The 57,671-nt window shown below is 44.5% G+C and carries 45 protein-coding genes and 1 CRISPR repeat array (2 of these 46 running past the window's edge); of the genes, 9 read left to right on the top strand and 36 right to left on the bottom strand.

Features of this window, described 5'->3' with window-relative positions; translation table 11 throughout:
• The 5 genes from ACFO4R_RS01070 to ACFO4R_RS01050 form a co-directional block, all read right to left on the bottom strand.
• Positions 1-1,071 carry the 5' portion of an MATE family efflux transporter gene (locus tag ACFO4R_RS01070; RefSeq protein ID WP_379787110.1) on the bottom strand. The gene continues 294 nt to the left of window position 1, outside the view, so 1,071 of the gene's 1,365 nt are visible here — the first part of the coding sequence; it begins with the start codon at positions 1,069-1,071; the stop codon falls past the left edge of the window.
• Between the two features lie 156 nt (positions 1,072-1,227).
• Positions 1,228-1,428 (bottom strand): 50S ribosomal protein L31, encoded by a 201-nt coding sequence (gene rpmE / locus ACFO4R_RS01065; RefSeq protein ID WP_379787109.1) that lies wholly within the window; start codon positions 1,426-1,428, stop codon positions 1,228-1,230.
• Positions 1,429-1,617: 189 nt separating this feature from the next.
• On the bottom strand, positions 1,618-3,135 hold the full coding sequence (gene rho, locus ACFO4R_RS01060) for a transcription termination factor Rho (protein ID WP_379787108.1): 1,518 nt from the start codon (positions 3,133-3,135) through the stop codon (positions 1,618-1,620).
• Positions 3,136-3,179: 44 nt separating this feature from the next.
• Positions 3,180-4,643, bottom strand: coding sequence for a cardiolipin synthase (cls, locus tag ACFO4R_RS01055; RefSeq protein WP_379787107.1), 1,464 nt, complete (start codon positions 4,641-4,643; stop codon positions 3,180-3,182).
• Positions 4,644-4,645: 2 nt separating this feature from the next.
• A complete protein-coding gene (locus ACFO4R_RS01050; protein WP_379787106.1) occupies positions 4,646-5,467 on the bottom strand; it encodes a DNA-3-methyladenine glycosylase family protein in 822 nt (273 codons plus the stop codon).
• A 695-nt stretch (positions 5,468-6,162) separates the two neighbouring features.
• Between ACFO4R_RS01050 and cobT the strand changes: the two genes are divergently transcribed.
• Together cobT and ACFO4R_RS01040 are read left to right on the top strand one after the other, a co-directional pair.
• Complete coding sequence (gene cobT / locus ACFO4R_RS01045) at positions 6,163-7,233, top strand: nicotinate-nucleotide--dimethylbenzimidazole phosphoribosyltransferase (RefSeq protein WP_379787105.1); 1,071 nt, start codon at positions 6,163-6,165, stop codon at positions 7,231-7,233.
• Positions 7,234-7,850: 617 nt separating this feature from the next.
• Complete coding sequence (locus ACFO4R_RS01040; protein WP_379787104.1) at positions 7,851-10,514, top strand: MucBP domain-containing protein; 2,664 nt, start codon at positions 7,851-7,853, stop codon at positions 10,512-10,514.
• 168 nt (positions 10,515-10,682) lie between these two features.
• Here ACFO4R_RS01040 and ACFO4R_RS01035 read toward each other — a convergent pair whose 3' ends face one another.
• The 26 genes from ACFO4R_RS01035 to ACFO4R_RS00910 all read right to left on the bottom strand — a co-directional run bounded on the left by ACFO4R_RS01035 (position 10,683) and on the right by ACFO4R_RS00910 (position 42,554).
• Positions 10,683-11,558 (bottom strand): hypothetical protein, encoded by an 876-nt coding sequence (locus ACFO4R_RS01035; protein ID WP_379787103.1) that lies wholly within the window; start codon positions 11,556-11,558, stop codon positions 10,683-10,685.
• A 706-nt stretch (positions 11,559-12,264) separates the two neighbouring features.
• Entirely contained in the window at positions 12,265-14,094 is a 1,830-nt protein-coding gene (locus ACFO4R_RS01030) for an oligopeptide ABC transporter substrate-binding protein (RefSeq protein ID WP_379787102.1), read from the bottom strand.
• A gap of 168 nt (positions 14,095-14,262) precedes the next feature.
• Positions 14,263-15,213, bottom strand: coding sequence for an ABC transporter permease (locus ACFO4R_RS01025; protein ID WP_379787101.1), 951 nt, complete (start codon positions 15,211-15,213; stop codon positions 14,263-14,265).
• Positions 15,214-15,225: 12 nt separating this feature from the next.
• Positions 15,226-16,188 (bottom strand): oligopeptide ABC transporter permease, encoded by a 963-nt coding sequence (gene opp4B / locus ACFO4R_RS01020; protein ID WP_379787099.1) that lies wholly within the window; start codon positions 16,186-16,188, stop codon positions 15,226-15,228.
• Positions 16,188-17,129 (bottom strand): ATP-binding cassette domain-containing protein, encoded by a 942-nt coding sequence (locus ACFO4R_RS01015; protein WP_379787098.1) that lies wholly within the window; start codon positions 17,127-17,129, stop codon positions 16,188-16,190. The genes opp4B and ACFO4R_RS01015 overlap by 1 nt, the downstream gene beginning before the upstream one ends.
• Complete coding sequence (locus ACFO4R_RS01010) at positions 17,129-18,133, bottom strand: ABC transporter ATP-binding protein (RefSeq protein ID WP_379787096.1); 1,005 nt, start codon at positions 18,131-18,133, stop codon at positions 17,129-17,131. Before ACFO4R_RS01010 ends, ACFO4R_RS01015 begins: the two co-directional genes overlap by 1 nt.
• Before the next feature lie 927 nt (positions 18,134-19,060).
• Positions 19,061-19,492 (bottom strand): hypothetical protein, encoded by a 432-nt coding sequence (locus ACFO4R_RS01005; RefSeq protein ID WP_379787095.1) that lies wholly within the window; start codon positions 19,490-19,492, stop codon positions 19,061-19,063.
• 118 nt (positions 19,493-19,610) lie between these two features.
• Complete coding sequence (locus ACFO4R_RS01000; protein WP_379787094.1) at positions 19,611-22,814, bottom strand: efflux RND transporter permease subunit; 3,204 nt, start codon at positions 22,812-22,814, stop codon at positions 19,611-19,613.
• A gap of 23 nt (positions 22,815-22,837) precedes the next feature.
• The gene (locus ACFO4R_RS00995; protein WP_379787093.1) at positions 22,838-24,073 is read right to left on the bottom strand and encodes an efflux RND transporter periplasmic adaptor subunit; all 1,236 of its coding nucleotides are present in this window, start codon (positions 24,071-24,073) and stop codon (positions 22,838-22,840) included.
• Positions 24,070-24,540, bottom strand: coding sequence for a MarR family winged helix-turn-helix transcriptional regulator (locus tag ACFO4R_RS00990; RefSeq protein ID WP_379787092.1), 471 nt, complete (start codon positions 24,538-24,540; stop codon positions 24,070-24,072). The genes ACFO4R_RS00995 and ACFO4R_RS00990 overlap by 4 nt, the downstream gene beginning before the upstream one ends.
• 406 nt (positions 24,541-24,946) lie before the next feature.
• Positions 24,947-25,405 (bottom strand): SsrA-binding protein SmpB, encoded by a 459-nt coding sequence (gene smpB, locus ACFO4R_RS00985; protein WP_379787091.1) that lies wholly within the window; start codon positions 25,403-25,405, stop codon positions 24,947-24,949.
• Positions 25,406-25,947: 542 nt separating this feature from the next.
• Positions 25,948-27,150 carry an FprA family A-type flavoprotein gene (locus ACFO4R_RS00980; RefSeq protein ID WP_379787090.1) on the bottom strand — a complete coding sequence of 401 codons (1,203 nt, stop codon included), beginning with the start codon at positions 27,148-27,150 and terminating at the stop codon, positions 25,948-25,950.
• A 357-nt stretch (positions 27,151-27,507) separates the two neighbouring features.
• The gene (locus tag ACFO4R_RS00975) at positions 27,508-28,038 is read right to left on the bottom strand and encodes a hypothetical protein (protein ID WP_379787089.1); all 531 of its coding nucleotides are present in this window, start codon (positions 28,036-28,038) and stop codon (positions 27,508-27,510) included.
• An 82-nt stretch (positions 28,039-28,120) separates the two neighbouring features.
• Positions 28,121-30,235, bottom strand: coding sequence for a ribonuclease R (rnr, locus tag ACFO4R_RS00970; protein ID WP_379787088.1), 2,115 nt, complete (start codon positions 30,233-30,235; stop codon positions 28,121-28,123).
• 228 nt (positions 30,236-30,463) lie between these two features.
• A complete protein-coding gene (locus tag ACFO4R_RS00965; protein WP_379787087.1) occupies positions 30,464-31,180 on the bottom strand; it encodes an MBL fold metallo-hydrolase in 717 nt (238 codons plus the stop codon).
• A 17-nt stretch (positions 31,181-31,197) separates the two neighbouring features.
• The gene (locus ACFO4R_RS00960) at positions 31,198-31,680 is read right to left on the bottom strand and encodes a hypothetical protein (RefSeq protein WP_379787086.1); all 483 of its coding nucleotides are present in this window, start codon (positions 31,678-31,680) and stop codon (positions 31,198-31,200) included.
• Positions 31,681-31,825: 145 nt separating this feature from the next.
• A complete protein-coding gene (gene floA, locus ACFO4R_RS00955) occupies positions 31,826-32,797 on the bottom strand; it encodes a flotillin-like protein FloA (RefSeq protein WP_379787085.1) in 972 nt (323 codons plus the stop codon).
• Position 32,798: 1 nt separating this feature from the next.
• Positions 32,799-33,302: an NfeD family protein gene (locus ACFO4R_RS00950; protein WP_379787084.1), complete on the bottom strand. Its 504-nt coding sequence runs from the start codon at positions 33,300-33,302 to the stop codon at positions 32,799-32,801.
• Positions 33,303-33,668: 366 nt separating this feature from the next.
• Positions 33,669-34,241, bottom strand: a complete 573-nt coding sequence (locus ACFO4R_RS00945; RefSeq protein WP_379787083.1) for a nitroreductase family protein — start codon at positions 34,239-34,241, stop codon at positions 33,669-33,671.
• A 25-nt stretch (positions 34,242-34,266) separates the two neighbouring features.
• Positions 34,267-35,094, bottom strand: a complete 828-nt coding sequence (locus ACFO4R_RS00940; RefSeq protein ID WP_379787082.1) for a pirin family protein — start codon at positions 35,092-35,094, stop codon at positions 34,267-34,269.
• Complete coding sequence (locus tag ACFO4R_RS00935) at positions 35,072-35,512, bottom strand: MarR family winged helix-turn-helix transcriptional regulator (protein ID WP_379787081.1); 441 nt, start codon at positions 35,510-35,512, stop codon at positions 35,072-35,074. The genes ACFO4R_RS00940 and ACFO4R_RS00935 overlap by 23 nt, the downstream gene beginning before the upstream one ends.
• A 299-nt stretch (positions 35,513-35,811) precedes the next feature.
• The gene (locus tag ACFO4R_RS00930) at positions 35,812-36,429 is read right to left on the bottom strand and encodes a hypothetical protein (RefSeq protein ID WP_379787080.1); all 618 of its coding nucleotides are present in this window, start codon (positions 36,427-36,429) and stop codon (positions 35,812-35,814) included.
• A 201-nt stretch (positions 36,430-36,630) separates the two neighbouring features.
• A complete protein-coding gene (locus ACFO4R_RS00925) occupies positions 36,631-37,305 on the bottom strand; it encodes an FbpB family small basic protein (protein ID WP_379787079.1) in 675 nt (224 codons plus the stop codon).
• Positions 37,306-37,963: 658 nt separating this feature from the next.
• Positions 37,964-39,691, bottom strand: coding sequence for an ABC transporter ATP-binding protein (locus ACFO4R_RS00920; RefSeq protein WP_379787078.1), 1,728 nt, complete (start codon positions 39,689-39,691; stop codon positions 37,964-37,966).
• Entirely contained in the window at positions 39,684-41,435 is a 1,752-nt protein-coding gene (locus ACFO4R_RS00915; RefSeq protein ID WP_379787077.1) for an ABC transporter ATP-binding protein, read from the bottom strand. The genes ACFO4R_RS00920 and ACFO4R_RS00915 overlap by 8 nt, the downstream gene beginning before the upstream one ends.
• A 147-nt stretch (positions 41,436-41,582) precedes the next feature.
• Positions 41,583-42,554, bottom strand: a complete 972-nt coding sequence (locus tag ACFO4R_RS00910; RefSeq protein ID WP_379787076.1) for a helix-turn-helix domain-containing protein — start codon at positions 42,552-42,554, stop codon at positions 41,583-41,585.
• 555 nt (positions 42,555-43,109) lie between these two features.
• Positions 43,110-43,441: a CRISPR direct-repeat array (repeat unit 37 nt; unit sequence GTTTTCGTGCCCTTTCGGGCTTGTCAGGTTATATAAC).
• Positions 43,442-44,126: 685 nt separating this feature from the next.
• Between ACFO4R_RS00910 and ACFO4R_RS00905 the strand changes: the two genes are divergently transcribed.
• On the top strand, positions 44,127-44,720 hold the full coding sequence (locus ACFO4R_RS00905; protein WP_379787075.1) for a type IV toxin-antitoxin system AbiEi family antitoxin domain-containing protein: 594 nt from the start codon (positions 44,127-44,129) through the stop codon (positions 44,718-44,720).
• Between the two features lie 152 nt (positions 44,721-44,872).
• Here ACFO4R_RS00905 and ACFO4R_RS00900 read toward each other — a convergent pair whose 3' ends face one another.
• From ACFO4R_RS00900 to ACFO4R_RS00880, 5 genes are all read right to left on the bottom strand, one after another.
• A complete protein-coding gene (locus ACFO4R_RS00900) occupies positions 44,873-46,603 on the bottom strand; it encodes a cache domain-containing sensor histidine kinase (RefSeq protein ID WP_379787074.1) in 1,731 nt (576 codons plus the stop codon).
• On the bottom strand, positions 46,600-47,367 hold the full coding sequence (locus tag ACFO4R_RS00895) for a response regulator transcription factor (RefSeq protein ID WP_379787073.1): 768 nt from the start codon (positions 47,365-47,367) through the stop codon (positions 46,600-46,602). Before ACFO4R_RS00895 ends, ACFO4R_RS00900 begins: the two co-directional genes overlap by 4 nt.
• 264 nt (positions 47,368-47,631) lie before the next feature.
• Positions 47,632-48,741, bottom strand: a complete 1,110-nt coding sequence (gene msrAB / locus ACFO4R_RS00890) for a bifunctional peptide-methionine (S)-S-oxide reductase MsrA/peptide-methionine (R)-S-oxide reductase MsrB (RefSeq protein WP_465254253.1) — start codon at positions 48,739-48,741, stop codon at positions 47,632-47,634.
• Between the two features lie 43 nt (positions 48,742-48,784).
• Entirely contained in the window at positions 48,785-49,633 is an 849-nt protein-coding gene (locus tag ACFO4R_RS00885) for a redoxin domain-containing protein (RefSeq protein WP_379787072.1), read from the bottom strand.
• An 81-nt stretch (positions 49,634-49,714) separates the two neighbouring features.
• The gene (locus ACFO4R_RS00880) at positions 49,715-50,431 is read right to left on the bottom strand and encodes a cytochrome c biogenesis CcdA family protein (RefSeq protein WP_379787071.1); all 717 of its coding nucleotides are present in this window, start codon (positions 50,429-50,431) and stop codon (positions 49,715-49,717) included.
• A 1,004-nt stretch (positions 50,432-51,435) separates the two neighbouring features.
• On the opposite strand from ACFO4R_RS00880, the gene ACFO4R_RS00875 reads away from it, so the two are divergent.
• From ACFO4R_RS00875 to ACFO4R_RS00850, 6 genes are all read left to right on the top strand, one after another.
• Positions 51,436-52,212 carry a class I SAM-dependent methyltransferase gene (locus ACFO4R_RS00875; protein WP_379787070.1) on the top strand — a complete coding sequence of 259 codons (777 nt, stop codon included), beginning with the start codon at positions 51,436-51,438 and terminating at the stop codon, positions 52,210-52,212.
• A gap of 712 nt (positions 52,213-52,924) precedes the next feature.
• Positions 52,925-53,116 (top strand): hypothetical protein, encoded by a 192-nt coding sequence (locus ACFO4R_RS00870; protein WP_379787069.1) that lies wholly within the window; start codon positions 52,925-52,927, stop codon positions 53,114-53,116.
• A gap of 512 nt (positions 53,117-53,628) precedes the next feature.
• Positions 53,629-54,309, top strand: a complete 681-nt coding sequence (locus tag ACFO4R_RS00865; protein WP_379787068.1) for a Crp/Fnr family transcriptional regulator — start codon at positions 53,629-53,631, stop codon at positions 54,307-54,309.
• A 260-nt stretch (positions 54,310-54,569) separates the two neighbouring features.
• Positions 54,570-55,760, top strand: a complete 1,191-nt coding sequence (locus tag ACFO4R_RS00860) for an oxygen-binding di-iron domain-containing protein (RefSeq protein WP_379787067.1) — start codon at positions 54,570-54,572, stop codon at positions 55,758-55,760.
• Positions 55,761-56,059: 299 nt separating this feature from the next.
• A complete protein-coding gene (locus ACFO4R_RS00855; protein WP_379787066.1) occupies positions 56,060-57,586 on the top strand; it encodes a PAS domain-containing protein in 1,527 nt (508 codons plus the stop codon).
• Positions 57,587-57,594: 8 nt separating this feature from the next.
• A protein-coding gene (locus ACFO4R_RS00850; RefSeq protein WP_379787065.1) for a DUF542 domain-containing protein crosses the window boundary here: on the top strand, positions 57,595-57,671 show its start. 571 nt of this gene lie beyond the right edge of the window; 77 of the gene's 648 nt are visible here — the first part of the coding sequence; the start codon lies at positions 57,595-57,597; its stop codon lies beyond the right edge, outside the window.

Genomic DNA, 57,671 nt, shown 5'->3' with positions numbered 1-57,671 from the left:
CTTGTCATCGGTTAGAAACAGTCCTACCAGCACTTCGGAGAAGGGAAGAGAGCCTGCAATAATAAGAGCCGAAAACACAATGACTACAATACAGGCGGTAAAGAAACTCTTTTTTGCCCTTTGGGTTTCTCCGATCCCCATATTCATACTGACCATGGTTGTAACCGTCGTGCTCAAGGAGGCGGGCAACAGGAAGTACAGACTGCTGATGTTGTTTGCGATCGTCTGTGCATTCATCACATCCCCTCCGTACTTTTGTACTTCGAGATTGATCAGGACAAAACCCAGATTTACCGTGACCGAATTGAGCATAGCGGGGATGCCCAATCTCATAATCTCGCCTATCATCTCTTTATCGAAGAAAAAGCCTCTCAAGCCCAGTTTTAAATCGCTTTTTTTCACAAAAAGGTCATAGTACATCCAGATTCCGATACAAAGATAACACGAAAACGAACCCAAGACGGAGCCCACCGTTCCCAAATCGAGGATATAGAGATACAAGGTATTGAATATGATTTTTAACACCAGTAGAAGAATCATCCGATACAAGGTCGCTTCAGGCTGACCGACGGAGTTCTTGATCGCATTATAGATGGCAGTCAGAAAAAGAAAGGGCAGAACAAAGGAATATAGCCCCATATAGACAAAGACCTCCTGTGAGATCTCCGGATTGATCAACCTCGAAACAACGTAACCGCTCACAAGGCAGAGGGGTGCAAGAATCATCCCGAGCAGAAAGCCGAAGACGATCAATTGGGTACAGTAATGTTTTACCGCGGCGATATCCCCTCTTCCGTTGGCGTTTCCTATCATTGCCATTCCCGCTACACCCAGACCTCCGGACATTCCGTTGATCATCTGTATGATCGGCACGACAAAACCCACCGCAGCTGCCACCGCGTAACCCGATGTATGATTGAGGAAGAAGCTGTCCACAATGGGGATAAGAGCCTGCACCACTCCCATCAGCAACGTGGGTACCGACAAAAACAACAAGGTTTTCAGGATATCCCCGTGCAATATCATCTCTCTGCGTTCTTCCAACGACTGTTTAACAAATCCTCTTGCCATAAACTCCCCTCTCTGTCTTATCGAAGATCGATGCCTGCAATCCGTGTCGTCATGATGATTGCCGCTTCGATTTTGTATCAAATTAAAAAAGAAGATCGTTCCACTTCCATGAAACCATCCTCTTTTTCTACCTGAGTTTCCGTCGTAAAGTTAAGACTAATCTCTCTTGAATTTCTTATTGAAACGCTCAATACGTCCACCTTTTTCTATTGTCTTGGATTGACCTGTAAAGAAAGGATGGCATTGGGAGCAGATCTCTACGGAGATTTCATCTTTTGTGGAACCTGCTTGGAATGTGTTTCCACACGCACAACGTACCTGTACTTCTTTGTATTTGGGATGCAAATTCTCTTTCATTGTTTTCACCTCGCTTGGTCTTTGATACTCATTACTTCTAACTTGGAAAGTATATCATAGTTTTTTATGAAAATCAAGGTTCTTCCGACTTAAGTTTTTCCTTATTTTCTATAATATCACTTCAATTGCACAAGTTCAAGAATTTTTTTGTTTTTCCCTTCCTTGTCGAAAAAACAAAACTCAACTTCCCTACCTTCGCATGTTGTTGTCCGAATATACCTGCTCCACTGCGGAAAGGAACTGTCCCATATCCGAAGCATTGCAGATCATCGGGATCAGATCCTCCATTAACTCCTGGGTGGAATAGTTGCCCAATATCCTTCTTATTTTGATAAGCATTTCATAACGCTCTTTATCGACAAGGAGTTCTTCCTTACGTGTTCCCGAACGTTGGATATCGATGGCGGGAAAAATTCTCTTTTCCGCAAGTTTTCTGTCCAGATGGAGTTCCATGTTTCCCGTTCCCTTAAATTCTTCGTAGATGACATCGTCCATCTTTGAACCCGTATCGATCAGGGCGGTAGCAAGTATGGTAAGAGAACCTCCCTCACGCACATTCCTCGCCGCTCCGAAGAACTTCTTCGGTCCGTACAAAGCACCCGGATCCAACCCTCCCGACAAGGTTCTTCCGGTGGGATTGATCGTCAGATTGTAGGCCCTTGCCATCCTTGTAATGCTGTCCATAAGGATAACAACATCTCTTCCGTGTTCCACCAGATTCTTAGCACGTGCAAGAACCATCTCCGATACTTTGATATGGTTGCTCGGGAGTTCATCGAAGGTCGAAGAGATCACATCGGCATTGACCGATTCTCTAATATCGGTCACTTCCTCAGGTCTTTCATCCACCAAAAGCACAATGAGCTCGACATCGGGATAATTGCTCAGAATTGCATTTGCCACATTCTTTAAAAGCACCGTTTTGCCCGCCTTGGGAGGTGCCACAATCAAACCTCTCTGTCCCTTTCCTATGGGTACGAAGACATCGATCAACCTTACGGATTTATCCATTTTTTCGTTGTTTAAACAGAGGCGTTCATCGGGATAGATAGGAACCAGCTTGTCAAAATCCTTTCTCTTAGCTGCAACATCAGGCTTGAGCCCGTTGATACTCTTGACATACAAGATCGCATTGAATTTATCGTTAGGTCCCGGAGGACGTACGATACCCAGAATCTTGTCCCCCGTCTTCATGTTAAATCTCCTGATTTGAGAAGGCCCTACATAGACGTCGTTTTCAGTCGAGATATAATTAGGTCCTCTCAAGAACCCGAAACCGTCCGGCAGGATCTCAAGAATCCCCTCCGCCACCAAAGCATCTTTGCTATGTATGATCCTCTCATATTCTTCCTTATCATAGCTTACTTTTTTGGGACTTGCGGAAGCTCCCGAAGCTGTGTTATCTCTATCTCTCAGAGTGCTCTTGATCTCTTCAGACTCCTCAATTACGGACTTTACTCTGTTTTCATGTAATCTTTCCTGCTCTTTGACTATCTCCTTCTCCCCTTGGCTGACCGCCTTCTCCTCTCGTGACACACCACCCCCTTCTTCCCCTTCAAAGGAGGATAAGATATGCTCCAAGCCTTCGGTCTCCAAAAGAACACGGATCAACTCTTCTTTCTTCAAGGCTGTGATCGATTTCAGTCCCCCCTGTTTTGCAAGCAGCCTCAAGTCTTTCAATTTCATCTCGTTTAGCCTGTTTCTCATCTTTTTTCCTTTCTAACAACCACTTTGAACTTTTTTAACAAAAACTATAACAAAGGCGAAAACAGTCTGCAAAAAGCCTCTACAAATCGTTTGAATACCGATTTTTGTCTATACCTTAGATAATCAACTTCCACACAATCTTTGATATCCCTCTTAAACATATTATACAGGCGATCAACACTCTTATCGTCATAGATAAACGCATTGATTTCCGCATTGAGCGAAAAACTTCTGATGTCCATATTGGCAGTACCTACCGTAGCAAAAGTTCTGTCTATGATGACAACCTTGGAATGAAGAAAGCCCTTCTTATACAGGTACACCTTAGCCCCCAGTTCCATAACCTCTTCGAGGTAGGAATGAGAGGCGTGATAGACAACAAAATGATCGGGATAGGAGGGAAACATGATGGACACTTCAACTCCCGAAAGCAGAGCTGCCTTTAATCCGGTAAGCAAGGCCTGATCCGGAATAAAGTAGGGTGTCTGTATGAAGATACTTCTTCTTGCTCCCGTAATCCCCGAAAAATAAGCCTGATATATGGTTTCATGGGGCGTACTTGCATCCGAAGTTGCGATTTGGACCATCGAATAACCCAATTGCCTGACGATCGGCGGAAAGAGAAACCCCTCCTTTATCATTTCTTCCCGAATCAGGTACCACGACAGGAGAAATACGATTTGAAGCGAATACACCGCTTCTCCTTCTATCCTGAGATGGGTATCTCTCCAAAAATCAAAGTAGGGATCTTGGTGTACATACTCGTCCCCGATGTTGATCCCCCCGATATAACCGATTCTTCCGTCAATGATAACGATTTTTCTGTGATCCCGAAAATTGATATTCCGATACAAAAAAGGAAATTTTTCCATTGCATAGGAGTACACCTCGCAACCCGACTCCTTCAAACTCTTGAGATAACTCTGCTCGATATGCAGCCTCCATGAACCCAGATCGTCATAGATAATCCTTATTTTGACTCCCTGTTTCGCCTTTCGGATCAAAGCCTCCCTCAACTTGTTACCTATTACCGAATCCTTAATAATAAAGTATTCAATATGAATATGATGCTGTGCTTCTTCGATATCCCGCAGCAGGGATTCAAACTTGGAGACCCCTTCTTCAAAGACTCTTACCTTATTGTTGGAGGTGACCGGGAACTTTCCCGAATTCAAAATCAGAGATATGATCCTCCGATCGTTCTCCCTAAAAATAGGAAGGCTTCGAACTCCTTCTTTTTGGGTTCGAACCAAATCATCAAAAGCCTCTATTCCAACCAAGTCGCTATGTTCAAAGAACTCAGAGGTCAATTTTGCTCTCCTGCTGTTTTTGTCCGAACGGACATTCTCTCCGAAGATCAGATACAGTACAAAGCCTACCACCGGAAGGAAAACCAGGACCAGTAACCATGAGATCGTCTTATTGTTGTCCTTATTCTCCAAAAAGATAAACATCGCCGTAAACACGAGCATGATCAAATACAATATCGATATTCCGGTGACAAACATTTCTATCTTCCCTTCATTCTTTCGTAATAAAACAGATATTGTTGGGCAATTCCGGCGGTTTCTCCGAATACCTCCATACCCTTTTGACGAATCATTCGTATGCTTTCATCTTCAGGTACATTGTAATGGCGGTTCATGACCCTCTTCATCCAGACATCGACAGGAAAGGTATCCATCCTGCCCATACCGTAAAGAAGGATACAATCGGCAACCTTATCGCCGACCCCCGAAAGCTTCATCAACTCTTTCTTTGCATCGAGGGTGTTCATCTTCTCCAGCTTTTTGAGGTCAACTTCTTTGTTTTTGATTGCTTGCAGGCTCTTTCGAATATAAGCTTCCCGATAACCGAGTTTTACCTGTGCCCATTGCTCATCGCCGATTCGTGTCAATGCTTCCAAGGTGGGAAAGGCCAAGATCTCCTTGCCCTCAACCTCTCCGAGCCGTCTTCCCGCAAACCTGCTTATCTTTTCAATGCTCATCTTTATTCTGGGGATATGATTATTTGCAGAAATGATAAAAGTGATAATAATCTCAAGAAGGTCCTGTTTGAGAATCCTGATACCCTCGCCGTAATCCATGGCCTCATCCAGGTACCCGTCAAGACCGCGGTAAGATTTGCGTATGCTCGAATAATCCCTGTCCAAATCAAAGTACGCTGTCCACACCTTGGACAACTCGCGTTTGGACGCATGCTTAAAGTTCAAGTGATCTTTTTCCTGTTTCACTCTTACCCACTTGTCCTCATGTATCGCAATATACTCATCTTCCGACAGTGCGATCCATCGAAAAGCCTGCCCGCTCTCATGGATTTGTTTTAATGACAAATGATCCGTCTCCAAAACATATTCCGTTTCACTTATTTTCTTCCACTTCAACTTCTGTTTCAATCCTTTGTTCCTTTTCTTCGCTGAATAAATCTCTTCTCTGATTTCGGTAAAGACGAATCCGGCTCTTGACCTGTGCTCTGATTTTCTGATAGGCGGCAACGGTTTTGCAACAAAACGGAATCGTCAAAGCGGTCCGCCATAAACCTGCGTCCTCTTCCATAACCGGGCAAAAAATAACATAACCGGTATAAACAACTCGAATGTTTGTTTTTATTTTACCCGTCGCCCGCCTTGCTAAACCTGCCTACTCCACTATTGTTAGATAAAAAATAGCACAACCTTAACTATGACTTGTTCAAATGCCTTCAAATCAAACGGTCGGCTTATGCTTTTTACAAGTATACCACAACTCAAATGAATTTATAACTATATTTTTGTTTTTTTTATTTTATTCTCTCCTTCGTTTTGACAAAACCGTCCCACAAAAAATGTGGACCTCGGTGTTTCTAAAAAAAACGATACCGAGGAACGGGAAAGTATATCCATATGCAAAGGCCTTGAATTCTTCTTGCAATTCCTCCCGAATAAGAGTATCCTTGAGAAGATAAGCTCCATTGTCCACTACAAAACTTGTGCATATCGCACCCGAGAAAACATTCCAAAATCAGAAGATATAAAATGAGGTGTTAAAAATGAACGTACTGAAAAAAACGATTTCGCGTATCGAAGCCCCCGATACATCTTGGATGCAAAGGGCAAAGAAGAAGCAGGACACTCTGGTGAAACCTCCGGGAAGTCTGGGCTACCTTGAAGAACTGAGCATCCGACTCGCCGGAATTTACAGGGAAGAAAAAGTCGCCTTGAACAAAAAAATGGTCTTGACCTTCGGTGCCGATCATGGAGTATATGAAGAAGGCATCAGCATCCAACCGCAGAGTATCACTGCCGACCACTTCGCTTCCTACTCGACGGGCAAGTGCAGCATAGGCTTAATGGCAAAATATCTCAACCTTGACATCGTCGCCGTGGATATAGGGATCAAGTGCAATCATGAAATCCCGGGCGTTTTGAACCAAAAGATAAGGCAAGGCACCTCAAACATGGCAAAGGGCCCTGCCATGAGCAGGGAAGACGCCGTTCTCTCGATCGAAAAAGGAATCCTTCTTGTCGAGGAATATATCAAAAAGGGCTACGAGATCTTCGGTATCGGAGAGATGGGGATCTGCAACACCACGCCGAGCAGCGCCATGCTCGCCGTCTTGGAAGGTCTCGACGTCGAGAAGGTCACCGGCTTGGGGGCCGGCACCCTTCCCTCCAATTTAAGCCACAAGGTCGACGTCATCCGAAGAAGTATCGAAGTCAACCGTCCCGATCCCAAAGATCCCATCGATGTGCTCGCAAAGGTCGGTGGCTTTGAAATCGGTGCCATGACAGGTGTCATCCTCGGTTGCAGTGCACATCGGATTCCGGTTGTGCTCGACGGTTTTATTTCCAATGTATCCGCCCTGCTGGCATCCAAGTTGGCTCCTCTGTCCAAAGACTATATGATAGGCTCTCACCTTTCCGACGAACCCGGCGCCCGATATGCACTGGAGGCTTTGGGACTCTCCTACCCCCTGAATATGAACATGCGATTGGGTGAAGGTTCCGGAGGTGCAATGATGTTCCCGATCATCGATATGGCATTGTATCTTTATGACAGAATGCCTACATTTTCGGAAAATGAGATCCCCGACTTCGATCAACTTACCCCTCCGTGTTAAGAAGAACGCACTGCTGCATAATTCTCAACCGACATAAAATCCATATCCGTCAAGGATGAACTTGTTCAAAACATGGTTGGCAGCCTTTTCCTCTTGTGAGCTACAAGAAGATCAGGACTTCACCCTTACATGTTGTCTTCTTACCAAACCGAATCGATTTCTCTGTACGAATGTAAGGGAAACCCTGTGCAAAGCCGCACCTCTCAAACATTCTTGCACAGTGTCCCTTCTTTCGTACATCTTTTTTTCCACACTCTTGAATTTTCCTCTGAAATGAGATAACCTCTTTATTTTCTGACTTGCCTGATAGTTTTCAATTGAAAAAAATATCGTTTCAAAAAAATATAAGTATCTAAAATCAATCCGTTGCAAAATTAAACCGGATAAATAAGGAAAAGTATATTGACAAGACAGATATCTACCTATATACCCTTTGACAAAGCAGCATTGTATTTGATACTGCTCTTGAAGCGGAGTGTGGAACTATTTACCTTCCGGACATACAAGAAACTGTTTCGACCCATATAAGCACAGGTCATCGATCTGCACGGCTCAAGCAAATAACGGTATCCCTTACATTGCTGTCCAAAATACCAAATTATATAAGGAGGAACATTATGAACACCCGCAACAAGTGGCTCTTAAGAGCTCAAAGTCTATTCTTAGTGTTAACCATCCTTTCTTCCCTACTTGTCTTTGATGTAGATAAGGCTTTTGCGGAAGAAAGGCCCGTCGCACCGAGTTCCGCACAAACGCTCAAGTCCATTCCCGTAGCTGTGCCGGTTCCGGAGCAGAAAGTCCAAGTTTTGTATGAAGTGAAGTACATCAACGAGGCCGACGGTACAAATGTCAGCTATCCGGTAAAAAAACTTGCTTTTTCCGGAGATGTTGTGACAGAAAAAGCTTCAAACATCAAGGGTTACGAATTGATTTCAGATGCAGAACAAACCCTTACCTTGAAGGCGGAAGGCAACGAGCCGATCGTATTCCGATACAGAGCGGTGGATTCGGAAGCCTTAATTGCGTTGAAAACTCTTACCAAAGAGAAGATCGACAACCTGAAGAAAGCACCTCTCTACGAGAAGAATGCTTATAAGGCGGACGTAGACAAAGCTCTTACAGAGAAGGAAGTAAACGATCTCTTTGAAGAAATCAAAAAGATCGATGAAACTACAAAAGTTCAAGTCAAATACCAAGTGAAGTATGTGGATAAGGACACTCGCAAAGAAATTTCGAGAACCGTAACAAAAATAGCTTTTGCCGATGAAGTTATTACTGAAAAGGCAACTTCCGTCAAAGGCTATGTTGCCCTTGAAAACACAAAGACCGCAACCTTGGTCGTTGGAGAGAACGAAATCGTTTTCGAATACGAAAAAGAGCAGGTTGCTCCTAAAAAAGTCCAAGTCAAATATCAAATCAAATATGTGGATCAAGACGGAAAAGAAATCAGCAGAACCATAACCAAGATTGATTTTTCCGGTAACACCGTTACCGAAAAAGCTTCAAACCTCAAAGGTTATGAGTTGGTCTCCGAAGCTTCAAAGACCCTTGTATTGAAGGCGGAAGGCAATGAGCCGATCGTATTCCGATACAGAGCGGTGGATTCGGAGGCACTGAATACCTTAAAAACTCTTACCAAAGAGAAGATCGACAACCTGAAGAAAGCACCTCTTTACGAGAAAAACGCTTATAAGGCTGCCGTTGATAAGGCTCTTACCGAAAAAGAGGTAAACGATCTCTTTGAGGAAATCAAAAAGATTGATGAAGCTACAAAAGTTCAAGTCAGATATCAAATCAAATACGTGGATCAAGATGGAAAAGAAATCGGCAGAACCATAACAAAGATCGATTTTGTCGGCAACACCGTTACTGAAAAAGCGGATGTGTTTAAAGGTTACGAGTTGACCTCCGAGCCTGTCAAAACAATAGTGTTGCAGCCTAAGAACAACGATCCCGTCGTATTTGAGTACAGAGCGGTCGCTGACGATGCATTGAACAAACTCAAAGAAGACACAAAGCGTAACATTGACAAATTGGAGAAGGTTTCTTTCGATGTGAAAGAAGCTTACAAACAAAAAGTTGACCAAGCAACCGACGAAAAACAAGTAAACGACCTCTTTGAAGAGATCAAAAAACTCAATGAGTCCGCAAAACCTCAAGTCGAGTACCGAGTCAGGTATGTGAACAAAGACGGAGAGGAGATTGCACCTACAGCAACCAAATCCGGACACGAAGGACAAGAAATCACCGAAGAAGCCATTGACATCGACAAGTATATCAAACCTGAAGAAACAACAAAGAGCCTCATCTTGGTTGCAGTAGAAAATGAGATCATATTTGAATACGAAAAAACCGACGAAATCAAGACCCTAAAAGAGTTTATCCGTGAGAAGGCAGATCCGAACAAAGAATTGACTTATTCGGACATCAACTTTGCAGGTAGACCCGAAGAACTCAAAGAGTATATCATCAAGAGTGTGTATAGACGTAAACTCGCTATCGTGTTCTACGCTACAGAAAAAGACGTGGATCAGGCTTATTGGGAGCTTTGGAACAAGACAACGGAAGCAGGTTTGTTGAGACTTGCAAGATATTGGACAGGTAGAGATTCCGTAAGAGGAGAAGAAACCGATACTCCCGGCGTATACAAATATGCGATCGGAATCACCTATCATATCAGCCCCGAGCAAATGATCCAATCGGAAGATAAAGTCGATGAGATTATCGCAAAGTACGACCTTACAAACAAGACCGACTTCCAAAAAGCGAAAATCATCCATGATTATTTAACCAAATATCCTACACCTAACACCGGAAGAAATGAATGGGGCTACAATGTCTATAATCATTCATCCGTACTTTTGGGGAATGTCGGACTCTGTGAAGGCTACGCTATAGCCTATAACCGAATTGCGGAAAGGGCCGGTTTAGAGTCCAAATTCGTCGGGGGAATTTTAATCCCCTATTATAACCCCAAAACCAAAAAGGCTTATATTGAAAAAGTAATCAGCCAAATGCAGACCGAAGTATTTGACAAACGACTCAACCACGCATGGAATCAGGTGAAAATTGACGGGAAATGGTATCACTTAGACTCCTATCATGCAGCTTACTTCTACCGCAGTGATATTCCAGAAGAAAGAACCCAAGTATATTCTGTCTTTCTTAAATCAGAAAAATTCTTGTGGAAAGATCTTGAGAATAGAATCTGGAACAACAAGTTTACGGAAGAATCTCTTGAAAACTACAAAGGATCTTTCAAACTTGAAAAAGACATCTAAGCCGAAATCACATCAAAGCAGACAAGTTTAAAAATATAACGGTATAACAAACACCGCCCCCAAGTCGGATTTTTGTGTAATACGATTCTCCGAAACACCGGACCCGAAGCACGAACACAGGGAACTACACAAGTTCGCCAAGCCGTTCCAAACGAGTGAAACACCTCTCTAGCTCCACACCTCGATGCCCCTTAGGACTTCGTAGATATCGATGTTCTTATATTGCTTCAATCTCCATATCTTGAAAGAGTCTCCGTCATAGGATTTTACAAAGACCTGTAAGGGCAGATAACCCACCTTTCCCTTCGCGTTCTTTACTTTGAGATACTTCCCTTTCTCACTTCCCGCAAGGACGGTAAACTTCTCCTTGGCTTTCAGCGTAAATGCCTTCTTGCTGCACTTTTTATCCGAATAGATCTGCAAGCTCTTCTGTGTTGTCGGAGTGATCGGTTTTTTCAGTCCCAACATTTGAACTTCATCTTCATTGACCATCTTGAGAGTACCGTTTTCGAGCTTATACTTGATATAATAAGTATATTGGATGGGATGATAATCATAGTTTTGAGCCTCGATATAGTTGGTCTTGGGATTAACCCTTATATCCCGATCCATAATCCCCGATATCCTTCCCAAGAGTTTGAGTTTCCCATCCTGAAACGAATAGATATCCGCCTCCGTTGCTATCCCGAAATAGGGATGGCTCTTAAGCAACAAGACTTCCTTCTGTTTGTCCTTAGGATTGATATCAATGATCTTGAGATCCTGATAGATAAGGGAAAGTCCCTCTTCCCCCATCACTTCGAGACGATCGACCTCCTTTGTCTCTCCTTCGGAGAGCTCACTTACCGATAACGCGGAGATCAGGGGATAGAGCTCATCTAAACCGTCCAATCTCTTTTCTTCCACATGTGCAGTGACACTTTCCTTGATATTGTCCATATTCAGATCCGCATCAAGGGAAACCGTCGTTTCGGCAAAAGCACTCCCCACACCCAAAAACACCAAGCACGACACGGTTGCAAGGCCCGTGATCCATCTCTTCATACTACCACTCCTTTTATGTCTTTTTCTACATCATAAGTCCCTTTTCCGACTTCGTCAACCTTTTTTCCGTATATTATGGATTCAATCTTGCATTATCTGTCGATATCATCCGAAATTTCCACTTACACTATGTCCCCTGTTTCCACCGTTTGTACGTCGCTTCGACCGGAGCCGGGTATTTGTTCGCCTTTGCGTTATGCTGTAACGCTTAAAGCCTGAGGCAATACTGCTACCCCTTCATTGCGCTTATACGGAGTGCTTTTTATAAGGAAGGTTTTTTGATTTTATTTTGGAGTTTCAAACAGAACTTGAACTCCGATAAGAAAGTATAGTGTTATACTTTGCTTTATTATACGAGGAAGAATAGTAGTATCTGTTAGAATTGAAAGGTGGAAGGCTTGGAAGCATATCGTCCTCCAAACGTTTTTCGGTAATGATAGATGTTTCATACTATTCTTCCTTTGAATTATAGATATAAACAATTTGTGACCCATAGAAGATAAACTGATTTTTCGTGGGTTGAAAAACAGATATATCCATACTTCTATTGGAGAATAGTATCATCCCCGGCATTTCAAACGGAAAATAGTATGATAGTACGACAAACATTCTGTCACACAACTATATCAAAAAAAACTCCCCTTACCCGAGGGCAGGAGAAGTTTTTTTTTGATATAAATCGCTCTATACCGGTTGATTTCCTGTCTTATTCCGCTGCGATCGGTGCATCCGCAGTAAGCTCGATCAAATGCCATCCGAATTGAGCTTTAGAATCATCCCAGTTCCAGTTGTACATTTTTACCCTCTTGTTAACGGGCAGAATGTCCACCCTGTTCATTTGAGGAACGATCGGAACTTCTTCCGCCATTACTTTCTCAAACTCATGGTAGATCTCAACACGTTTTGCCTCATCCATCGCTTCGTTGGAAGCCATTCTCTTAAGAGAGTTGTCCAACGCTTCGGAGGTGTAACGAGACATGTTGAAAGGTGCACTCTTTCCGAACATACCGTTTTGGTCCGGATCGGATGCAAGTCCGAAAGCTGCCATATAACAGTCGATTCCCGGATCATCCGCCTCAATTCTGTCATAGAAGTTGTGGAAGTCAAGAAGTCTTCCGTCTACCAATTCCACCTTCAGACCGATTTCTTTCCACTGTTGTCTGTAGTATTGGGACAGAGGCTCTTGAACCTCGGAACCCGCCATCATCGCAAAGTTGATGGTAAGGGGTTTTCCTTCCTTGTCTTCTCTGATTCCGTCTCCGTCCACATCCTTGAATCCGGCTTCATCCAGAAGAGCCTTTGCCTTCTCAAGATCGATCTTGTATCCTGTGATTTCCGGATTGTGAAGGGTAGCAAACAATGGAGCGATCGGAGATGCCGCAGTAAATCTCAGTCCGTGGTAGAACTGCTTACCGATGGAGTCGTTGTCGATTGCATAACCCATAGCCTGTCTTAATTTCATATCCGCCATCTTGGCATTGGGATCGACAACAACTTGTTTTCCATCCCATTTTCCGAGTTTAAAGCCCATATAACTCATATAGAGATCCATTCTCGTTGCAATCGAGATATTGGACAGCTCCTGTAATTCCGGGAAAACATCTACACTCATATCATAAACCAAGTCATATTTTCCCGCCTTGATTGCAGCAACCTGCTGAGAAGGAGGAAGGACTTCGATCTCCAAGTTTTTGACCTTGGGCTCTCCATGATAGTAGTGGGGATTTGCTTCAAAGATAACCTTTTCTCCTGACACCATATCCTTCATCACATAGGGACCGTAAGAAAGAGGGTTCTTTCTGAGTGCGGGAGCTTCGATGATCTTCTTCATCTCTATGCCTTCAAACTGCTTCGCATTGACAAACTCTCCTACCAAGCCCCCACCCCAGAGAAGTGCAGGAGTAATCTCTTTTACATGGATCTTCATCGTGGAATCGTCGATGACTTCCAACCCGGAGATCTTGTCGGCTTTTCCTTCGTTGTATTCTACAATACCTACGATGTTGTGCATGGAATCGTCAAAACGTACGGATTTTGCCGCTGTGATATAGTCCTGGTTTGCTACGATCTCATAGGTTTTTACGATGTCCGCCGTCGTTACCTGCTCACCGTTGGACCATTTAAACTTCGGATTGATCTTGTAGTTTACCGTCTTTGCCTCTTCATCGAACGAAAGGTTGATCGGTGTCTCGTCGCTGTTTGTGACCAATTTGAAGTCTCCGTCAACAGGGAAGGCCCCGTTCATCGTGTACTTCATAAAAGCATCGTCAATACCGTCGGTATACAGATAGCCGTTGAATACTCCCTTGAATGGAGAATCCGATACGATACCTACTTTCAGGGTCCCTCCTTCGATAACATCTCCCTCGTGCTCTACCAATGCGGGATACTGCTGCTCGATCTCGGATGAAGACTGGCCGGAAGGAGTATCTCCGCCGGAGCCAGAATCTCCGCCTGCCGCTCCCAAGTCGCCGCAGGATGTGAACATCAGCATACATGCCATGATTGCAGCTACTTTAGCAATGTGTTTTTTCATGTTAACCTTACCTCCTATAAAAAATTTATATTTGTAAAAAGCGTCGTGCCTTATTACCGATTTGTACTCTTGTTTCTTAGGTTATTCATAAGATACTTCAAACATGTACTTGCTTGAACCGAGTCTTCACACCGCTTCTGTTTCCGGTGTTTCCTTCAAAAAACCGTATTAACCCAATCTCTGTTTTGCGTCCGCCGCCCGTCTGAGCGCCTGACCTACATAGTTGATGGCAAGCATCATAAAGAGCAATACCAAGGCAGCAGGCAACCATACAAAGTACTTATACTGGATGACCTCCGGCTTAGACGCATAAGAGATCAAAGTTCCGATCGACGGGGTCGACTCCGGCAGACCGAAACCCAGGAAAGACAGGGCTACCTCCGCACCGATGTTTCCGGCAAGTGCCAGGGTCGAGTCTACGATGATGATGGAAGAGATGTTGGGCAGGATACCTCCGAACATGATCTTAAGATCGCTCGTTCCCATCGTTTTGGAAGCGTTGACATAGTCCCTTCTCGCCTCCGAAAGAGCCTTGGAACGAACGAGCCTCGTCGTTCCCGTCCAATAGAAGGCACTCATAATAAGGATGAAAGACCAAATATTGTACTTGGGTACAAGGTTTACAAAGGCAATGACAATCATCAGCATCGGAAGAATTCCGATAAAGTCTACGACCCTCATTCCCAAGGAGTCCACCTTACCCCCGTAATAACCCATTGCAAGTCCCGTAAATAAGCCTACTCCCGTTGTAAGAAGTGTAATAAGGACCCCGACCGTAATGGAGTTTCGCGCTCCCACAATCACATAGCCCATAACGCTGCGACCTCCGGGATCACGACCGAACCAGTTCCAAAAAGCTCCGGAGGAGGGCGGTTCGTACTTTCTCAAGATATCGACGGTCTGCAACTGTTCGATATCGATCAGTGCCGACATAATAAACACGGTGGCGATAAAGAGACAGAGGGCAATAAACGAAAACATCGCCAACCTATCTTTTTTAAACTCTCTTACAATGACGGAAAACCCCGTCGGATTCTCCGACTTCAGTCTGGCTTCCGCCTGCTCAAACGTTTCGGTTTGATTGTTCTTTACTTCCTGTTCTTTTGTTATCTTTTTCAACTGACTAACCCCCTACTCTATTCTGATTCTTGGATCTACAATGGTCATTGTAATATCGGACAACAAGGATCCGAGTAAGAACAGCAGTCCATATAACAAAATCAATGTCGTTGCCACACTGTAATCCCTTGTTACAATCGATTCCATAAAGAACTTACCCATTCCCTGATAGTTGAAGATGGTCTCGGCGATGATCGCTCCTCCCATCAAACCCGAGATCTGGAAGCCGAAGAAGGCTGCGATCGGGAGGAGGGAGTTACGGAAGATATGGTGGGTATAGACCTTTCTCATAGGTACCCCCTTGCTTCTTGCCGTCTTGACATAGTCGCTGGTCTTGGCATCGATGACCTCGTTTCTGAGATATTGAATTGTCGATGTCGTACCGAGAATGGCAATACAAAGAGCCGGTAATATCATATGGTGGAATTTACTCATATAATAGTCAAAGCTTCCTTTTGCAACATCCGTCGCAACCGAACCGATGGTCGGAAACCACTTGAGCTTATAACCGAAGATCAAAATGGCAAAGAGGTAGAATACAAAACTCGGGATTGCATAGGTTATGAAGTTAAAGAGGATGACCCCTTTATCGAATTTCGAGTTCTGGTTTTTTCCTGCAAAGATACCGATCGGAAGAGCAATCGCGTACATAATAATCAAAGATAAAAAGGAAAGTACAAAACTGTTCCATGCCCTTGGACCGATAACCGTCAATACAGGCAGTTTATACTTGTAACTGATGCCCAAATCGCCTTGGAGGGCGTTTTTGACCCATCGGATATACTGAACATACCACGGGTCGTAATAGCCCGCCTCGATTCGAAGTTCTTCTATTACCTTGAGATCCACGTTAGGTCCTATCAAGCCCGTCAAAGCATCTCCCGGCATCATCTTCGCTATGATAAAGACCAACAAACTCAAAACGAAAAGCTGGGGTATCATCAACAATACCCGTCTAAGTATCGTCTTCCACATTACAGGTTCCCTCCTTTTCTCTGTGCCACAAAGTGAGTTTCCGATACCTTGGAGAGCGGATACACCTTGCCGCTTTCATCATAGTATTCGGAATAAGCATTCTCGTACTCTTTATCGACGATCTCCCGCGTCTTTTTGAGCATTTCCTTCGCCTGCGGGTTGATCTGAGGAATGGAGGCGATCAATCTTCTCGTATAGATATGTTGAGCGTTTTTATAGATGTCTTCTCTGTTTCCCGTTTCCGTAAAACGCCCCCTGTGCATGATGTAGATGTAGTCACACATATGTCTTACAACCCCGAGATCGTGAGAAATAAAGATGTAGGCGAGGTTCAGATCCCTCTGTATCTGCTTGAGGTAGTTCAAGACCTGAGCCTGAACGGACAGGTCCAGAGCGGATACCGGCTCATCGGCGATGATAAGCTTCGGTCGACAGGCTATGGCTCTTGCAACTCCCAGTCGCTGTCTTTGTCCTCCCGAAAACTCATGCGGATATTTGTAGATAACGTCCTTGGGCATACCTACGATTTCAAGCAACTCATAAATCCTTGCTCTCTCCGCCTTTTCATCGAGGTGGTAGAAGTTTCTGATAGGCTCCGCCAAGATGTCACGAACCCTCTTCTTGGGATCCAAGCTCGACATGGAGTCTTGGAAGATCATCTGCACATCCTCGTTATATTTCAATTCTTTTCTTATTCTCTTATCCAACACATTCTTACCGTTGTAGATAATCTCGCCCGCTGTCGCTTTTTCAAGACCGATGATCGTCTTACCGATTGTCGATTTTCCGGAACCGGACTCTCCGATCAAACCGTAGGTCTTTCCTTCTTCGATGATCATATCCACTCCGTCCACCGCATAGACATGATCGACGACCCTGTTGAAGAAGCCTCCCCGAATGGGGTAATGTACTTTTAAACCTTTAATTTCCAGTAGACTCATCAGTTCTTCTCCCCTTCAAAATAAAAATCTTTGTAACAGGTACATCTTACAAAGTGCCCCGGCGATACCTCGTGCAGGGTAGGATTCTCCTCGTGTGCACTGTGTGGAATATGCGGGATCCTCGGAGAAAATCTGCAGCCTGTTCTCGGAAGGTTCTTCAACGTGGGAACCATTCCCTGAATCACGTGGAGGTCCTCGTCCTCATGACTGTCAAGCTGAGGGATCGAGTTGAGCAAACTCTTGGTGTAGGGATGCATGGGATTGGTAAAAAGTTCATCGCTCGTTGCAAGTTCTACAACCTCTCCCGCATACATGACTGCCACCCTGTCAGCCATCTGTGCCACAACTCCGAGGTCGTGAGTAATCAGCATGATCCCCGCCTTGATCTCTTTTTGCAGGTCGATAAGCAGATCGAGAATCTGTGCCTGAATTGTAACGTCAAGTGCCGTCGTAGGCTCATCGGCGATCATGATCTTGGGTTTGCAGACCAGAGCGATGGCGATGATGACCCTTTGACGCATTCCTCCCGACAACTGATGAGGAAACTGTCGATAAATCCTCTCCGGATTTTCGATTCCTACCCTGCCGAGAAGTTGCAATGCTCTTTCCTTACGCTGAGCAGCGTCCAGATTCGTATGGTAGATCAATCCTTCTTCGATCTGTTCTCCGATCCTCTGAAGAGGATTGAGGGCCGAAAGGGGATCTTGGAAAATCATTCCGATTTTCCCTCCGCGGATCTTATTGTACTCCGCTTCCGAAAGGTTCAAAATGTTTTGACCTTCAAAGATGACTTCTCCCGATACTCTTGTGTAATTGAAGTCATGCAGTCCCATTATTGTCGTCGCCAAGGTACTCTTTCCGCAACCGGACTCTCCTACGATGGCAAGAACCTCATCTTCATACAAGGTTAAACTGACATTGTCGACCGCATCAAAGTATTCATCTCTGATCCGGAAACCGGTATGTAGATTCTTCATCTCACACAATGGCTGTTTCACATTCATTTCTTCACCCTATTTCTAATATTATTGTTTTGAAAAAATCGTTTTTCATACCTCGAAATTTTAACATGATTGTATTATAATTTCAATCCAAAAAAGTTTTTGAACATCTGAAACCGTCACGGTTGTGTTTTTTTGTAAGTAAGACTGTTACACATTTTCAAACTGTTTATACATAATATTTTCATATTAGTGAGCGATGAAATGTTGTTAAATTCTAACTTTAAGAAATATTTTCAATCTTAACAATATTGGACACCGTCTCTCTTTTCGACTTCAATTATCCAAGAGTAGGGGGCACTGTCCTCAACGTGTTCATAATAGCAGGTTTGAATTTAGTAAGAGAAACCATATCTACGAAAAAACGTTCACTGTCCTCGAAAGCGTTTTCGAGCGAGAAAGAAAATGTTCTTTCATTATTTACTGAAAATACAATTATTCTTAAGGATCTGTTTGTTTTTGTACGATATAAATCCTGTTTGTCAAGCCTTTGAACTCAAAACTCGATTCTTCCTTCCTTAGAGAAAAAATTGAAAAATCCCTATCATTTGATAGTACAAGCGGGTTTGATGGTACTATCCGTTTTATACTGTCTCCAATAGAAGTATGGATATATCTGTTTTTCAACCACGAAAAATTGTCTTGCCTTCTATGGGTCACAAAACCTTTTATATCCGCAAATTAAAGGAATAACAGTATTAGTATTATCTTCTATGGAATAGAAATCTATGGAGTACAAATCGCTGATATCCATCACTTATACTATTTTTCAATAGAAGTATGGATATATCTATTTTTCGATGACGAAAAACTATATTGTCTTCTATGGCTCACAGATTGTTTATATCCACTATTCAAAAGAATAGTAGTATTACAGAAAGCAATAGTATAAAAAATCCTTCTATCATCTCTGATAGAAGGATCTTCTGCCTATCTATACTGTGGTGGTATGTTGGAACGCTTGGGACGTGCCACCATATTCATCTTCAAAGCATCGTATTTGATGATCTGGTTGCTTTTTTCTTCGTAGTAGATCGCATAATTCTGTCCGACCTTCATCGTTACTCCCTGCCATGAAAACAGCTTTTTGGAGATTTTTCCGGATTTTACCACAATGACGGTTTTTCCGACTCCGAATTTGTTCTTCGGTTTCACAACCGACAATACCTTTGCTTCCATATAATACTTCTTTCGCTTAAAGGAAAGATAGGTCCGAAACAGGATGTATCCCAAAAATCCGGCGATCACAAAGCAGATGATCTTTGCCCAAATCGCCTTATAGAACACAACTCCCGCCAACGACAATAGAAAACCCAGGGCGATTCCCGCTATACGAAGATATACTTTGTTTTGTTCTGTCAATCTTTTCACCACCTTCAATTACATTAGTGACTACAATTATATCAAAAATGTTTCAAAAATCATAGACATTTCCCCTGTTTTTTCCAAGCTTGACACAGACCTTTTTTCAGCGAAGGAGTTACCTCACGCTCAGATCTTCGTTTTTTAACCTTTCGACATCCTGTTGATCCCAGTCACGACACAGTTCTTCAAGTTCAAAGAAGGTTTTTCGCTCAGGTGTCTTCCATCTTCGTTTGAACCTCGTGGACAGCTTGTCAAAGATGAGATACAACAGAGGAATGACGAGCAGGGTCAGGAAGGTCGAGGTCGTCAAACCTCCGGCGATCACAAGTCCCATACTCTTTACGGTTTCATTGTTCTGTCCCGTGGAGAAAATCATCGGCATCTGCCCCAAGATGGTGGTAAGAGCCGTCATCAGGATCGGTCTCAAACGAATCGGGCAGGCTTTGAGTACGGCCTCATGCACCTCGTAACCGTCCCTCTGTCTCAAAGTATCGATGTAACTGATCAATACAATCCCGTTGTTGACTACGATCCCCACAAGGACCAACCCTCCTATCAAACTCATGACCGTCAAGTTCGCACGGAAGAGGAAGAGCAGGATCCAACCTCCCGTAAATGCCAGAGGGATGGTGAACATGATGATAAAAGGGTTGATCAGCGATTCGAACTGGGCCGCCATAACCATGTAGACAAGGAGGATGGCGAGGATGATTACCAACATCAGAGATTCAAAGGCCTCGTTCATCATCTCGGTATCTCCTCCCAGGGAGGCGGAATAGCCGTCCGGCAGCTTCATCTGATCGATGATCGATTCAATGTCCCGACTCACACTTCCCAAATCTCTGTTGTAGACGTCGGCGGAGATGATTACCAATCTGGTTTGATGCGTTCTCATAATGTCGGAGGCGATCTCCTCGGTCTCTACCGAGACCAAAGAACTCAGAGGGATGTAACTGCCTGTCCTCGTACGAACGGATACGTTTTTGAATGTAGTCATCGTAAGTTCATCGCTCCTCGGATAAACGATCCTGACATCAAGTTCTCTGCCCCTGTCCTTCAATGTCGTCGCTTTGATTCCAGATACCGCATCTTTGATCTGCATCGCAACTTCGGTACCGGTCAAACCGTATTGTCTGATCTTATCCCTGTCAAGGCGGATGGCAATCTGTCGATTTTTCAGTTTGAACGATGAGCTGACCTCCCTCGTCCCTTCAATATATCCGATTTGTCTCTCCAGCTCTTTACTGATTTCCGCAAGTTTCTCCAGATCATCTCCATAGACTTCGACACTCAAGCCCGAACCTCCCGAACTCATATTCATTGAAGAACTCATCTTTACGTTGATCTGTGCACCTGCAATCTCCTTCATCTTCTCTCTCACTTCTTCAATTACCTCGGCGGTACTCTTGTCTCTCTCCTCTTTGGGAACAAGGTCGACCTCAATGGTGCTTCGTCCCCCCGCTCCCAAGATCAAAGACTCCATCCCGCTCGATTCTCCTATCATACGCACCGTGAAATTTTGGACTTCGGGAAGCTGCATAAGTTCTTCTTCAACCTTTAGAGAAAGCTCATCTACGCTAGAAAGCTTGCTTCCTTTAGGTGCTTCCACGATCACTCGAAACTCTCCCTCGTCTTCCTGAGGCAAAAACTCCATACCGACAAAGGGAAGGAGGAAGAGAGAGCCTATCGAAATCAGCAGGGAAAGTGCAAGCACACGCTTCTTACGAGTGAGCGACCAGGCGAGAAGTGTTTCATAGCGTTTCGTAAGACGCTTGATACTCTTATCAAAAAGATCCATCAACGGATTGATAAAACGAAAATATTTTTTGCTGCGATTTCTGTGTACGTTGTTGACGTAGTTTCCTGCCAACATAGGAACAACGGTCATTGCGGCCAGAAGTGACATCGTAAGCGAAAATACAACGGCCAGAGCCAAATCTCTCATCATCTGGATGACAATCCCCTCCGCGAACACAAAGGGAAGGAAGACGACGATGGTGGTCAATGTCGAAGCAACGATTGACGAGAGAACCTCCTTGGTCCCCAAATAAGTTCCTCTTATCTTGTCATATTCTAGTTTGGTCCGATAACGATAGATGTTTTCCAAGACGACAATGGAGTTATCCACGAGCATCCCGACCCCTATCGAAAGCCCTCCCAAGGATACGATATTGATCGTCGTCCCCGAGAAATAAAGCATAACAAAGGTGCCTATGATGGAAAGTGGCATGGATATGGCAATAACTCCCGTCAATCCCACATTCTTCAGGAAGATCAGAAGGATGAGAATTGACAATACGGTTGCAATCAGGATGTTTCCCATAACGTTTCTGATGGAATCCTTAATTATGGTCGCAGATTCCACAACAATCCTGATCGACACCTCCGGATAATCTTTTTGAAGTCTCAAGACTTCCTTTTCCATTGCTTCCACTGCCGATACGGTGTTTCCGTCGCTCGCTTTGGTCGCCGAAAGCAGGACACAGGGTGTCGAGTTGTATCGACTGATCGAGTTGACCTTCTTGCTTGATTCCGTAATACGTGCAATATCCTGAAGTTGAAGGATGACTCCGGAAGGAAGGGGAATCGGTGTTCTTTTGACATCTTCAATACTCTTCATACGAAGTTTGGTGCTGATAGCAAAGGATTTCTCGCCGTATTCGACGCTTCCTCCGGACTGATTCACATTTTCCGCCCTCAAAATTTGGGCTATGGTCTGATTGTCAAGCCCATATCCCTGAACCTTATCCTCATCGACCTCTACCCGAATTTCACGCTCAAGTCCGCCCGAAATATCGACCGAGGCTACACCCTTCTGCCTTTCCAAACGATTTTTGATGTTTTCTTCGGCAAAGGTCTTGAGTTCATAGGCATCCATATTTTCCGATGACACGACAAAGAAGGCAATCGGCATGGCATCCATTTCAATCTTCATAATATTGGATTTGCCCGTATCATCGGGCAAAAAGTCCTCTATCATACTTACCCTGTCACGGAGGTCACTGACCGCAATATTCATATCCGTCCCATAGGAAAATTCGATCTGAACCACCGAAAAACCCTCCGAAGACGAAGACATAATCTTTTTTACGTTCTCCACATTGGAGATCGCATTTTCGATCGGGATGGTAACGAGATTCTCGACCTCTTCAGGTCCGGCATCGGTGTACTGTGTCATAATAATCGCATAAGGCAGCTCCATCTCGGGCATAAGTGCAAGTTCCATCTTGCTTGCCGCCACAAAACCAAGCAGAAGTACGATGAGCATTGACATTATAATCGCGATCGGTCTTTTGATCGAAGTTTTTACAAAATCCATCACGTTCTCCTTTCTCTCATCGCCTACTTCGGTGTAACCACATTGACTTCGGTTTCATCCGAGATAAAGTCCTGACCTTTTACAACGATTTTCATTCCTTCGGAAAGTCCCGACAGAATCTCTACCACTTCATCGTTCTGCACTCCCGTCTCCACGCTTACCTTGTGAGCGATATTTTGACCATCTACCGTGTAGACAAAACTCTCGTCTTCTTTATAAATAACGGCATCTATGGGAACAGCAAGGACAGATTGCTTCTTCTCAAGCACGATTTTCGCACTTGCAAACATCCCCGGTTTGATTTGTCCGCCTTGACTCCCCAGTTTTATCTCAACAGGATAGAGCAGAGTCTGAGGGTCGGCAACCTTGGATACCCCGCTGACAACGGCTGTGATGTCCCGATCGAAAATGCTGTCGATGCGAATATAGGCTCGTGTTCCCTCTTCAATGTGTTGGACTGCTTCTTCCGAGACCTGAAGTTTGAGTTTGAGCTCATCCTCATCTGCAATGCTCATAACACTCATCTGAGGTGCTACCGTCATTCCTTCGCTCACGTTTATGCTGTTGATAACCCCGTCGATTTCCGATTTGACCTGTGTATGTTTGAGCTGATTTCGTGCGGTGTCCAATCCCGCCTGTGCCTGACCGATTCCGGCCTTCGCGACCTCCCTCGTTCCGGAAGAAACATTTCCTTGAGTAAGCTCCAGACTCTTTCTTGCGGTATCAAGTTGCAGTTTCAAACTGTCGGCACTTACTTCCAACTTGTCCAAATCCGCCTTGGATACAGCTCCGGCCTCATAGAGCCTTCTCATATCCTCGAGATTTTTCATCAGATCCTCATACTGAATCTCATATGCTGCAACACTCGACTCCAGTTGTTCGACCTGTGAGGTCAAGGTCCCGTTGACGCTGAGGTTGTAGTTTGCCTTGGCGGAGCTCAGAGCAGCCTGTGCCTGGTTGATCTGTACTCTTATATCCTCATCGTCTATTACAAACAGCACATCCCCTTTTCGGACACGGTCCCCCAAGGAAACGTTGACCTTCTTGACCGTCCCCGGTATCTTGGGAATGACATGAATCTGGTTTTCGGAGCCGACCTTGGAAGATACTTCGATGTAACGTTCGAGAGTATCTCTTTGTACTTCCTGCACCTCAACGGCTATAAGTACCTTTGTCCGCTTTTCTTCCTCCTTGGTACAGGCGGACAAGCTCCATACCAAAAACAGAGCCAGGGTTATGCACATCCATCTCTTCTTCATTTCGCTTCCTCCATCCGTGTTCTTTCAATGTCCGAAAAATACTGTGTCACAACTTTGACAAAGACCGAAAGAAGGCGGATAAACTCATTTCTATCCGCTTCTTCCAATCGTTCCAAAACTTTTTCCATATGGTGCAGAAAATCGTCGGCATCTTTTTTGAAATTCTCTCTTCCCTTATCGGTAAAGACGACATCGACAACCCTTCTATCTTCCTCGCAAACCTCTCTTCTTATATAGGATTTGCTCTCCAAACTCTTTAAGGTTTGTGAAATCGCGGACTTGCTGACTCCGATCCGTTCGCTGAGAAAGGCGGTCGTCACATCCTCGCCGGATTTTTCCGCCATATGTAGAACACTCAACAAACAAAGCTCACTCTTGGGAAGATCTGAAAACGCATACCACTTATCCAATGCCATGCCGAGTTCATATGATTTCTGCAAAAATTCTTCTACCAATACCCTGTTCACTTCATTCTTTCCCCCTTTCCTACGATTCCTTCCAATTTAAAAAAACGTTAAGCTTCTTAATTATTTTAAGCCTAAACGTTTTTTTCTTCAATACTCTATTGCTACTTACTACAATTTTAACTCAAATTCAATACAAAGCGTCCAAAAAAGCAACCGTTTCCGATTGCTTTCTTCCTCTATACGATTACTCGTGTATGTTATACTATTACCTGTTTAAATTGCCTACAACCTGTCTATTCCAACAGATAACAGTATCACTCAAGTTTTTTTCGGGAGCAGGATATTCCGTTTCTTTGATTTCTAAACACAGAACCGTACACGGTTCCATGCCTTGAACTTCATAAACAATAGAAGTATGTTTTGCAATGTACAAGACCGAGACTCCACATGTTCAAAAATCAGTGTACTAATAGCTTTTCAAAGCTCGCTCGATCCTTCGTTTCGCATCCCTCTTTGCCATATCCTCACGTTTATCATGCAGGTTCTTTCCTCGGGCCAAACCGACGGAAACCTTTACCTTTCCGTCTTTGAGATACATCGACAGAGGAATTAGGGTATAGCCCTTCTGCGTAGTCTCCCCTATGAGTTTCTTGATCTCCCTCTTGTGCAAAAGAAGTTTGCGGACTCTTACAGGATCGACATTAAAAATGTTGCCCTGTTCATAGGGACTGATATGGACCTGTTTGAGATAAGCCTCTGCATTATCGATCGAAACGAAGCCTTCTGTAAGATTCACTTTGGAAGCACGGATGGACTTGACTTCGGTTCCTCGAAGTTCGATCCCCGCCTCATAGGTCTCCAAGATCTCATAATTAAATCTTGCCTTCCTATTTTTTGCTACTATTTTTATATTCGATTGACTCATGTTTCTTCCCTCCGTCTTCTTCGGGTTTCGGTATGTTTGTGCAGCTCAAAGCACAGCTCTGCAAGTAAAGACCGCCAACTCCACAGTTCGGTAACAAAATGCGAACAGCACACTCTTCCTTGTAATACTATTCTCCAATAGAAGTATCGATATATCTGTTTTTCAACCCTCGAAAAATCAGTTTATCTTCTATGGGGCACAGATTGTTTATATCCACAACTCAAAGGAAGAGTAGTATTATACTATTACCTGTTGCATTGCCCGGTTATCTGTATGAGTATTTTTCAACACAGGACTCAGTATGAAGGTGAAACACAAAGAACGATAACTCCGCTCTCGAGAGCAAGCAAATTTTACTTTCATTTACTATAAATTCCGATTTACCTCTATACCTCCCATACACCTGACATTTTAATCGGGTTTTAGTATTACCAGATCTTCGATAGCGCCATTCCCGTTTATGGAAACAGTTTGGCGACAGATTGTGCGTATAAAATCGAGCAGAATAGAAACTGTCGTCTCCATTCTGCCCGCTAACGTTCTTATTCTTCTCTCAACTTTGCAGCCATCGCTTTTGCCAGTTGACGAAGCTGCTCTTGATTATCTTTGGATGCCGCACACTTTGCTTCCACCACATCGTCGTTGAGCAGTTCATACCCCTTCTCTTCTCCAAGAGTGATGAGGTTCTTGACCCCTCCCCCGCTCCAGGTATAAGTTCCGATGACTCCCAGCACCATTCCGGTCATCTTATTGCCTCGAATGGTATAGAGAAGATTTGCCATCGGAGGATAAAGCGCACTGTCATAGGAACAACTTGCAAGGATCAAACCCTTGTTCAGCCAGATTTCCTTTGTGATATAGGATTTATGGACCTTGGATGCATCAAAGACCTGAACATCTTTGACCCCTTCTTCCACAAGGTAACGTGCCAAGACTTCAACCATATTCCTTGTATTTCCGTACATTGAACCGTAAGCCAGGACTACACCGTTTTTCTTCTTTTGAGATGCCAGATCGATATAGAGCTGAATAATCCTTTGAGGATTGGATCTCCACACGAGACCGTGGACGGGAAGGATACTCTTGATCTCAAGTCCTCCCAACTTCTCAAGTGCCTTCAATGCCTGCTTTGCGTATTTTCCTACGATGTTGACAAAATAACGGACCGTTTCTTCATGGTACTTATCCGGGTTTGTCTCATCATCAAAAATCGCTCCGTCAAGTGCTCCGAAACTTCCGAAGATATCTTGGGAGAAGAGCAGCTTGTCCTTGGACTCATAACTGACCATGGATTCCGGCCAGTGCACCATCGTCGTCAGGAAAAATTGAAGGGTTCTTGAACCGAGCTCAAGTTTATCTCCTTCTTTGACCTCGACGAAGTTCTCATCGCCGATGCCATAGAAGAACTGCAACATCTCCTTTGCCTTCTTATTGCTGACAAGCTTCACATTGGGATATTTCGCAATGGTCGCTCTGATTGAACCGGAATGGTCCGGTTCCATATGATGCACAACAAGGTAGTCCAGATCTCTTCCCTGCAATACGGAATCCAGTTTCTCCAAAAATTCTTCGGTAGACAAGGACTTGACCGTATCCATCAATGCGGTTTTTTCATCCAGAATCACATAGGAGTTGTATGCAACTCCGTTCGGCAAGGGCCACATATTCTCAAACAAATGTGTTTCTCTGTCGTTGACTCCGATATAATATACATCCTCCACTACTTTGGTTACTAAGGTATTCATCAATTATTCTCCCTTCTGCATTTTGTTTCCAAACACCAACCTCACACCCTGAATTATTCATCAAAACCTTGTTTTATGCGATCAAACCTCTATGCTTAAAGGGCTTCACAGTATCGTTTTCTTCACTTGACAAGTGAAACTCCGAAAATGAATGAAAAGCCTTAAGATTTTATGCTGCCTCAAAAATCATACTGCGAATCATTCAGGTCTACTTGTATTTTATTTGTTTTTGCTATAAAATGCAAGCAGTTTTCATTAAAACTCCGAGCAGTTCTCCTTCTCCGTCTCCGTATTCGGTTTTTTACCGTTCAAAACGAAGCGGAAGGTCGAAAAAACAGCTTCCCATCCATCCGACTTCTAAACTTCGGGACTTTTGACCACCTTATCGTAGATGCGATACAAGGCTCGGGCGGATCGATCCTGCGCTTCTTCCAGATAATCTCCGTAGGCGTGCAATTTGACAAGCTCAAGCCCTTCGTCTTTTCGATAACGAAGACCGTAGAGCGTGACCTTTCCGTAATCGACCGCCTCCATCCTCCTGTCAAATCCCTTTTTCTCATCGACCTTGTAGAGAAGTTCATACATTTCTTTTATCTCTTCCGGCTTGAACAAAGGCTTCCCTCCTTCGGACTTCTCCCTGGCCTCGATGAGTTTGAGCAGAAATTCCTCCTCGCTGAAATCCCTCTCCTCGTTCGAAAAATCAAACTCATGGCTATTTCCCGCTCCGTCGATAATCTTTCCGTAATTTTGATATCCCCAAGCATAGTTGAGATGCTGCTCAACCAATACGATGTCCTGTTCGATCTCCTGATGTTGAACCCGGACTCTACCGCAAGCCGATATAAGCCCTATCACAAGTACAATCATTACAAACATTGCTTTTTTCATCCTGCTATCCTCCGTTTGAGTGTTCCAAGGAAGTACCCCTTAAGGAATAATAGTATAAAGCGGGTGGGCAGGAGGCGTCTTCTTACTCCTCCGACAGGGAGAAGCCGATTTCTCTTTCATCGACCTTTACATAGTCCAGGACGACCTCTACCCTCATGCCTATCTTATAGACCTTGCCCGTATGTTCTCCGATTAGTTGCAGATGCTCTTCGTCATAGGTATAGTAGTCATTTGCCAAAGTATTAAGTCGTATCAGACCTTCCACCGTATTGGGTAGGGTGACGAACATCCCGAAGTTGGTAATCGAAGTGATTTTTCCTTCAAAGGTATGACCGATAAACCTCTCCATGTACTGTGCCTTCCGAAGTTCTTCAAAGGAACGTTCCGCATCCTCTGCATTTCTCTCTCTCTCGGAGGACAGGATCGAGGCTGCCTCAACCACACTTCTGAGTTGTTCGATCTTCTTGGTGCTCAGGTAGTTGTGCAGGTCCATCTTGATGATCCGATGGATCTGAAGATCGGGATATCGCCTGATCGGCGAGGTAAAGTGGGTATAAAACCGTGCCGCCAGACCGAAGTGTCCGTCGTTGGACGGTGAATAGCGCGCCTGCTTCATAGAGCGAAGCAGAACCTTGGAGATAACGTCTTCGCTCTCCTTTCCCTTGACCTCCGCCAATACGGTTTGCAGGTCCTTGGGATGCACTTCCCCCTTGACATCGACACTTGCATGGATGCCGAAGTTGGAGGCAAAGGTATTGAAGTCCTTCATCTTGTCCTCATCGGGGCTCTCATGGACCCGATAAACAAAGGGAAGTTTCTTCTCAAAGTACTCCTTTGCAACGGTCTCATTGGCAATAAGCATAAATTCCTCAATCATTTCGTTGGCCACTTTTCTCTCTCGGACCTGCACATCGATGACGGCTTCATTCTCGACGATGATCTTGGACTCGGGAAAGTCGAACTCGATGGCTCCCCGTGCGTTTCTTTTCTTGAACAGGATGTTCTGCAATTCCTCCGCAAGGATGAGGTTTGCCTCCAATTCGCTGAGTTCTCCCTGACGATCTATCGTTTCAAGTAAATGAGACACCTCTTCATAAACAAGTCTGTGTTTGGAGTTAATCACACTTTCCACAATGCGATGCTCAATGACCTCTCCCCTTTTGTCTATCTTCATGAGGCAGGACAGGGAGAGCCTGTCCACATTGGGATTGAGAGAGCAGATTCCGTTGGAGAGTTCCTTGGGAAGCATCGGTACCACCTTATCTACAAGGTAGACGGAGGTTCCCCTCGATCTTGCCTCCTTGTCAAGCGGAGTGTTTTCTCCGACATAGTGGGCGACATCGGCAATATGCACTCCCAAATCGTAGTTTCCTCTGTCATCCTTCGAGATGGAGATCGCATCGTCAAAATCCCTCGAATCGCTTCCGTCTATCGTATAGATCAGCTCGTCTCTAAGATCGAGTCTGTCGACAAGTTCATTTTCTCGAACCTCGCTTGGAATCTTCTCGACCTGCTTGAGTACCTTTTTGGGAAACTCGTCATTGATATGGTGTTGTTTCAAAATGGAGATGTAGTCTACCTGAAAGTCCCCTTTTCTTCCCAAAACAGCAACAACTCTTCCTTCGTGGCTACGTTTTCCGTTGGAAAACTCCGTAATCTCACATTCGACCAAATCTCCCGTTACCGCACCCATACTGTCTTCGCGAGCGACGAAGATATCGCTTGTGATCCTCCTGTCTTCGGCAACCACAAAGCCATATCGCTTGGATGCCTCGTAGACTCCGACAATTCGGCTCTGCCTTCTCTCCAGGATCTTGATGACTTCTCCTTCCGACTTATCGTTTCTGCTTCGTCTCGGCTTGAGTCTGGCTACGACCTTATCCCCGTTGAGGGCACCTTTCATGCTCCCGGAAGAAATATAGAGTCCCTTTTCTTCTCCGGGAGCATCGACAAAGCCATATCCTCTCGAGTTGACCGATAAGTTCCCCACTACCAGACCCATCTTCTCCGGTACCCCCAAGGTGTTTCTGTGCGTCTTGTAGATCAAACCTTCCTTCTCCAAGTCGGAGATAACTTCTCTTAAAATCTTCTTATCTTCTTCGTTGTTTCCGAAACGCTTAAGCAGTTGCTTTTCGGTCATCGGAAGGTACCCGTTTTCTCTCATAAACCCTATGATTTCTTCTCTGATATTCCCCATACTTCTCCCTCTCTTCCTCAAATTGCAATACTTTGATTCCTACCCTCTCTTTTATGCCCCATCCCATTCTCCAATAAAGGCGTGTTGTCTATCTCTATTTTTTTCGGCCGAAAAATTTACTTTATCTTCTATGGGGTGAGCCACTGATATCCATGGCTCATACCGGTACTAAAGCTGTCAAAAAAACCGCCCCTTACAAAACGGAAAAGGCGGTTTTCAAAAACAAAATTAAAATGTGAACTGTTCTCCTCTTTGGCTTATGGTTACAATTTCAGTGCCGCAGTCTCCCATATGTTTTGCAAAGCGTGAAGTTGTGGAATAAAGGCCTTGAAAGTGCATCGCAAAAAACATCTTCGGCTTGATTGCTTTGATGTATTCTTCTCCACCGTAGAAGTAGGCATTTTCCAACCTCGGATCAACAGGAAACATCGCAACATCGACTTCTCTGCCCTTCATTTTTTCGAGTTCGGAGAAGAAGCCGTTTCGTGCGAATTCTTTTTCTTCATCCGTTTCTCCTTCCCAATGCCACCAGTTGAAGTCCCCCGCATGAAAGATCTTGTATCCGTCAACCTCAAGATAGAAACTGACTCCGGCATCCGTCGACGAAAATACCCTGATCTCGACATCGTCCACCTTGAGGGTATCTCCTTCTTTGCAATAGATGATCTCTTCTTCGGACGAAACCCGGACATCATCGGAAATAATATACTTGATCCCCCGGTCCAAGGTCCGGCCGAGCTTAATTATAGAGTTGTCAAAGTGATCCAAATGTCCGTGGCTTACAAAGGCGAGTATCTTCTTTCCGTTGTCCAGAACTTCCTTTGTCAACTTTCCGCACTTTAAACAGGTCTCTTTCTTACAGTTATCTGTCACATAGTCAAATATCAAATGATAGTTTTGCGTCTCAATCCAATATCCGCTGTGAAACAAATAGGTTATCTTCATTCTTTTTTCTTCCTCTCCTATCCTCTTCTTAAGCTGACGGGTTTATCCAACAATTCCTTCATAATAAAGGCTCGTTTCAACAATTCCCTGTCTGCAAACGTTTCTTTTGCAAAGGTCTCGGCTTTTTTCGTATCGACCTTCATACGCGTTTTCGCTTCGGCTTTTTTGGGAGAGCTCGCTGTCTTAGCTCCATCTTTATTGCGAGGCGCAGCCTTCTTCGCTCCGGATTTCTTGGAAGCGGTTTTTGAAGGCTTTGGCCCTTCCTTTCGAAAATCATATCCTTCCTTATATTCCTTAGAGCCGAACACGGGGTTCTCCTCCGATTTTTCGCCTTGCGCCAAAGGCTTGTTTGCCTTGCCGAATTTCTTTTTCAACTCTTCAATCTGTTGATGTTCTACCGCTTCACTGCTCTTTTCCGACTTTTTTTTCTGTTTCTTACTGACGCTGCTGATAATGGAAAAAAGCAAAAGAATGATCGGTATAAAAGAAAAGCCTCTCATCGTGCCACATCCTTCTCCATCGACTGTTTTGTATCGTCCGATAAAAATACCGGATCGATACCGCTATCTGATAAATCCCTGATTCCGTTATAGGATACAGCTTCGCTTGTACAGTGACCGTTTAAACATCATCTTCTATAAAACCTTATTTTTCTTTGCCGTCCACTTCAACTCCTCCGATGAATTCTCTCATCTGTGTGTCGGCAATCACATTTTTCATATTATAGTAGTCCATAACACCGAGTTTGCCATCCTCAAACGCCTTTGCGATCGCAAGAGGTACTCTGGCTTCCGCTTCGACGACCTTAGACTTCATCTGAACGACCTCCGCCTTCATTTCCTGTTCTTTGGCGATTGCCATTGCACGACGTTCTTCCGCCTTTGCCTGTGCAATCTTCTTGTCGGCCTCCGCCTGATCCGCTTGAAGTTCAGCTCCTATATTCCTTCCGATGTCGATATCGGCGATATCGATCGACAGAATCTCAAATGCCGTTCCGGAGTCCAGACCCTTTTCCAATACCGTCTTGGATATCCTGTCGGGGTTCTCCAACACTTCTTTATGGGATTCCGAGCTACCTACCGTTGTAACGACACCCTCACCTACTCTGGCGATGATGGTCTCTTCTCCGGCTCCTCCGACCAAGCGTTCAATATTGGCACGAACGGTTACCCTCGCCTTGACCTTGACTTCGATACCGTCTTTCGCCACTGCTGATATAATAGGTGTTTCGATGACTTTCGGATTTACAGACACCTGTACGGCTTCCAACACGTCCCTACCTGCCAAATCAATTGCGGCAGCCTGCTCGAACTCAAGGTTGATATTCGCCCTTTGAGCGGCAATGAGGGCATTGACTACCGTGGTTACATTTCCTCCCGCAAGAAGATGGGCCTCCAGTTTGTCCGTGGAAAGATCCAAACCCGCCTTGGTTGCCTGAATCATGGGGTTAACGATACGAATAGGCTTTACGCGACGTATCTTCATTCCGAACAGGGTCGCCAAGGAGATCCTCACTCCCGAAAACAGCGCTGTGATCCACAGTCCAACAGGTATGAAGTTCAAAAAGAACAGTACCAAAATGATGATGATAACAAACAAAATTGATTTTACCGGCATCTTATTCCATCTCCCTTACGATTAACTTGTTTCCTTCTACCCCGATGACTCTAACCTTCTTGTCGCTTTCGATAAAGGTGTTTTCGGATCGGGCATCCAAAAGAGTTTGTTCAATACATATCTTGCCTGACGGCCTGAGAATACTTTTGGTCATTCCCTCCTTATCAAGATAAAAACTCAAATCCTCCCCTGACGAAAATCCCTGCTGTTTTGTGAGTCTCATATTCAAAAACAAGCCGTTCTTTTTCGCTTCTTCGGGAATCAATTTTACCACAAGGAAGAGCAATATTACCGTTGTCACGGTTACCAATGCCGAAACAAGAAAAAAATCCGCTACCGTATGCGTTCCGAATAAAATCGTCGCCAATACAATACAGAAACCTATACTGCCCACAACTCCTCCGGGAACAAACAACTCTATACAGATAAGCAAGATCCCCAGGGCCAACCATGCCAAGAACACCGGATCGGAAAAAAATCCGAACATTCCTTCCATAGAACTCATCCAAGCACCCTCCTTCCTCTAAGGTTCTGTCGTTTCATTTTATCATATCTCAAAGATTATATCCCGTTTTTTTAATAAACATTTAATATTCATACTCTTTTTTTACATCTCGATCCGTTTTGTCAAAATCTTTGAACATACCGCCCCGAACCGTTTGTCAATACAAACAAAAAAAGACAGCCGGATCATATTCCGACTGTCTTCTACCTGTCTGTATTAAACTCCCTTTGATTGAAGCGTCATCGCTTTAAACCCCACAAACATCGTATGCTTCGAATAATTGTAGAACTCAAGTCGCACAAACCCCAATCGAAGGGAATACTCGTATCAAAAAACTCGTTCTCCTGTCATCTGTGACAACTGTCTTTATTTTACAACAACAACTCTTTTTTCTATATCTTCCTTGTCTTTCGGATCCGGTTCGCTCGTGATTCCTCCAAAAGGCATCTGTGCCAACAATTTATACTCTTGAGGAACATTGAACAATTCCTTTACTTTTTGATCGATTACAGGATTGTAATGTTGAAGCGATGCTCCTATTTCAAGTTCTCTCAATGCGGACCAAATACTGAGTTGAAGCATTCCGTTCGCTTGATTTGCCCATACGGGGAAATTATCCGCATATGGCGGAAACTGCTCCTGAAGTGCTTTTACGGTATTTTCGTCATAGAAAAACAGTACCGTTCCCGCTCCGGCTTTAAAAGAATCTATTTTTTCTCTGGGAACTTTTCCTTCAAATACATTATAAATTTCGTCCCAAAGCAGATCGTGTTTTTCTCCCAGTGCTACAACCGCTCTTGCGCTTTTCATGTTGAACGCATCAGGAACCAACTCCGTAACCTGTTTGATTTTAGCTACCACCTCATCGGTTGAAACGGGCAGTTTTTTGTTGATGTTATAATAGGTTCTTCTTTTTTCCAACGATTTTACAATACTCATTCTTACATCTCCTCCTAAAATTCAATTATTTTTTTATAAATGTTCCGTTTCGAAGCTCAATAAACGCCTGTTTTAATTCAGCTTCTGTATTCATTACAATCGGTCCGCCCCATGAGATACCCTCATTCAAGGTTTTTGATCCGATAAATAATACCTTTGCCTTTTCCGCTCCCGATTCAATCGTCACGGAACTTCCCTCGGTCAATTTCGCCGCTGTTTTCTCTTCGATTCTTTCTCCTTCGACAGATACGCCCGATAAGAGAGTAAAGAGCATGATGGAATCCTCCGAACCGGTTTTGATCTCAATCTTTGAGTTCGGTTCCAACTCGATGTCGTAGTAGTTAAGCGGTGAATACTTGCCTTGAAAACCTTTGTATTCTTCGTAATCTCCCGCCAACAATCGGAGTTTTCCTCCTTCAAACGGGATTTCCTGAATTTGATTGTTTTTTATACTGTGATACTCGGGTTCCACCATCTTCTTATCGGCAGGCAGGTTCAACCACAGTTGTACCCCGAGCAGACGCTCGCTCGGAGGAAGTTGCTCCTCATGCAAAATTCCCGATCCGGCTGTCATCCACTGAACTTCTCCATCGTCTACGGTATCTTCAAAACCGAGACTGTCCTTGTGTTTCATCTTTCCTTTATAAACGTAGCTTACGGTTTCTATCCCTCGGTGCGGATGCATCGGAAACCCCGCCGTATAATCCTCCGGATTTTGACTGTCAAAAGAATCCAACATCAAAATCGGATCGAACTCTTTTACTGTACCGTGTCCCAATACTCGAACCAGTTTTACACCTGCTCCGTCCGTAGCCGGAAATCCTGTAACCTTATTTTGTACTTTTCTCCTCATTTATTTTCCCTCCCAGTTTCTTCATAAGATAAAGTAAGTGATCTCTTTCTTCATCCGTTAATACACTCATATACTCTTTGATCATGGTTTCATTTTTCGGAGCAAGTCCCTCGATCAGTTGTCTGCCTTCGTGTGTGAGGCTTATTATACAGACCCTCCGATCATTGTCATCCGAAAGACGCTCAACATAATTCATCTTAACAAGATTATTGATAATCAAAGGTATGGTTCCCATACTGCTCAGAATATGTTTTCGTACCATCCCCACCGTCATGTCTCCCTTGCTGTATAAGGCCTCCAAAACAGCAAATTGACTGAACGTTAAGCCATGTTCCAAGGCAAGTTTTGATGTTGCCTTATCTATGCTATTGACATTCCTATGCATTCCAATAAGAATTTTCAGTTCAATATCACCCATACTTACACTCACCCTCATTCAATCTACATAGATAATATCTACATAGATACTGTCACGGCAGTTTTCGTTTGTCAATAGTTTTTATTTTCTTTTTTTGAGCAACTTCTTTATACCGATCCTTCCCTTCGGAATAACATGGAAGATGCTACGAATATTTGTGGTCGAGGAATATAAATATCACAGCAATGCTATCGAAGAACGACATACGATTCTTCTTTTTTTTCATAAAAAATGGAATATGCACCCTTCTCAAAGAGAGGATGCATATTCCATACAGGTGCTGCCTGCTTGTTTAGGACTTATTTCTTGTACGGTACCGCCAGTATAAACCAACGATCTTTTTCAAAACTGTATTCAAATATTTCTCCTTTTTCACTTACCGCAAAATATTTGCTTGGAACAAATTCTCCTTTTACCTCTTTGCCGTAAGCGAAATACCATTCTTCCTGATTGGTTGTCGCAGTAGGGAAGTCCTGGATATCTTCCACTTCTATAAAGTATTTTCCCATCTTAAATTTGGAGATTTTACTTAAAACATTGGACAAGTAATCAAAAGCCTCATCTTCATCAACGATCTGCGGCATCACATCGACCTTGGCTATATAATCCGGATATGTGATCGCCTCTTCATAGATCGGCAGAGGATATGTGGTCACCTTGTCGTAGATCGGCAAAGGATATGTGGTCGCCTTGTCATAGATCGGCAGAGGATACTTTACTCCCTTTGTTTTTTTATTCTCCGTTACCAAAATATTCTTAGTTCCATTTTGTTTCTTTGCCTTTTGGGCATAAGTCACCTCAACATTCTTGCTTTTTTGTGTCTGTGCATGTACCGTTTGAGGCAAAATACCTCCGGAAACAAACAATCCAAGTGCCATAGCTAAACAAACCAAATTTTTCTTATTATTACGTTTCATGATAGACCTCTCTTTCATTTTTAAAACTGTTTTATTTTATTTTCCAAACTCAATCGTTATTCGCTTTTGCACACGATGCAAGTCAAAATCAAACCGTCAAGATAAAAGATGTTTTCCGACCGTCATTTCTTCCGGTACAAACGTTTCTCTCAACATCAGCTCCTGCTTACTCGCTATGCTTCATTCTTTTGTTATACCCGTTTAGTAAAGAATAGGTGTATTGTCCATTTCTTGTATTTTTTCCCACAATGTTTCATCGTTCGCATCCAGGTCGGAAATCTGTTTGTAGATTCCCTCTACTTGTGCATATAGAGGTTCCGTCTCTCTTTGCAAATCTTCATATCTTTCATCCATTCTCATGTAGATCTTGTCCATCTCTTCCTGATCTTCGATCAAAGATTTTTTTTCTTCCTCGGTTAATACCCCGGATGCTCTGATAAACTCCTTATCATCTTCGATCATATTCTGTTCATCGTTTGCATGGTCGAACAATTTGTCCCATAGTTCGGATCGCTTCGAATAGATCTCGTCAATCTCTTTATACAGATCTTCCGAGCTGTCTAAATGCCTGTCACTTATCGAATCGATCTCATCATAGATCTTGTCAATGTCCTCATACAAAGGTTTGGTTTGCTCATATGTTTTGAGCAGCTGCTCTTTTTCGCTTTGGGTCAAAAAACTCAGACTCGAAATATACTTCTCCAAATCAAAGGAGGTTGTATCGCTAAGATCCTCTTCGAATGTTATCGATGAACTCATCGAAGGATAAACAACATCGTGTGCATAAGACGGTATGAACATACTCGCACTTGCTATCGTCGAAATAATCACCCCCCCTGCCAATACTTTTTTTGCATGTTTGAAATTCAACATCATCGTTCACCTTTTCCTTTCGTGTTTCTTTCTTGCTTTGCTTACCTTACAAATTCATTATACAAAACAAAGTTGGGAAACATCTTCTGAAAGTCCAAGCAAACTCCAAGTAAAATTGCGGTAAAACTCCGGCAAAAAAAGAAGGAGGCAAACCCGATTATCCAAAATCGGCTTGCTTCCCTCTTTGTTTCGATCATTCTCTAAACCAAGGTATTGTGATCGGGGTACCTATAAATGCTTGTTTCCTTCTTTATTTCAATCATTGTCCTATAACGGTATTCTCCGACAGAAGTGTGGAGATATCTGTTTTTCGACCGCGAAAAATCGTTTTATTTTCTATTTTGTCTTTCCATGGTCGCAGCTCGTCTGTATCGCAACGTAAAGGAATGATAGGGCAATACCGCACAAAGATGAAATCTTGATTTTCCTGTGAATTTGCAAGAAATGAAGTTTTTTTCAAATCTATGCTTTCAAGAAAGTAAGGAGTTCTATACAGTAATTTTACGCTGTTTTTTTGAATTATGCGGGATCTTTATAGTATACAACTCCAAGACCCGGTGTAATAGCACGCTGATATTCATTGCAATTCCGATTTTTGTATGAACTCTTTTTGTTCATAACCGAGATAAGAAATAAAAACAAATATCAATATGTCAATATACTAGATACTCCACTCCTTCGCCTTGCTCATCGTCGTAAACATGGAGGCATAAGTTCCTCCCGCGTCCATTAAATCACGGTGAGAACCTCCTTCTATGATTCGTCCCTCATCGAAGACGAGGATCTGATGGGCATCCATGATGGTATTGAGGCGATGGGCGATCACAAGCACCGTCTTTCCCTTTGTCAGAGTTCTAATCGACTCCTGCACCATATATTCGTTGTCCACGTCCAGAGATGCCGTAGCCTCATCCAACAAAATGATGGGGGCATTTTTCAAAAAGGCTCTTGCGATCGAGATCCTCTGTCGCTCTCCTCCCGACAGGGTCGTACCTCCCTCGTGGACCGGAGTGTCATAGCCTTTTTCGAGCTTTTCGACAAACTCGTGGCAGTGTGCGAGTTTTGCCGCCTCGAGCACCTCCTCACGCGTGGCATCCTGTTTTCCGATGCGGATATTCTCATAGATGGTATCCTCGATCAGATACACATCCTGGAACACAATGCTCATATTCTTGAGCAGGCTGTCGGCGTAGACGTTTCGGATGTCATAGCCTCCTATAAGAATCTCTCCCCCGTCCACATCGAAGAAACGGGCGATCAAGTTCATCACGGTACTCTTTCCCGAACCGCTCTTTCCGACGAGGGCGGTGATCTCATTCTCCCTCGCCCTAAAGCTCACATCCGAGAGAACCTTCTTGCCCTCCACATACGAAAAATCCACCTTCTTAAATTCGATGTCGAAGTTCTCGAAAGCATGGTCTTCGTCGCGGTAGGGAATCTCCGGCGTGTCGAGGACCGAAAGCAGCTTGTCGATCGAAAGTGTAAAGTACCTCGAAATGACAAAGCAGCCCGAAAACGCCATCTCGACATTTGTAAACGCCAGCGAAATAATAATAAACATCGTCAGACGCTGCAGGGTGATTTCACCCTCAAAATAACGGTTGACCCCCATATAGAGGACGATGGGAAACATCACCAGACTCAAGATGTTCATCGGCACGATATAGGGCACTCCCGCAAGTTCGACATTGATCGACTCCTTCTTGACCTGCTCCAAGGTTTCGCTCAACTTCTCAAACCTCTCTCCGGACATCCGATAGGACTTGAAGACCTCAATCCCTCTCGTATATTCCATAATTCTCGCCAACATCCTTGCACGGACCTGTTTGGAGCGAAGGCCCACCTCCTTGATCTTCTTGGAGCACAGATAGCTCACGGGGAAGATGATCACGAGGGTAAGAGCCTGGATCCCTCCCAGGAACGGGTCGAAGAGGATCAGGCAGAGGGCGAGATACAGGGTAAGAATGAAATACTTAATCAGATCCGCCGTCTGGTGGGTAATCAACATCTCGAAGTCGTTCAGATCGTTGGAGAGGATGTTGGTCAGTTCTCCGACGTTGTTCTTGCTGAAATAACCCATGTTGAGCTTTTTGATATAATCTCCCATCTTGATTCTCAGATGGGCGATTACGGTCGCTCCGCCCGCCTGTGCGAGATAAAAACCCTTGTTGAGGAAACGATAGCGGATGAAGATCATCACGACCATGGAGAGTGTGTACTTCAAGAGCTTGGCACGGGTCACATCCTTGTTGACGAGATCCAGCAGGATCAAAAACAACATACTGTAGATAAAGGCATGGCACACCGCGTCGAAGACCAGGATCCTGTTCGCCTTCATAAACACCTTATAATCCTCTTCTCCGATCAATCGTTTGATATCCTTAAACATGAACTTCACCTCCCATCCCGATACTCCAGAGTTTCTTATACAGTCCCTCTTTTTTGAGCAGTTCTTCGTGTCTGCCCTGCTCCACCATCCTGCCTTCATCCAAGACCACGATGTTGTCGGAGTTCTTGATCGTATACAGCCTGTGGGCGATGATGATCGCCGTCTTGTCCTTGAGCAGATTGCGGATCGACTCTTGAATTAAGGTTTCGTTCTCGATATCCGAATAAGAGGTTACCTCGTCGAGGACGACGATCCTTGCATCCTTGAGGATGGCTCTGGCAATCGATATCCTCTGGCGTTCTCCTCCCGACAGCTTGATACCGGAATCCTCTCCCAGAACCGTCTCGTATCCGTCCTCCAAACTCATGATAAACTCGTGGATTCTCGCCTTTTTGCAAGCCTCCGTCACTTCTTCCCTGCTCTTATCCAAGCCCATAACGACGTTTTTGTAGACGGTGTCGTTGAGCATAAAAGTATCTTGGAAGACGAAGGCGGTGTTGTCCATAATCTCATCGACGGAGATCTCCTTCACATCCCTTCCGTCGATCTTCAAACTTCCCTTCTCGATATCCCAGAACCTTCCGACCAGCATCGCGACCGTAGTCTTTCCGCTGCCCGAAGGCCCCACCAGTGCCGTCGTCGTTCCCGCGGGGATCTTGAGATTGAAGTCTACAAGCACATCCTTGTCCTCGTAGGCGAAGTTCACATCTTCAAAGACAATCTCTCCCCTGTCGACGACGACATCCCCTCCGGAAGACTCCTGCTCCTGCATAGTCAGAATCATCCTGACATTTTCCGCTCCTACCAAAAGCATGGATAGATTGCCTCCGAGCATCATGATTTTGATAAAAGAGGTCAAAAACACGCTCGAAAGCAAGAGAAACATAACAAAGCCTGAAAAATCAAGACTTCCGCCGAGATACATTAGACCTCCGATCGGAATACAAAACAAAATCCCGCCCGAATCGATGATCGAAAGCCCGAACGAATACTTGCCGATCGTCTCGTCGCAGATCTCTATCCACATCTTGAGATAGTCATCGACGGTCTCCTTGTATATCTTGAAGTTTTGCGCCGTCAGGTTGAACGCCTTGAACACACTCATTCCCTGTATGTACTGCACAATGGTAGAGTGCATTCTCTTAAGGTAACTGTTGTAGAGCTCCATCCTCTCATTGTAGCCCTTGAACATATAGGCCTGGGCGAGCATGGCGATAAAAAACGGAATAAACAGGCAGAGTGCCAGCTTCCAATTTATCGTCATCAGATAGATGATCACTGCGATCGGCACGACCAGCGACTCCATGAGATCGGGGATCTGATGGGCGATAAACAGCTCAAGTTTCTCGACGTCTTCGTCCACCGCCTTCTTGATCTGACCTATGGAATGTTTGCGGAAGAAACCCAGATGAATCCTTCCCAAACGCCCGATGGTCCGCTTGCGGATCTCAAAGAGGATGGAAAACGCCGCGATATGCGACATACTGAGAGCTACGATCTGGAGAATGACCGCCGATGCGCTTGCGATCACCGTGTAGATCACAAAACGCAGGATGACCTGCCTGTCCGGCTGAGGCGAAGACAGCTCCACCAAAATATGATACATCAACACATAGGGGAAGAGCTTGCACAGTGCGGTAACAACGCTGAAGACCCCCGAAAACAGGATCTTGAACTTGTGCCTTCCCGAACGCTTTAGAATAAAACCGATGTTTGATTCCCTTGCTTCCTTCTTTTGCTTCATCGGTACGACCTCCTTCTATGACATAATGGACGAACAAACGAGGGCTCGTTTGTCCGTTGATAAATATTATCATATACTAGGTCTTATCTTCTACTTCCCTTGGACAAAAACCATCCGTTTGGACATTGTTTTGCTATGTTGACCCACCTATCCCTTCAACTCCGCGGGTACCTTTTTGGACTCCCTGTATTCCTTGGGATTCATCGCATAGATCTTCTTGAACATCCGCGTAAAATTGCTCGCATTGCTGTAACCGACTTCCTCGCTGATCTGAAGTATCGACTTGGACGTATCCCGAAGTTTCATCGCCGCTACGCTCATTCGCCTTCGTACAAGATATTCGTAGGGAGGATATTGATACATCGTCTTAAAACAGCGTTTGAGAGTCGTACCGCACAGATTGCCCTCCTTGGACAGGGCTTCGATGGTGTGGTGGCGGGTGATGTCCGCGTCGATCAGCTCCTTGAGCCTCTGCGCCTTCTCCATCTGACTTCGACTGAAACGCTTGTACTTCAGTTGCAACTCCCTGTCCAATCCGATATGAAAAAGACAGAAAAACTCCAACAACTTAATCTTGAAATGCTCCATCTTCTCCATCTCCAGCAGGGAGTGCATCTCGTTACAAACACGGTGCAGTTCCTCGTCGCAGGGATAGACGCCCGCCGTAGGGTAGGAATCCAACTTTGCACACAGACCGCGGATGTCGATATCGAAGACCTCTCGGAGATAATCAAGCTCCCCGTCGCAGAAGGAATCCGGACAAAGAAGAAGACAAAAACCCTTGAAACTCTCATCGGGGATCTTGGTCTTGTGCGTGCCGAGATAATTCTTCATGATTGAAAGACTGCCCGGATACATACAGATCTCCTTCGCCCTGTCCAAGTCCGCCCTGTAACAACCACAGCTGCAAAAGGACAACTCGTAGTACCTCGGCATATCCTCGTTGCTCATCAGACCCGAATTCGCATGGGCGATATCGACAAAAAACACATCGATCCCCCTGAACATAGGATAGATAAAGATACTTCCCTCCCCTATGCTCTCATCCATCTTGTAATGGAGCTTCTTCTCGCCCTCCCGCGAAAAAACAAACCCCTTCTTCGTCAGATCCACATCCATCTTCTTCACCTCTTTTTACTATGGCGATACCGCATAATTTAAAAAATCAGCATAAAATTGATTTTGTACGAAGGATTAAACCCTTGAAAATACTGATATAACAAACTTTTGTGTTGTATAAAGTCGAAGAAAAATCGGAAGTTTGCCTTTGTGCTGTATTTCCCTATTATCTATTAAAACTGACAGCTTGAATGCCTTGAAGTATAAAACCATCCCCCATACACAAAGGACAATCAAAATGATAATTCTTTTCAATTATAGTCTACACCATATCGAGGCAAAAGAAAAGACCCGATACACAACGCTATGCATTGTATATCAGGTCTTTGTTTATTTCCCCTTCGGGGTGTCCGGTACTTAATGCTTCGCATTATATACCGGATCTTCGATGTTGTGCCCTTCTCCTTGACGTTTCAATATTTTATCTGTAATGACGAACCCTTACGGGTGTTCAATACCGTGCACTGTGTCCGGCGCTCATTTTTTTGAGTGCCGGAGTGGGCTTAACGGGTTATATAACTTATCTTTCATCCTAAGAAAGGACTTTTAGCACCGGTTTCCGTGCCCTTTCGGGCTTAACGGGTTATATAACTAGTGATTCGTGCGATTGCCAATCGCGTCGAAACTGGGTTTTCGTGCCCTTTCGGGCTTGTCAGGTTATATAACTGTAGTCCTCTACAAAAAACTAATGAAAATTTTCCTGTTTTCGTGCCCTTTCGGGCTTGTCAGGTTATATAACAGACGGAAGCCTTCCGTGAATATTTGAAAGTAACCGGGTTTTCGTGCCCTTTCGGGCTTGTCAGGTTATATAACTTAATAACAAAATATACTTCAAATGGTGATCTCATAAGTTTTCGTGCCCTTTCGGGCTTGTCAGGTTATATAACCCTTAGGTTTTGAACCTATTGAAATCACTTGTATGTAGAGGCCGTTTTTGTAAACCTACCTCAAAAAAGTGATTTTTTTGAATCGGTGAAACCTGTGCCTCCAAAAAAACGATGGTTTTTTTGCCCTCCAGCCATTGCAAACAGAGGTTTAGCGGACTTGGATATTTTTTTGAAAACCTACCCCCTTTTTTGACCCTAAAATAGGTTTTCAAGGAGGTTTTTTGATGATTTTTCACCCGTCCTTAACATATTTATGATACCACAACTTGACCCGCTATTCAAGACCTTCTCGAAATATTCGCACTTTTGCACCGGTGACCGATCGGAGCATTTCCGACAAAATCGATATCACATCCACAAACAGTTCAGCGATCATAGAACCCAATGATGAAAGAAACCAACTTGGATAACGATATGCTTCCAAGCCCCAACCCAAGATTTTATGCTATTATTCATTTGAGTTATGAATATCAGCGTTCTGTACTCCGCAGAAGATAAGACAAATTTTCGTAGTTGCAAAGTATACATAACCACACTTTTATTGGTGAACAGTATGGATCAGATAACAGTATCCACAACCCTGTTTGTTTCTTGCTGTTGTTCATAAGACTCATTCATTTCTATACACTGCATTTACTTTTGCGCTTATATCATATATAATATAAGCGTGAAAGGGAGTGACCGCATGAACCAATTGGAACAAATTCGCAAGATTTCGGAAGAAAATAACGGAGTGATCAAAACCTCGGAGGTCATCAGCAGGAAAATCTCCAAGACAACTTTAGCAAAATTTGTAGAAAAATATAAGTATGAGCGTGTTTCACACGGAGTATATTGCTCTTTAGATGTATGGAGAGATGAACTGTACCTATTACAGCTTCGTTGTCCCAAAACGATCTTTTCTCATGATACAGCCTTGTTTTTACTGGATATGACGGATCAAGAGCCGCTACAATACACCGTAACGGTAAAGAGCGGATATAATGCCACTCATTTACGAGAAGACGGAGTGAAAGTATTTTCTATCAAAAAGGAGCTTTTTGAACTCGGAGTTACAAAAGCAGAAACACCCTTCGGGAACAAAGTATTCATCTATGATCCGGAGCGTACGGTCTGTGACATGATTCGCAGTCGTTCACAAATCGAGATCCAAATCTTTCAGGATGCAATGAAACAATATATCAAACGTAAAGATAAAAACTTACATCGACTGATGGACTATGCGGAAAAACTTCGTGTAAGCAAGCTGTTGAGTAACTATTTGGAGGTGCTGTTATAATGATTCGTTCCTCAAGACAATTAAAAGTGTATTCATCAAGCAAAAAACGGTCCGTTATTTTAAGATCCTCCCTCGTTTTTATATCCGCCTTCCTCTTGTCCCTCTGCACGATACTTCCTCCGCCTTCCTCCTGTGTCTTTTGTGCTGCTTTCTCAGCTTTCCTCTTCCCGTAGGTCTGCGCCTATCTTCAAGCGATAGGTGACTAGGGTACCTCCGCCTTTTCCTCCTTGGATCTCAATTCCGCTGTCTTCTCCGAGCAGGAGTTTGATCCTCTGATCGACGTTCTTCATCCCTATGCCTCCCAGCTTGGTTTTGACACGATTTTCGTCCCTTACCTTCGCTTCTTTGTAGCCGATGCCGTCATCTTCGACCTCGATGATCAAAAAGTCGCCCTCCCTCTTGTAGGAGATCTCGACGGTCCCGCTCTCCTTCTTGGGACGGATGCCGTGGTAGATGCTGTTTTCGACAACGGGTTGGAGGATCAGCTTGGGGACGGGGACCTCGAGCAGGTCTTCCTCCCCTTCCATCCGGTAGGACAGCTTGTCCTCGTAGCGGGTCTGCTGGATCTTGAGGTAGTTCTCGGCATGGTTGAGCTCGTCTTTCAGGGGCACGACGGTCTGATTGATATGCAGGGACATCCTGAGCATTTCGCCCAGAGCCTTGCTGACTTGGACCGCCTTTCGGTTTTCACCGAACTCCGCAAGCCAGAGGATCGTATCGAGGGTGTTGTACAAAAAGTGAGGATTGATCTGGCTTTGCAAGGCCTTGAGTTCAAAGAGTCTCTTGGCGTTTTCCTTGCTTGCAATGTCCTGCGTCAACTGTTTGATCCGATCGATGAGGGCATTGTACTCCCTTGTCAGGGTCCTGATCTCACTGGGGCTTTTTTCGTTGATCGAAAGATGACTCCAGCTCTCATCGAGGGATATCATCGCGTTTTTCAGTTCGACGATGGGCTCGGTCAACTTCTTGGATATCCTCAGGCTGATAACGGCACTGATCCCCAGAAGGACGAGGGCGGAGAAAAGAAGGATGTTCATCAGTTTTTCCTTGAGCACTTCGACGTCTTCCATGGAGGAAACGCCCACCAATATCCAGTTGGAGTGGGGCACCTTCTCCTTGGTGATGATCAAGTCGTCCATGGTCATCGTGGCGGCGCTGTCTTCGATAAGGGTCTTGATTTTTTCTTCATCCATAAAGACGCTCTCGTCGGGGTGGTAGAGGATCATATCGTTTGCATCGACGATGTAGGCATAGCCCTTGTCCCCGAGGCGAAGCGAGGAGAGGTAGTCCTCGATGAACTTGTAGGATACGTCAATCAAAACGACACCTAAATGCTCCCCGCCTTCTCCGACAATCTCGTGGCTGATCGATATGACGCGGTCGCCCTCCTCCTTGTTGAAGGGCTCGTGATATACGGAGGTGATGACGGGCATCTGCTTGGACGAGACCGCCGCCCGGTACCACTCCTCCTCCATCATATTCTGCGAGAGGGGCACCGCCATATTGTTGTTGCTCGTAATGGCGAAACCGTTCTTGGATATGACCGCAACGGTGCGGATCCTCTCATCGCTCTTCGCCGAGATGCCGACCATGGCGGTAAGCGCCTCCACGGAGGCCGAATCGATGTTTTTTACCGCCTTGAGCGTGTCGGGATACATGGAGATCAGGTCGCTCAGGATCTTGATCTTGTCGACATAGGAGACGATGAAGTTGCTCGTCTGTTCAATCGAGTCCTCGGTCTGCTTTTTGCGGTTTTCGCTGATGATGTCGGAGACCTGGTAGTACAAGACGGTAGAGAGCACAAGGACGATGGCGATCGAGATCGCCAAAAAGGCGGTGGCGATACGAACATTTATTTTGGAAAAAAATCGTTCATCCTTCATTTCAGCTTCTCCCGTCGATACTGTTTGGGCGTTATGCCCCAGGTTTTCTTAAACTTGGTAATAAAGTAGTTGACATCGACAATCCCCACTTCTTCCGCAATCTCATAGTTTTTGAGGGAGGTCGAAAGCAGGAGGAGTTTCGCCTTCTCCATCCGTTCGCGATTGACATAGTCCTGGAAGGGAAGCCCGTAGATCTGTTTGATCACTCCGCTCAGATAACTGCTGTTGAAACCGATGTCGTCCGCCATCTTTGCAAGGGAGAGCTCTTCCTCGAAGAGGTTCTTCCTCATATATTCCGCGACAATCTCGGCGGTATCGGAAGGATCCACACCCTCGCCCAAGGCCTCGAAAGTCTGCTCATAGCTCTTTCTGTGCTCGTCCCTGACCTTGGCTTGCAGTCGATGGACCGCCTTTTTGAGAACGACCTCGATATCGTCTTTCGAGACCGGTTTGAGGATGTAGTCATCGACTCCCGCGCGGATCGCCGTCTGTGCGTATTCAAAGTAGCTGTAACCGGTCAGGATGACGATGACGGCATCGGGCTGCAATTCCCTGATCTGCGCCGCCGCGGTCAATCCGTCCGTCCCCGGCATATTGATGTCCATAAGGATGATGTCGGGAGCCTCCGCCTCGGCGACCTCGAAGGCCTGCTCTCCGTCCCCCGCCTCGAATACCTCGGATATGCCCAGTCCGCTCAAGTCGACAAGGGACTTGATCCCTCTTCTTATCAACGGCTCATCATCTACGATCAAAAGTTTGTACATGGAATTCCCCTTACTTTATATTGCTTATCTGTTTGAATCAAGTGGTTTTTCTACTGTCATCCAATTAAACTATTCTCCAATAGAAGGATGGATGCATCTATTTTTTGACTACGAAAAATCGTTCTGTCTTCTATTGCTCAGATATCGTTTATATCCGCAACTCAAAAGAATAATAGTATACATGTCCGGTACACAGATCTCACTATCCGAATTGTGTTTCGGCAATGAGATCTGTGTACCGGACATTTCAAACGGTCAATAAGATTATTTGATCAGGTAGGTCAGGTAGCCGTAGCCTTCCGCCTCCATCTTCTCCAAGGGCACGAAACGGATGGATGCACTGTTGATACAGTATCGAAGTCCTCCCAGCTCCTTAGGTCCGTCTTCAAAGACGTGTCCGAGGTGTGAATCCGCACTTCGACTCCTGACTTCCGTCCTCTTCATATTATAGCTGTTATCCTCAAGGTATGTCACGACATTTTTTGAGATCGGCTTGCTGAAACTCGGCCATCCGCAACCCGAATCGAACTTGTCGGTCGAGGTGAAGAGGGGTTCTCCGCTGACCACGTCGACATAGAGCCCCTTCTCCTTGCTGTCCCAATACTCGTTGGAAAAAGCATATTCGGTCTGATTCTCCTGCGTTACCTTGTACTGGATGTCGGTCAGGGTCTTTCTCAGGACTTCATCGCTCGGCTTGGGATACTTACCCGCGTCAATCAGGGGTTCGTCCGCCTGCGTGATATCGATGTGGCAGTAACCGTTGGGGTTCTTCGCCAAATAATCCTGGTGGTATTCCTCCGCCATATAGAAGTGCTCCAGAGGAAGGACCTCAACGACGATGTCCTTGTCATACTTCTTCTGTTCCTCGGCCAAGACCTTCTCAATCACAGCCTTTTCCTTGTCGTCCGTATAATAGACTCCGCTTCGATACTGGATCCCTCTGTCGTTGCCCTGTTGGTTCAAACTGGTGGGATCGACGACCTTGAGGTAGTACATCAGCAGTCTGTCCAGAGATACCTTGCTCGGATCGTAGGTCACTTCCACCGTTTCGGCATGACCGCTGTTGCGATATACCAAGTCCTCATAGGAAGGGTTCTCGGTCGTTCCGTTGGCATAACCGCTTACGGCATCCGCGACCCCGTAGACCCTCTCCAGGTATGCTTCCAAGCCCCAGAAACAGCCTCCCGCCAAGTAGATCTTCTTGAGTTCGGCCTTGGAATAATCCACCTTTTTATTGGGATTTTGATATCCCCTGTCCATCTCCTTCGTCGATGTCTTCTCTACGGTCTGAGCCGTGGAGGACTTGACCTTTGCCGCACAACCGACCAGGGCGACAAACGCCAATGCAACACAAAGTACTTTAAGCATTTTCATCTACATTCTCCCTTCTCGGCGAACTGTGAATTTCGCCGTTTTCCTATTTTACCTGTTCGAAGGCTTTGGTGATCTGCTCCGAGGACAGGTGGCCCGGTGCAAGAGATACCAACACTCCGTCCGTACCTACCATCGCCGAGATCGGATAAGCTCTTACCATATAGGTATCTATGGTGTCGCCCGTTTCGTCAAAGAGGACCTTGATATTGGAATAGCCCAAGGTATTGAACCATTTGATAAACTCTTCCTTGCTCTTTTCTCCGTTTTTGCCCGGTGCGACCACGGTAACGATCTCAAAGTCATTGTCTTCTCCCGCAAGGGTGTTAAGCTCTTCCAAGCCCGACAGACAGATCGAGCACCACGATGCCCAGAATTTGACATAGACTTTCTTTCCGCCCTGTTCGCTCAAGGTGTAGGTATTGCCTTCCATATCCTTCAGACTGAAATCGGGAGCAACTTCTCCGTCGTTCCTCTTCTCGCTCTTTGCCATCTTCTTATCTTCCGTTTTTTTATCCTTCATTTCTTTATCTTTCATTGAGGCTCCGTGCATAGCCCCATCCTTCATACCCTTATCTTTCATTGCGTCACCTTTCATTGCGTCGCCCTTCATTGTGTCACCCTTCATTGTGTCACCTTTCATTGTGTCGCCCTTCATCGCATCGCCCTCCATAGAGCCTTCTTTCATTGCATCGCCTTCCATTGCATCGCCCTTCATTGCGTCGCCTTCCATGGAGCCTTCCTTCATATTGTCCTCCGACATCATCTCTGCGCTTTGCTCCATGGCCGTCGCATCCTTGTTTTCCATCTTGTCCTTGGATTCTCCCTGAGAACAGCCTGTCAATACAAGTGCCATCATACCCATAATTGCTACTGTTTTTTGTAATCTTTTCATCGTTTCCTATCCTTTCTCTCCAATGTTACAGTTATAATCTTCTCTATTTTATACTATTACCCGAATATGACATCCCTCTTATCAGTGAAAAAGGGTTTCAAAAAATACCGTGAGTCTTGTCAACTGATTGCTCATCAGCAGGATTCCCATCAGTACAACCAAGGCTCCTCCCGTTTTCTTGATAGCGGTCAGATGTTTTTCAACAAAACCCAACCTTCGCAGTATGAAACTTGAGGCAAGGGCTATGACGAGGAAGGGAATCATCAGACCGACCGAATACACCGCCATCAAAAAAGCTCCGTAAAACTCCGTTCCGCTGCTTGCGGATGTCACGAGGACCGCTCCCAAGATCGGGCCTACGCAAGGAGTCCATCCCAAACTGAACGAAACTCCCATCAGATAACTGCCCAGAGCCTTCGTCTTGTTGTTTTTGATATGAAGCCCTTTAAAACCGTCGAACTTTCCTATTTTTATAAGTTCCATCTGATGGATCCCCAAGAGCACGATCATCAGCCCCGAGGCAAACAGGACCCACCTTCCGCTGATCCATCTCCCCAGAAAACCGGCACCAAACCCCAGTAGGATAAAACTTGTCGACAGCCCTGCAACAAAGGTGATCGTCTTGATGATTGCTCCGATATTCAGTTGTAACCCGCCCAAACGGACCTTGTTGTACTCTCCCTCCTCATCCGTCAACAGTCCGATGTAGACCGGTATCAACGGAAAGGTACAGGGGGCAAAAAACGAGAGTAACCCGGCAAAAAATACACTGCTTATAAGTATCTGTTCTTGGAACATCTCTATATTCCCCTTTTCTCAAAAAATTCTCTAACGTCTGATAAGTCGGATACCGGCTTCGTCGTTCTTGGCGTTCGTTGCTGCGAATACAGAGGCTCACAGACAGGTTTTCAAAAAAACACTCGTCACAACGTTTAACACACGGCATTTTATAGAGGGAGCACGGTAAGGTTTTGTTTAGACCGGCCTCGGTATCCACAACTAAAGATATGCGAACCTTTGAAGTGAAAAGATGTTTGGCAAAGTCGATATCCGTCTTTCTCATCCGTATGAGTGTATTATAGCGAAACTTTTTCAAAATAATAATCGAATCTCATTGATAAAAACTCTAAAATGATTGGGAGTTTTATATTTTTGGAGCAACGAGGATAAAAGTTCTTGTATATATGATTTAGGCTGATTTACATCGTTTTGTTCTTTGAACATCCTCTCCTTTGTTTTTCCTTACATCCGAGTTTTACCCTTGTTTCAATGTCATAAAAAGGGCAGGTTTTTGGATCTTACTTTGGAGTTTCAGACAGGGCTCGATCAGGACCTATATTGTTATACTCATTTGAGTTATAGATATCAGTAACCTGTATTCAACAGGAGATAAAACGGGTTTTTGTGATCATAAAATAATATAACCACACTTCTATTGAAGAATATAAAAGAAATAAAAAAACTCGATGTCAACTGTTCAAACGAACAGTAGTATTATACTTTACTTTAATTATATTGAAGAAATCCCTCACAAAGGCAAACCGCTTTTTCCCTTGGATTTATAAAACACGAGAAATACCGGGATCAACGGATCCAAGAAGTTCTTCATCGATATAAAACGGATGCTATACGGATCTTTCGAATTATGCGGTGTTTTGCAGTATGCTCTCAAAAACTTTAACTTTTCTTTCCTTTTATGTTTTGTCGGATTGATTCTGCGGTATCTGCTTAACATAGACCCGAAAAAAAATTCGCAACACACAGGTGTGACCTGTTGATATATCAATGATCGGAGGAAAACCATGAAAGCAAGTACGAAACAGGAGCTATTGGAAAAATGGCTTGAAGAAGAACGAACCGCACATATCAAGGGCTGGGATTTTTCGCATATTCATAACCGATACAAGGAAGAAGATGAGCTTCCCTGGGATTTCAAGACGGTGATCAAAAAGTATTTGACAGAGGATATGACATTATTGGATATGGAGACGGGAGGAGGCGAGTTTCTGCTGTCTCTCAACCATCCCTATGCCCTCACCTCCGCCACCGAGGGTTATCCTCCGAATGTCGATTACTGCCGGGAGAAACTCCTTCCCCTCGGCATCGACTTCAAGGAGGCGGACGGATTCGAAGCTCTTCCCTTCGGGGAAGACTACTTCGATCTTATTACCAATCGGCACGGGGACTACGAGATCTCGGAACTGCAACGAACCTTGAAGAAGGGAGGACTCTTCATCACCCAACAGGTCGGTGCGGAAAACGACATAGAGCTCGTAGAGCTTCTGCTGGGCAAGGCGGAGCGTCCCTATCCCAAGCAATATCTCAAAATAAAAAGACAGGAACTCATAGAAGCGGGTTTCGATATCCTTGAGAGCGGGGAGGCCTATCGCCCCATACGATTCTACGATGTAGGAGCCCTGGTATGGTTTGCAAAAATCATCGAATGGGAGTTTCCCGGATTTGCGGTAAAAACGCACCTGCCACAGCTGTACCGGGCACAGGAGATCCTCGATGATACCGGAGTTATCGAAGGAAGCGTCCATCGTTTCTATCTGGTGGCAAGACTGCGTAAGAACTGACGGTCTTCTCTCACAAAACACACAGAAACTTATAGCTAGAATGAAATTAACTAATACTATTCTTCGTTTGAAATTCCGGTTAGACAGAATATACAATTTCCGAAAAAGAACTTGGGTGATCGTATGCTTCAAAGTATTCAACCTGTCAATTCCAATAAAAAATAGTATACGACCCCATAAGAATGATGAACCTCTCTGACAAAACACCCCTCGGAGCAACGATATAAGTGCCGAAATATGTACGGCTCCGATGAATAACAGCTCTCGCCTTCGATATTATGATGAAGATGCCGGAACATTAAGGAAACACCGCACAAAGACAAACTTCCAGTCTTTCTTCGATTTTATAAAATACAAAGGTTTGTCATATCAATATTTTCAAGAATATCATCCTTCGTATAAAATTGATTTTATGCCGGTTTTTTGAATTATACGCTATCACCTTAACGGTTTTGTCGGATATACACCGTTCTGTGAGCCCATCCGTATTGGGATGAGGAGGTCAAATAAGAGCAACGACGCCCATACCGCTACACCGATGAAAAAACACTTATCCCTGTCAGGGAATCCCATTGACGCGATCACCAAATAAAGAAAGGATGCTACCATGAAAATAATAATAGAAGAAAAGGCAAAGTCCTACCTCAAACGAAAGAATATCAGCGAGATCCATATCACTCCTATCACAGCAGGCTCGTGAGGCGGTGGCGGGGTGCAGCTTGCATCCATAAGCATCGGTCCTCCTTCTCGAAACAGGGAGGCATACCGCCTGTATGAAGAAGAAGGGTGCAGGATCCACGTCGCTTATTTTCTCAAGGCAATCGACGATATCCTCATCCTCGACACCGAAAAATTCCTGTTCTTCGAGCACCTCTGTGCCCGAAACCTGAAAACGGAGTTGTAATACAGCTCTGCGACGGCAGAAGGCGAACTGTCAATATGCCGTTATATCGGCGGGGAATGGAATGATACGAAACATAGAGCATTTGAACCTATCTATTTTTCAAAGACTCTATATTCTGTAAACAACAAGGGAGAGAGAAAAAGGTTGTTTGATTTTATGTTGGAGTTTCATACTATTCTCCAATAGAAGTATGGATATATCTGTTTTTCAATCCACGAAACATCGGTTTATCTTCTATGGGTCACAAATTGTTTATATCTATAATTCAAAGGAAGAATCGTATCATATAAAACCTGAACTCCGATAAGAAAGTACGTTGTTATACTTCACTTTATTATAAGAGGAAGATACAATTCGAAAAATCAGCATAACATCCATGTTCTATGAAGAATGAAATTCCGGAAGCATTTGGTTTGACAAACCTTCGTGTTTTGTAAACTCAAAGGGAAATCGGGAGTTTACCTTTGTACGGTGCTTCCTTTACAGTATTATCAATAGATCGGAGGAGACTTATGAAAGATTCTTGTCAGGAATGTCTTTGCACATCCAAAATCCCCCTGTTTCGCGAACTCGACGAAAGTGAACAACTGAAGATCGTCGCTTCCGCAGAACACTTCGAACGCGATGCCATGGAGATTGTCGTACACGAAAACGAAAAAGCGGACTTTATCCTCGTAATCCGTGAAGGCAAGGTCAAGCTCAACACCTTCGATTCCGAAGGTAAGGAATACATTTTGAGCGTAAAATCGGAGTCTCATATCATCGGTGAAGAGTACCTTCTCAAAAACACGGTCTTCGACTACAATGTAGAGACGATGGAGGCAACCAAGTTCTGCAAAATCTCTACCGACGTTCTTTTTGCAAAGTCGATGGAAAATCCTCTCTTTGCCCAAAAAATGATCTTGAACCTGTCTAAAGAACTGCAAAATGCAAACAACAAGATCCGTCTGATGATGGAATCCGATGCCTTGAGACGGATCTGCGGTTTTCTTCTGCAACAGAGCAGTCTGATCGAAAAAAGCGAGATCCAACTGGGCCTCGACGACATCTCCGCCATCATAAACCTGCGTAAAGAAACCGTAAGTCGTAAGCTGAAACAACTGGAACAGAAAGGACTGATCCGTAGAGACGGGCACAAAAAGATAAAGATCCTCGACTCGGAGGAACTGGAACATATTTTTTATGAAATTTGATTTAAATCAATGTTTTCCTATCAAAGCTCCTATATAATGAAGACAATTCACAAGCATCGTCGGATATTCTTCAGAATAGGAGCTTTTTCTATCCCTCGAATATCCCGATATATGAGTTGTCTACGACTGAGGACACTCCGAGCGGCGATTGTCAAGATACGATTGGAGGATCGTAGGACACGCCCCTTGACCTTTACATGTGGAAGATCTCCATAAAGATCAGGTACAAACAATGTTTTAGAACTATAAGGAGGAAGACTATGAAACGAAATGTGAAATCCAATGTTTGGTGGGTAGGTTTCATCGATTGGGAATTGGAGCAATTTCACGGAGATGATTACTCCATCTACAACGGCTCGAGCCAGAATGCCTATCTGATCGAGGAAGAAAAAACCGTCCTGATCGACACGGTATGGAAACCTCACGACCGACACTTTATCGACAATCTCAAGCAGGAGATTGACTTAAACAAAATTGACTATATTATCGTAAACCACGGAGAGATCGACCACTCCGGATCGCTTCCCGCCTTGATGAAGGAGATCCCCGACACTCCCATCTACTGTACCAAGAATGCCTTGAGCAGTTTGAAGGGACAATTTCACGAAGACTGGAACTTCAATGTTGTCAAAACCGGAGACACCCTCGATATCGGGAACGGAAAACAACTCATCTTCGTTGAAATGAAGATGCTTCACTGGCCGGACTCCATGGCGACCTATATGACGGGTGACAACATCCTGTTCTCCAACGATGCTTTCGGTCAACACTTTGCCGTTCAGGAACTGTTCAACGACAAGGCGGATACCTGCCTCTTGGACAAGGAGGCCATGAAATACTACGCAAACATCCTCACTCCGTTTTCTCCTCTTGTGAAAAAGAAGCTGGAAGAGATTTCGGGATTCAACCTTCCCATCGACATCATCGCTCCTTCACACGGTGTTATTTGGAGGGATAACCCCATCCAAATCGTAGAAAAGTACGCCAAGTGGTGTGACAACTATCAGGAAGATCAGATCACCATCGTGTATGATACCATGTGGGAGGCCTGCACGTCGATCGCACACCTGCTCGGAGAATACCTCCATGAATTGTCTCCCGATACGAAGATTAAGATCTTCAATTGCTCTAAGGAAGACAAAAACGAGATCATGACCGAGGTCTTCAAGTCCAAGGCGATCATCGTGGGCTCTCCCACCGTCGGTCAGGATGTCCTGTCCTCCGTGGCGGGCTGGCTCCACTTTTTGAAATCGCTGAAGTTCAAAAACAAAAAAGCTGCCGCCTTCGGAACCTACGGTTGGTCGGGAGAAGCACCCAAGCTGATCAGAGAAGCCTTAATCCAGGCAGGATTCGACACCATAGAAACCTTTGCCAAGGTCAACTGGACCTTAAAAGAAGAAGACAAAGAACAGCTCAGACAATTGGCGAAAGACCTTATCGATGCTTGCTGATACCGCCGGCACCCCAAACGATCAGCACTATGTTTATGCGAGATCAAAAGGCAAGAGCTTGAAAGCATATCGATATGCTCTCGATTGTTTATATGTATGATTTTATACAAAGATCAGGCACAAAGGAGAGTCCGCACAATTCAAAAAATCATCATAAAATCCACCGGATATGAATACTGATTTTTTCGAAAGTATTGATTTGAAGAGACTTTGTTTCTTGCAAATTCATAGGAAAATCAAGGTTTCCTATTTGTGCGGTATTGACCAAACAAATTTTGAAATATATAAGGAGGAATCTTATGAACAATTATTTTGACGACAATGTAGATAAAAAGCGTTTGGAACTCATTCTTGATATCAAGTTGAAATATGCCCATAATGAGATCTCTCTGGAAGAAGGTCGAAAAGAGATCCGCGAGAAGCTCGGCAAGGTAAGTGCCATGGAAGTTGCCGCTACGGAACAGGAACTGCTGAAGTTTGAAAAAGACCAGTGCCAAAAAGAAGACATCCAGGCGATGACCGCCCTCTTCGAAGATCTGGTGGATTATTCCCGCCCGGAACTCGAAGAAGGCCATCCCATCCTCCATTATTACATGGAGAACGACGAACTTCGAAAGATCCTGCTCTCCATAGAAGAGCTTATGACAAAGCCCTTTATCCCCAACCAATGGTACGAAATCTATGATAAGCTTTCGAAGATCCGCCTTCATTTTTCAAGAAAACAAAATCAACTCTACTCCGTTCTTGAGAAAAAAGGATTTACCAGACCGACTACGACCATGTGGACCCTGGACGATTTTATTCGCGATGAGATCCGAGATCTGAGATCCCTGATCGATAAGGATGAGGCAGGATTCTTGGCGGAGCAGAAGACACTGATCGACGATATTAGAGATCTTGTAGAAAAAGAAGAGCAGATCCTCTTCCCCACATCGCTGTCTATGATCTCTCAGGAAGAGTTTGAGGAGATGAAGGAGGGAGATCTTGAGATCGGTTTTGCCTGGATCGAGGTCAAAAAAGACGAAGCTTCCCCGAAAAAAGGCTTAACCTCCGGAAACAGTGAATTTATGAATGATCTGAGCCGCCTTCTTTCCAAGTATCAGCTTGGAGATAAGACGCAGGAGCTCGATGTAAAAACAGGCGTCCTCAGCTTGGAGCAGATCAACCTGATCTATCAGCATATGCCCGTCGATCTCTCCTTCGTGGACGAGAATGAGATCGTCAAGTTCTATACCGACACCAAACACAGGATATTCCCGAGAAGCAAAAACGTCATCGGTCGCGATGTCAAAAACTGCCATCCTCGAAACAGCGTGCATATCGTGGAAGAGATCATAGAAAAGTTCCGTAGCGGAGAGCAGTCGGAGGCGGAGTTTTGGATCAACAAACCCGAAATCTTCCTCTACATCAAGTATATCGCAATAAGGGATGAAGAAGGAAGATTCCGAGGAGTGCTCGAAATGATGCAGGATTGCACACACATCCGAAAGTTGGAAGGCTCTCAGACCCTTCTCCAATGGTCGTCCGAAAACGAGACTTCAAAGGAAGAAATCGTTGAAACCGAAGTTACCGAACCGGTCCATGCTAAGCCCGAAGGTTTCTCCACAAAAGAACTCAACGAAAACACTAAGTTGTCGGATCTTCTGAAGGCCTTTCCCGGATTGAAGGAAGAGCTTCCCAAGATAAACCCCGCATTCAAGATGCTTCATTCGCCTCTTGCACGGGTCCTCATCCCGACAGCTACCATAAAGATCATGTCGGAGCGTTCAGGCATGAATATGGATGAATTGATTCAAAAAATCACGCAGTATATAGAAGAAAGGTAAGGATTACTATGATTACAAAAACAATGAGAGTGGAAGAAGCCGTAAAACAAAGACCTCATATCGTTGAACTTCTGAGCAAACACAA

Source organism: Filifactor villosus (genome assembly GCF_042652965.1).
GTDB classification, from domain to species: domain Bacteria; phylum Bacillota; class Clostridia; order Peptostreptococcales; family Filifactoraceae; genus Filifactor; species Filifactor villosus.
The sequence above is the reverse complement of the archived record's forward strand: the minus strand, read 5'-3'. Positions and strand labels throughout refer to the sequence as shown.

What these genes read in the sequence shown, in the direction of transcription:
- rpmE (WP_379787109.1), bottom strand. Translation starts at nt 1,428, where the DNA reads ATGAAAGAGAATTTGCATCCCAAATACAAAGAAGTACAGGTACGTTGT.
- rho (WP_379787108.1), bottom strand. Translation starts at nt 3,135, where the DNA reads ATGAGAAACAGGCTAAACGAGATGAAATTGAAAGACTTGAGGCTGCTT.
- cls (WP_379787107.1), bottom strand. Translation starts at nt 4,643, where the DNA reads ATGTTTGTCACCGGAATATCGATATTGTATTTGATCATGCTCGTGTTT.
- cobT (WP_379787105.1), top strand. Translation starts at nt 6,163, where the DNA reads ATGAACGTACTGAAAAAAACGATTTCGCGTATCGAAGCCCCCGATACA.
- ACFO4R_RS01040 (WP_379787104.1), top strand. Translation starts at nt 7,851, where the DNA reads ATGAACACCCGCAACAAGTGGCTCTTAAGAGCTCAAAGTCTATTCTTA.
- ACFO4R_RS01035 (WP_379787103.1), bottom strand. Translation starts at nt 11,558, where the DNA reads ATGAAGAGATGGATCACGGGCCTTGCAACCGTGTCGTGCTTGGTGTTT.
- ACFO4R_RS01030 (WP_379787102.1), bottom strand. Translation starts at nt 14,094, where the DNA reads ATGAAAAAACACATTGCTAAAGTAGCTGCAATCATGGCATGTATGCTG.
- opp4B (WP_379787099.1), bottom strand. Translation starts at nt 16,188, where the DNA reads ATGTGGAAGACGATACTTAGACGGGTATTGTTGATGATACCCCAGCTT.
- ACFO4R_RS01015 (WP_379787098.1), bottom strand. Translation starts at nt 17,129, where the DNA reads ATGAGTCTACTGGAAATTAAAGGTTTAAAAGTACATTACCCCATTCGG.
- ACFO4R_RS01010 (WP_379787096.1), bottom strand. Translation starts at nt 18,133, where the DNA reads ATGAATGTGAAACAGCCATTGTGTGAGATGAAGAATCTACATACCGGT.
- ACFO4R_RS01000 (WP_379787094.1), bottom strand. Translation starts at nt 22,814, where the DNA reads ATGGATTTTGTAAAAACTTCGATCAAAAGACCGATCGCGATTATAATG.
- ACFO4R_RS00995 (WP_379787093.1), bottom strand. Translation starts at nt 24,073, where the DNA reads ATGAAGAAGAGATGGATGTGCATAACCCTGGCTCTGTTTTTGGTATGG.
- smpB (WP_379787091.1), bottom strand. Translation starts at nt 25,405, where the DNA reads ATGAGTCAATCGAATATAAAAATAGTAGCAAAAAATAGGAAGGCAAGA.
- ACFO4R_RS00980 (WP_379787090.1), bottom strand. Translation starts at nt 27,150, where the DNA reads ATGAATACCTTAGTAACCAAAGTAGTGGAGGATGTATATTATATCGGA.
- ACFO4R_RS00975 (WP_379787089.1), bottom strand. Translation starts at nt 28,038, where the DNA reads ATGAAAAAAGCAATGTTTGTAATGATTGTACTTGTGATAGGGCTTATA.
- rnr (WP_379787088.1), bottom strand. Translation starts at nt 30,235, where the DNA reads ATGGGGAATATCAGAGAAGAAATCATAGGGTTTATGAGAGAAAACGGG.
- ACFO4R_RS00965 (WP_379787087.1), bottom strand. Translation starts at nt 31,180, where the DNA reads ATGAAGATAACCTATTTGTTTCACAGCGGATATTGGATTGAGACGCAA.
- ACFO4R_RS00960 (WP_379787086.1), bottom strand. Translation starts at nt 31,680, where the DNA reads ATGAGAGGCTTTTCTTTTATACCGATCATTCTTTTGCTTTTTTCCATT.
- floA (WP_379787085.1), bottom strand. Translation starts at nt 32,797, where the DNA reads ATGCCGGTAAAATCAATTTTGTTTGTTATCATCATCATTTTGGTACTG.
- ACFO4R_RS00950 (WP_379787084.1), bottom strand. Translation starts at nt 33,302, where the DNA reads ATGAGTTCTATGGAAGGAATGTTCGGATTTTTTTCCGATCCGGTGTTC.
- ACFO4R_RS00945 (WP_379787083.1), bottom strand. Translation starts at nt 34,241, where the DNA reads ATGAGTATTGTAAAATCGTTGGAAAAAAGAAGAACCTATTATAACATC.
- ACFO4R_RS00940 (WP_379787082.1), bottom strand. Translation starts at nt 35,094, where the DNA reads ATGAGGAGAAAAGTACAAAATAAGGTTACAGGATTTCCGGCTACGGAC.
- ACFO4R_RS00935 (WP_379787081.1), bottom strand. Translation starts at nt 35,512, where the DNA reads ATGGGTGATATTGAACTGAAAATTCTTATTGGAATGCATAGGAATGTC.
- ACFO4R_RS00930 (WP_379787080.1), bottom strand. Translation starts at nt 36,429, where the DNA reads ATGAAACGTAATAATAAGAAAAATTTGGTTTGTTTAGCTATGGCACTT.
- ACFO4R_RS00925 (WP_379787079.1), bottom strand. Translation starts at nt 37,305, where the DNA reads ATGATGTTGAATTTCAAACATGCAAAAAAAGTATTGGCAGGGGGGGTG.
- ACFO4R_RS00920 (WP_379787078.1), bottom strand. Translation starts at nt 39,691, where the DNA reads ATGTTTAAGGATATCAAACGATTGATCGGAGAAGAGGATTATAAGGTG.
- ACFO4R_RS00915 (WP_379787077.1), bottom strand. Translation starts at nt 41,435, where the DNA reads ATGAAGCAAAAGAAGGAAGCAAGGGAATCAAACATCGGTTTTATTCTA.
- ACFO4R_RS00910 (WP_379787076.1), bottom strand. Translation starts at nt 42,554, where the DNA reads ATGGATGTGGATCTGACGAAGAAGGGGTTTGTTTTTTCGCGGGAGGGC.
- ACFO4R_RS00905 (WP_379787075.1), top strand. Translation starts at nt 44,127, where the DNA reads ATGAACCAATTGGAACAAATTCGCAAGATTTCGGAAGAAAATAACGGA.
- ACFO4R_RS00900 (WP_379787074.1), bottom strand. Translation starts at nt 46,603, where the DNA reads ATGAAGGATGAACGATTTTTTTCCAAAATAAATGTTCGTATCGCCACC.
- ACFO4R_RS00895 (WP_379787073.1), bottom strand. Translation starts at nt 47,367, where the DNA reads ATGTACAAACTTTTGATCGTAGATGATGAGCCGTTGATAAGAAGAGGG.
- msrAB (WP_465254253.1), bottom strand. Translation starts at nt 48,741, where the DNA reads ATGAAAATGCTTAAAGTACTTTGTGTTGCATTGGCGTTTGTCGCCCTG.
- ACFO4R_RS00885 (WP_379787072.1), bottom strand. Translation starts at nt 49,633, where the DNA reads ATGAAAAGATTACAAAAAACAGTAGCAATTATGGGTATGATGGCACTT.
- ACFO4R_RS00880 (WP_379787071.1), bottom strand. Translation starts at nt 50,431, where the DNA reads ATGTTCCAAGAACAGATACTTATAAGCAGTGTATTTTTTGCCGGGTTA.
- ACFO4R_RS00875 (WP_379787070.1), top strand. Translation starts at nt 51,436, where the DNA reads ATGAAAGCAAGTACGAAACAGGAGCTATTGGAAAAATGGCTTGAAGAA.
- ACFO4R_RS00865 (WP_379787068.1), top strand. Translation starts at nt 53,629, where the DNA reads ATGAAAGATTCTTGTCAGGAATGTCTTTGCACATCCAAAATCCCCCTG.
- ACFO4R_RS00860 (WP_379787067.1), top strand. Translation starts at nt 54,570, where the DNA reads ATGAAACGAAATGTGAAATCCAATGTTTGGTGGGTAGGTTTCATCGAT.
- ACFO4R_RS00855 (WP_379787066.1), top strand. Translation starts at nt 56,060, where the DNA reads ATGAACAATTATTTTGACGACAATGTAGATAAAAAGCGTTTGGAACTC.